Annotated in this window: 52 protein-coding genes, 1 tRNA gene, 9 pseudogenes and 1 riboswitch; of the genes and pseudogenes, 15 read left to right on the forward strand and 47 right to left on the reverse strand. The window is 39.6% G+C overall.

The window, feature by feature from the left end; genetic code table 11:
* The first annotated feature begins 26 nt into the window (after nt 1-26).
* Nucleotides 27-695 (forward strand): nucleotidyltransferase family protein, encoded by a 669-nt coding sequence (locus tag PROCOU_RS04110; protein WP_149023614.1) that lies wholly within the window; start codon nt 27-29, stop codon nt 693-695.
* A gap of 24 nt (nt 696-719) precedes the next feature.
* Here PROCOU_RS04110 and PROCOU_RS04115 read toward each other — a convergent pair.
* The 7 genes and pseudogenes from PROCOU_RS04115 to cyoE form a co-directional block, all read right to left on the reverse strand.
* Nucleotides 720-1,761, reverse strand: a pseudogene (locus tag PROCOU_RS04115) (SepM family pheromone-processing serine protease).
* A pseudogene (coaD, locus tag PROCOU_RS04120) lies at nt 1,757-2,258 on the reverse strand (pantetheine-phosphate adenylyltransferase). Before coaD ends, PROCOU_RS04115 begins: the two co-directional pseudogenes overlap by 5 nt.
* Nucleotides 2,251-2,824: pseudogene (gene rsmD, locus PROCOU_RS04125) on the reverse strand (16S rRNA (guanine(966)-N(2))-methyltransferase RsmD). Before rsmD ends, coaD begins: the two co-directional pseudogenes overlap by 8 nt.
* Nucleotides 2,825-2,994: 170 nt before the next feature.
* A complete protein-coding gene (locus PROCOU_RS04130; RefSeq protein ID WP_036069849.1) occupies nt 2,995-3,276 on the reverse strand; it encodes a DUF2129 domain-containing protein in 282 nt (93 codons plus the stop codon).
* 15 nt (nt 3,277-3,291) lie between these two features.
* Nucleotides 3,292-3,741, reverse strand: coding sequence for a YlbF/YmcA family competence regulator (locus PROCOU_RS04135; protein ID WP_036069850.1), 450 nt, complete (start codon nt 3,739-3,741; stop codon nt 3,292-3,294).
* Between the two features lie 68 nt (nt 3,742-3,809).
* Nucleotides 3,810-4,864: pseudogene (locus tag PROCOU_RS19020) on the reverse strand (CAP domain-containing protein).
* Between the two features lie 119 nt (nt 4,865-4,983).
* Complete coding sequence (gene cyoE, locus PROCOU_RS04145; protein WP_036069851.1) at nt 4,984-5,892, reverse strand: heme o synthase; 909 nt, start codon at nt 5,890-5,892, stop codon at nt 4,984-4,986.
* 321 nt (nt 5,893-6,213) lie between these two features.
* Here cyoE and PROCOU_RS04150 point away from each other — a divergent pair, with 321 nt between their 5' ends.
* Together PROCOU_RS04150 and PROCOU_RS17040 are read left to right on the forward strand one after the other, a co-directional pair.
* A complete protein-coding gene (locus tag PROCOU_RS04150) occupies nt 6,214-7,131 on the forward strand; it encodes a COX15/CtaA family protein (RefSeq protein WP_036069853.1) in 918 nt (305 codons plus the stop codon).
* A 134-nt stretch (nt 7,132-7,265) separates the two neighbouring features.
* A pseudogene (locus PROCOU_RS17040) lies at nt 7,266-7,950 on the forward strand (potassium channel family protein).
* A 45-nt stretch (nt 7,951-7,995) separates the two neighbouring features.
* On the opposite strand, the pseudogene PROCOU_RS04160 reads toward PROCOU_RS17040, so the two are convergent.
* The 16 genes and pseudogenes from PROCOU_RS04160 to PROCOU_RS04235 all read right to left on the reverse strand — a co-directional run bounded on the left by PROCOU_RS04160 (nt 7,996) and on the right by PROCOU_RS04235 (nt 20,211).
* Nucleotides 7,996-8,410, reverse strand: a pseudogene (locus tag PROCOU_RS04160) (VOC family protein).
* 82 nt (nt 8,411-8,492) lie between these two features.
* Nucleotides 8,493-9,155: an MOSC domain-containing protein gene (locus PROCOU_RS04165; RefSeq protein ID WP_036069856.1), complete on the reverse strand. Its 663-nt coding sequence runs from the start codon at nt 9,153-9,155 to the stop codon at nt 8,493-8,495.
* Nucleotides 9,156-9,224: 69 nt separating this feature from the next.
* Nucleotides 9,225-9,548 (reverse strand): magnetosome magnetite crystal formation protein family, encoded by a 324-nt coding sequence (locus tag PROCOU_RS04170; protein ID WP_036069910.1) that lies wholly within the window; start codon nt 9,546-9,548, stop codon nt 9,225-9,227.
* Between the two features lie 18 nt (nt 9,549-9,566).
* Nucleotides 9,567-10,181 carry a YcnI family copper-binding membrane protein gene (locus PROCOU_RS04175; RefSeq protein WP_036069857.1) on the reverse strand — a complete coding sequence of 205 codons (615 nt, stop codon included), beginning with the start codon at nt 10,179-10,181 and terminating at the stop codon, nt 9,567-9,569.
* Nucleotides 10,182-10,198: 17 nt separating this feature from the next.
* On the reverse strand, nt 10,199-11,797 hold the full coding sequence (locus PROCOU_RS04180) for a copper resistance CopC/CopD family protein (protein ID WP_036069859.1): 1,599 nt from the start codon (nt 11,795-11,797) through the stop codon (nt 10,199-10,201).
* Between the two features lie 179 nt (nt 11,798-11,976).
* Nucleotides 11,977-12,645 (reverse strand): WxL domain-containing protein, encoded by a 669-nt coding sequence (locus PROCOU_RS04185; RefSeq protein ID WP_036069860.1) that lies wholly within the window; start codon nt 12,643-12,645, stop codon nt 11,977-11,979.
* On the reverse strand, nt 12,646-12,954 hold the full coding sequence (locus tag PROCOU_RS04190; protein WP_036069862.1) for an LPXTG cell wall anchor domain-containing protein: 309 nt from the start codon (nt 12,952-12,954) through the stop codon (nt 12,646-12,648). It lies immediately after the preceding gene.
* A complete protein-coding gene (locus PROCOU_RS04195; RefSeq protein WP_036069863.1) occupies nt 12,951-13,145 on the reverse strand; it encodes a hypothetical protein in 195 nt (64 codons plus the stop codon). Before PROCOU_RS04195 ends, PROCOU_RS04190 begins: the two co-directional genes overlap by 4 nt.
* Nucleotides 13,146-13,153: 8 nt before the next feature.
* The gene (locus PROCOU_RS04200; RefSeq protein ID WP_036069866.1) at nt 13,154-13,366 is read right to left on the reverse strand and encodes a hypothetical protein; all 213 of its coding nucleotides are present in this window, start codon (nt 13,364-13,366) and stop codon (nt 13,154-13,156) included.
* Nucleotides 13,356-14,390, reverse strand: coding sequence for a WxLIP family cell surface protein (locus tag PROCOU_RS04205; protein WP_036069867.1), 1,035 nt, complete (start codon nt 14,388-14,390; stop codon nt 13,356-13,358). Before PROCOU_RS04205 ends, PROCOU_RS04200 begins: the two co-directional genes overlap by 11 nt.
* Before the next feature lie 18 nt (nt 14,391-14,408).
* Nucleotides 14,409-15,950, reverse strand: a complete 1,542-nt coding sequence (locus PROCOU_RS04210; protein WP_036069868.1) for an AcpB/EbpR/MafR family transcriptional regulator — start codon at nt 15,948-15,950, stop codon at nt 14,409-14,411.
* A 199-nt stretch (nt 15,951-16,149) separates the two neighbouring features.
* Nucleotides 16,150-16,872, reverse strand: a complete 723-nt coding sequence (locus tag PROCOU_RS04215; RefSeq protein WP_036069871.1) for a GntR family transcriptional regulator — start codon at nt 16,870-16,872, stop codon at nt 16,150-16,152.
* 95 nt (nt 16,873-16,967) lie between these two features.
* Nucleotides 16,968-17,672 carry a glucosamine-6-phosphate deaminase gene (locus PROCOU_RS04220; RefSeq protein ID WP_036069872.1) on the reverse strand — a complete coding sequence of 235 codons (705 nt, stop codon included), beginning with the start codon at nt 17,670-17,672 and terminating at the stop codon, nt 16,968-16,970.
* 16 nt (nt 17,673-17,688) lie between these two features.
* A complete protein-coding gene (gene nagA, locus PROCOU_RS04225) occupies nt 17,689-18,825 on the reverse strand; it encodes an N-acetylglucosamine-6-phosphate deacetylase (protein WP_036069874.1) in 1,137 nt (378 codons plus the stop codon).
* Between the two features lie 208 nt (nt 18,826-19,033).
* Nucleotides 19,034-19,882 (reverse strand): PspA/IM30 family protein, encoded by an 849-nt coding sequence (locus PROCOU_RS04230; RefSeq protein WP_036069876.1) that lies wholly within the window; start codon nt 19,880-19,882, stop codon nt 19,034-19,036.
* 29 nt (nt 19,883-19,911) lie between these two features.
* Entirely contained in the window at nt 19,912-20,211 is a 300-nt protein-coding gene (locus tag PROCOU_RS04235) for a lmo0954 family membrane protein (RefSeq protein WP_036069877.1), read from the reverse strand.
* 424 nt (nt 20,212-20,635) lie between these two features.
* Between PROCOU_RS04235 and PROCOU_RS04240 the strand changes: the two genes are divergently transcribed.
* On the forward strand, nt 20,636-20,881 hold the full coding sequence (locus tag PROCOU_RS04240) for a DUF3116 family protein (protein ID WP_036069912.1): 246 nt from the start codon (nt 20,636-20,638) through the stop codon (nt 20,879-20,881).
* Here PROCOU_RS04240 and PROCOU_RS04245 read toward each other — a convergent pair whose 3' ends face one another.
* Nucleotides 20,882-21,154, reverse strand: a complete 273-nt coding sequence (locus PROCOU_RS04245) for a hypothetical protein (RefSeq protein WP_036069879.1) — start codon at nt 21,152-21,154, stop codon at nt 20,882-20,884.
* A 97-nt stretch (nt 21,155-21,251) separates the two neighbouring features.
* Complete coding sequence (locus PROCOU_RS04250; protein WP_036069881.1) at nt 21,252-21,710, reverse strand: DUF4064 domain-containing protein; 459 nt, start codon at nt 21,708-21,710, stop codon at nt 21,252-21,254.
* Between the two features lie 165 nt (nt 21,711-21,875).
* Between PROCOU_RS04250 and PROCOU_RS04255 the strand changes: the two genes are divergently transcribed.
* Both PROCOU_RS04255 and PROCOU_RS04260 read left to right on the forward strand, forming a co-directional pair.
* The gene (locus tag PROCOU_RS04255; RefSeq protein WP_077913319.1) at nt 21,876-22,715 is read left to right on the forward strand and encodes an alpha/beta fold hydrolase; all 840 of its coding nucleotides are present in this window, start codon (nt 21,876-21,878) and stop codon (nt 22,713-22,715) included.
* Nucleotides 22,712-23,593 (forward strand): alpha/beta hydrolase, encoded by an 882-nt coding sequence (locus PROCOU_RS04260; protein ID WP_036069882.1) that lies wholly within the window; start codon nt 22,712-22,714, stop codon nt 23,591-23,593. The genes PROCOU_RS04255 and PROCOU_RS04260 overlap by 4 nt, the downstream gene beginning before the upstream one ends.
* A 41-nt stretch (nt 23,594-23,634) precedes the next feature.
* Here PROCOU_RS04260 and PROCOU_RS04265 read toward each other — a convergent pair whose 3' ends face one another.
* On the reverse strand, nt 23,635-24,687 hold the full coding sequence (locus PROCOU_RS04265; RefSeq protein WP_036069883.1) for an AI-2E family transporter: 1,053 nt from the start codon (nt 24,685-24,687) through the stop codon (nt 23,635-23,637).
* 185 nt (nt 24,688-24,872) lie between these two features.
* On the opposite strand from PROCOU_RS04265, the gene PROCOU_RS04270 reads away from it, so the two are divergent.
* Nucleotides 24,873-25,553 (forward strand): FadR/GntR family transcriptional regulator, encoded by a 681-nt coding sequence (locus PROCOU_RS04270; protein WP_036069884.1) that lies wholly within the window; start codon nt 24,873-24,875, stop codon nt 25,551-25,553.
* A 65-nt stretch (nt 25,554-25,618) separates the two neighbouring features.
* Nucleotides 25,619-26,761 (forward strand): CynX/NimT family MFS transporter, encoded by a 1,143-nt coding sequence (locus PROCOU_RS04275; RefSeq protein ID WP_244266224.1) that lies wholly within the window; start codon nt 25,619-25,621, stop codon nt 26,759-26,761.
* Nucleotides 26,762-26,803: 42 nt separating this feature from the next.
* On the opposite strand, the gene PROCOU_RS04280 is transcribed toward PROCOU_RS04275, so the two are convergent.
* The 9 genes and pseudogenes from PROCOU_RS04280 to PROCOU_RS04320 form a co-directional block, all read right to left on the reverse strand.
* Complete coding sequence (locus tag PROCOU_RS04280; RefSeq protein WP_036069885.1) at nt 26,804-28,441, reverse strand: peptide ABC transporter substrate-binding protein; 1,638 nt, start codon at nt 28,439-28,441, stop codon at nt 26,804-26,806.
* 149 nt (nt 28,442-28,590) lie between these two features.
* Nucleotides 28,591-29,784 carry a M20 family metallopeptidase gene (locus tag PROCOU_RS04285; protein WP_036069886.1) on the reverse strand — a complete coding sequence of 398 codons (1,194 nt, stop codon included), beginning with the start codon at nt 29,782-29,784 and terminating at the stop codon, nt 28,591-28,593.
* 24 nt (nt 29,785-29,808) lie between these two features.
* Nucleotides 29,809-30,664, reverse strand: a pseudogene (locus PROCOU_RS04290) (MetQ/NlpA family ABC transporter substrate-binding protein).
* Nucleotides 30,665-30,742: 78 nt separating this feature from the next.
* A complete protein-coding gene (locus PROCOU_RS04295; RefSeq protein ID WP_036069887.1) occupies nt 30,743-31,393 on the reverse strand; it encodes a methionine ABC transporter permease in 651 nt (216 codons plus the stop codon).
* Nucleotides 31,377-32,409: pseudogene (locus PROCOU_RS04300) on the reverse strand (methionine ABC transporter ATP-binding protein). The gene PROCOU_RS04295 and the pseudogene PROCOU_RS04300 overlap by 17 nt, the downstream one beginning before the upstream one ends.
* A gap of 127 nt (nt 32,410-32,536) precedes the next feature.
* Nucleotides 32,537-32,645, reverse strand: a riboswitch (SAM riboswitch).
* Between the two features lie 70 nt (nt 32,646-32,715).
* Complete coding sequence (locus tag PROCOU_RS04305; protein ID WP_036069888.1) at nt 32,716-32,946, reverse strand: DUF3006 domain-containing protein; 231 nt, start codon at nt 32,944-32,946, stop codon at nt 32,716-32,718.
* Nucleotides 32,947-32,953: 7 nt separating this feature from the next.
* On the reverse strand, nt 32,954-34,075 hold the full coding sequence (locus PROCOU_RS04310) for an MBL fold metallo-hydrolase (protein ID WP_376700385.1): 1,122 nt from the start codon (nt 34,073-34,075) through the stop codon (nt 32,954-32,956).
* 223 nt (nt 34,076-34,298) lie between these two features.
* A complete protein-coding gene (locus tag PROCOU_RS04315; protein WP_036069891.1) occupies nt 34,299-34,601 on the reverse strand; it encodes a HesB/YadR/YfhF family protein in 303 nt (100 codons plus the stop codon).
* A gap of 173 nt (nt 34,602-34,774) precedes the next feature.
* Nucleotides 34,775-35,248, reverse strand: coding sequence for a Dps family protein (locus tag PROCOU_RS04320; protein ID WP_036069893.1), 474 nt, complete (start codon nt 35,246-35,248; stop codon nt 34,775-34,777).
* Nucleotides 35,249-35,426: 178 nt separating this feature from the next.
* On the opposite strand from PROCOU_RS04320, the gene PROCOU_RS04325 reads away from it, so the two are divergent.
* The 3 genes from PROCOU_RS04325 to PROCOU_RS04335 all read left to right on the forward strand — a co-directional run bounded on the left by PROCOU_RS04325 (nt 35,427) and on the right by PROCOU_RS04335 (nt 37,150).
* Nucleotides 35,427-35,843 carry an Rrf2 family transcriptional regulator gene (locus tag PROCOU_RS04325; RefSeq protein WP_036069894.1) on the forward strand — a complete coding sequence of 139 codons (417 nt, stop codon included), beginning with the start codon at nt 35,427-35,429 and terminating at the stop codon, nt 35,841-35,843.
* A gap of 94 nt (nt 35,844-35,937) precedes the next feature.
* Nucleotides 35,938-36,675, forward strand: a complete 738-nt coding sequence (locus PROCOU_RS04330) for an SMI1/KNR4 family protein (RefSeq protein WP_036069895.1) — start codon at nt 35,938-35,940, stop codon at nt 36,673-36,675.
* Nucleotide 36,676: 1 nt separating this feature from the next.
* Nucleotides 36,677-37,150 carry a low molecular weight protein-tyrosine-phosphatase gene (locus PROCOU_RS04335; protein ID WP_036069897.1) on the forward strand — a complete coding sequence of 158 codons (474 nt, stop codon included), beginning with the start codon at nt 36,677-36,679 and terminating at the stop codon, nt 37,148-37,150.
* A 36-nt stretch (nt 37,151-37,186) separates the two neighbouring features.
* On the opposite strand, the gene nfsA is transcribed toward PROCOU_RS04335, so the two are convergent.
* The 4 genes from nfsA to PROCOU_RS04355 form a co-directional block, all read right to left on the reverse strand.
* Nucleotides 37,187-37,924, reverse strand: coding sequence for an oxygen-insensitive NADPH nitroreductase (nfsA, locus tag PROCOU_RS04340; protein WP_036069899.1), 738 nt, complete (start codon nt 37,922-37,924; stop codon nt 37,187-37,189).
* Between the two features lie 12 nt (nt 37,925-37,936).
* Nucleotides 37,937-38,446 (reverse strand): tRNA (uridine(34)/cytosine(34)/5-carboxymethylaminomethyluridine(34)-2'-O)-methyltransferase TrmL, encoded by a 510-nt coding sequence (gene trmL / locus PROCOU_RS04345; protein ID WP_036069916.1) that lies wholly within the window; start codon nt 38,444-38,446, stop codon nt 37,937-37,939.
* 5 nt (nt 38,447-38,451) lie between these two features.
* Nucleotides 38,452-39,576, reverse strand: a complete 1,125-nt coding sequence (gene queG, locus PROCOU_RS04350; RefSeq protein WP_036069917.1) for a tRNA epoxyqueuosine(34) reductase QueG — start codon at nt 39,574-39,576, stop codon at nt 38,452-38,454.
* Nucleotides 39,577-39,725: 149 nt separating this feature from the next.
* Nucleotides 39,726-39,796: transfer RNA gene (locus tag PROCOU_RS04355), tRNA-Gly, on the reverse strand.
* A gap of 360 nt (nt 39,797-40,156) precedes the next feature.
* On the opposite strand from PROCOU_RS04355, the gene PROCOU_RS04360 reads away from it, so the two are divergent.
* From PROCOU_RS04360 to PROCOU_RS04375, 4 genes are all read left to right on the forward strand, one after another.
* A complete protein-coding gene (locus PROCOU_RS04360; protein WP_036069919.1) occupies nt 40,157-40,768 on the forward strand; it encodes a TVP38/TMEM64 family protein in 612 nt (203 codons plus the stop codon).
* A 9-nt stretch (nt 40,769-40,777) separates the two neighbouring features.
* Nucleotides 40,778-41,602: a helix-turn-helix transcriptional regulator gene (locus PROCOU_RS04365; RefSeq protein ID WP_036069900.1), complete on the forward strand. Its 825-nt coding sequence runs from the start codon at nt 40,778-40,780 to the stop codon at nt 41,600-41,602.
* An 82-nt stretch (nt 41,603-41,684) separates the two neighbouring features.
* Nucleotides 41,685-42,896: a multidrug efflux MFS transporter gene (locus PROCOU_RS04370; protein ID WP_036069902.1), complete on the forward strand. Its 1,212-nt coding sequence runs from the start codon at nt 41,685-41,687 to the stop codon at nt 42,894-42,896.
* Nucleotides 42,897-42,898: 2 nt separating this feature from the next.
* Nucleotides 42,899-43,459: an isochorismatase family protein gene (locus tag PROCOU_RS04375; RefSeq protein WP_036069903.1), complete on the forward strand. Its 561-nt coding sequence runs from the start codon at nt 42,899-42,901 to the stop codon at nt 43,457-43,459.
* A gap of 45 nt (nt 43,460-43,504) precedes the next feature.
* On the opposite strand, the gene PROCOU_RS04380 is transcribed toward PROCOU_RS04375, so the two are convergent.
* The 8 genes and pseudogenes from PROCOU_RS04380 to PROCOU_RS04415 form a co-directional block, all read right to left on the reverse strand.
* Nucleotides 43,505-45,316, reverse strand: a complete 1,812-nt coding sequence (locus tag PROCOU_RS04380; RefSeq protein ID WP_051994185.1) for a glycoside hydrolase family 13 protein — start codon at nt 45,314-45,316, stop codon at nt 43,505-43,507.
* Between the two features lie 18 nt (nt 45,317-45,334).
* Nucleotides 45,335-47,741, reverse strand: a pseudogene (locus PROCOU_RS04385) (glycogen/starch/alpha-glucan phosphorylase).
* A 50-nt stretch (nt 47,742-47,791) separates the two neighbouring features.
* A complete protein-coding gene (gene glgA, locus PROCOU_RS04390; RefSeq protein WP_036069904.1) occupies nt 47,792-49,216 on the reverse strand; it encodes a glycogen synthase GlgA in 1,425 nt (474 codons plus the stop codon).
* Nucleotides 49,213-50,361 carry a glucose-1-phosphate adenylyltransferase subunit GlgD gene (gene glgD / locus PROCOU_RS04395; RefSeq protein WP_051994186.1) on the reverse strand — a complete coding sequence of 383 codons (1,149 nt, stop codon included), beginning with the start codon at nt 50,359-50,361 and terminating at the stop codon, nt 49,213-49,215. The genes glgA and glgD overlap by 4 nt, the downstream gene beginning before the upstream one ends.
* Nucleotides 50,351-51,493, reverse strand: coding sequence for a glucose-1-phosphate adenylyltransferase (locus tag PROCOU_RS04400; protein ID WP_036069923.1), 1,143 nt, complete (start codon nt 51,491-51,493; stop codon nt 50,351-50,353). Before PROCOU_RS04400 ends, glgD begins: the two co-directional genes overlap by 11 nt.
* Nucleotides 51,494-51,529: 36 nt before the next feature.
* The gene (gene glgB, locus PROCOU_RS04405) at nt 51,530-53,518 is read right to left on the reverse strand and encodes a 1,4-alpha-glucan branching protein GlgB (protein ID WP_208293603.1); all 1,989 of its coding nucleotides are present in this window, start codon (nt 53,516-53,518) and stop codon (nt 51,530-51,532) included.
* Nucleotides 53,519-53,700: 182 nt separating this feature from the next.
* Nucleotides 53,701-54,696 carry a lipoate--protein ligase gene (lplA, locus tag PROCOU_RS04410; RefSeq protein WP_036069906.1) on the reverse strand — a complete coding sequence of 332 codons (996 nt, stop codon included), beginning with the start codon at nt 54,694-54,696 and terminating at the stop codon, nt 53,701-53,703.
* Between the two features lie 14 nt (nt 54,697-54,710).
* Nucleotides 54,711-55,442 carry an MBL fold metallo-hydrolase gene (locus tag PROCOU_RS04415; RefSeq protein WP_036069908.1) on the reverse strand — a complete coding sequence of 244 codons (732 nt, stop codon included), beginning with the start codon at nt 55,440-55,442 and terminating at the stop codon, nt 54,711-54,713.
* Nucleotides 55,443-55,987: the final 545 nt, after the last annotated feature.

Below are 55,987 nucleotides of genomic sequence, written 5' to 3' on the forward strand. Positions count from 1 at the left end.
AATAATATTTTAGGGTTTCATTACACATTAGCTGTTATCGAACAAAAAAACGAATAGAAATTGCTACAATGCCTCGTCAAAGTGCAGCCTATCATGAGCAGAAACCGACGCATCAATCGATTGCAAGCGCGACCTCCATTCGATCAATGTTACTGGCAAACGATTGGAAATCCGTTCGGCAATATGTTCCTGGTACAACACTAACTATTTTGCAAGAATATCGTGAAACACATTCCTTTATAACTTGGCAAGATTTTTGGCCACTTCTTAAATACCAGCTTGTTATTACGCCTACTAAACAGCTTCAAAATATACGTGGCATCTCAGAAGGAATTGAGAATCGGTTACAACAAGCAGGAATTCGCGCCACTAATTTTGACGAATTTTTAAAACATGCCACAACAAAACGTTACAGTGACTCTCGCATTAAACGCACTTCTTTGCAAGTTTTAGCAAAACAAACATCCCCTAAGGAAAACTATATACGACTATTAGGAATGTCTGCAATAGGTCAGCAATACCTTCGTCAAGTAAAAAAAGATATTACTTTACCACTTATCAGCACTGCCTCAAAAGCAAGTCCGACATTGCTTAACAACGACATCCGTGCAACGAAATTATATTCTCTAGCACCAACGTTAGAAAATCAATTTTTGCGAGATTTTCATACACCACCGTACAGAAAAAAGCCGTAATCAATGCGATTAAGGCTTTCTTTTTTATTTCAATGTTTTCAAGTAATCCAACGCGTCTTGAAACGTCTTGACAGGAACTACTTTCATGTTAGAATCAATCGCTTTCGCCGTTTTAACTGCATCTTCATAATTACTAACAGCATTTGGTTGCGCTTTTTTTTATCTCTGGTGTAATCGTATCGTCTGGTGCAAAGAAAATCTCAACATCATCACGATCTGCGGCTACAATTTTCTGATCAATACCACCGATTCGGCCGACATTGCCGTCAACATCAATCGTTCCTGTTCCTGCAATATTATGCCCTTTCGTCCAATCTGTTTTCCCAAAATGATTGTAGATTTCTAGTGTGAACATAAGCCCAGCTGATGGTCCGCCAATTTTCTCAGAATCAATTGTTATTTTCGGATCCGTGACTAATTTTTGATCATCCACCAGTGAAATCCCGATTCCAGGCGTTCCCTTTTTATCAATATCAATAAGTTCCACTGACGCTTTTTCAGATTTATCTTGGTGCTTATAGCTAACTTGAACCTTGTCCCCCACTCTTTTACTGCGTACATACTGGATAAATTCCGCACTAGATTCAAATGATTTCCCGTCAATTGCTGTAATCAAATCGCCTGCTTCAAGCACCTTTGCAGCTGGTGCATCAGGTATCACACTAAGCACGTACACACCGCGATATTCAATTTCTACTAATTGCCCTGCCGCTTTATACGCAACTTGGATAGCATTATTTTTGGACTGATTCATAAGTGACAACTGACGCACATTGTACTCTTCGTCCGTTTCATTTTCCCCGCGCACATCCGATTCTTTCTCAAGTTCCTGATATGGCAACACTTTTGCTGCTAAATACGAATAAATATTAGCTTGCCCCATCGCAATCGTTACTAGACGAAAAACACCTTCACTATTACTCGGATGCCCTTCAACCGTCACCAGCGAGCTAAGCTTATCTGCACTTCCCGGTCGTGTCACATAATACGGTAGTGGTACAAAAAATGCCACAACTAAAGCCAAAACAATCAGGCCAGCTAAAAGTTTTTTCCAATTTTTTTTAATCATCTTGTTTCTCCTGTATCTCTAATTTATTTAGCAACGCTTGATGCACAATCGGTGGCACCAATTCAGCGATATTGCCATTATACCGTGCGACTTCTTTCACAATACTTGAGCTCAAAAATGAATACTGCGAGCTTGTCATAATAAAAAAAAGTTTCAATATGATCGTCTAAAACTCGGTTCATCGACGTAATTTGCATCTCATATTCAAAATCACTAACTGCTCGTAGCCCACGCACAATAACGCTGGCCTCTTTCTCTTTTGCATAATCCACAAGCAAGCCTGACGCACTTTCTATATGTACATTTGGCAAATGCTTCGTCACCTGCTCCATCAAAAAGATTCGTTCCGCTACATCGAACAATGACTTCTTTGACGAATTATTCAAAATAGCTACATACAGTACATCGAACACCTTTGCCGCTCGTGTAATAATATCTAAATGACCGTTAGTAATTGGATCAAAACTGCCTGGGCACACCGCTACTTTACTCATTTTTTGCCACTTCCTTTTCATATTCGAAAATCGAAAGCACTGTAATACCATAACGCTCTTCCCGAGTTTTTTTTAAACGCAGCAACAATATCGGGTAACATAGCATCCGTATCATGCTCACAAATTACAAGGGCGCCATCCGCCACCAACTCATGCTCAGACAACGACATCATTAATTGCTCCAACTGTTGTTTCTTATAAGGTGGGTCTAAAAATACCAAATCAAAAACCCATTCATTCTTAGCCAAAACTTTCAACGCCCGTTTCGCTTCGTTTCTAAAAATATGCGCTTGCTCCTCCAAGTGACATGCCGCCACATTCAGATGCACCGTCTTAATAGCAGCCTGCGCCTGATCAATAAACACACACTCACTCGCACCTCGGCTAAGCGCCTCGATACCAAGCCCACCACTACCTGCAAACAAATCTAAGACCTTTTCCCCATCAAAAAAAGGCCCAATAATCGAAAACAACGACTCTTTAATTTTGTCCGTCGTCGGTCTAGTATTCGTCCCCGGAACCGCCTTCAAATGATGACCTTTACGTCCTCCTGCAATAACCCTCATATGTACCTCCAAAAATAGAAAGCGACATAACCCAATCTCTAAAACCAGAGAAATCGAATCATGCCACTAAATTTAAATATCATCCAAACAAAAGTGCTTTACTGTAAGATGAGAACTTTACTCTAAACAATTCAAGCACTTTCGCCGATTTATCTTGTCTAAAATCTAGCTTAAATACTGATTTGAACATCATCCATACGGTCATGAAACTTCATATCTTTCTTTGACTCATATTCGGTGTTTAAAAATGGTCGATACGAGATTTCAATACGTTTTACATAGTGGAAGCGTGATAACTTAGCTGAAATTTCTTCCACATCTACCATATCGCAATATAAAACCGCATACTTTAATTTTCTAGAAACGTAATGCACATTTCCAAAACGCTTTAAAGAACGTACCTGCTTCAAGTGATTCATCCAAATAATAATGGATTGACGTTCATTCTCCATTGCCTTTCCCCCTCTTTAAGCTGAGCAACCACAACCGCCACCTGATCCACAACCTCCTGTAGAACAAGAAGATTTCGTTTCAAAAAACGGATTTCCAGTTGGGACTTTAATATTTTCTGAGACAGCATCTGCCAAAATCAAACTTATTTCGTCAAGCAAGCTCTGTAAATCCATCTCCGCTTGCCGGAATGCCGCAACATGTTCATCCATATCGACATCACGTTTATACTGACGAGCCAAACGATTCACTTCTTTATAATCGGGGTGATAGCGACCAAAGCGTTGCACTTCATCGTATTGTTCCTTTATCTTTGCCAAGCGCTTAATACGCTGTTGTGTTTGTAAACTTGTCTCCATTTGGTGTGCGCATTCACGATAACGATCTGCTTCTGCTGACACCAAAACCATCGATGCAAGGTCATCTGACATATCTAGCAAGGCCAGCGTTTCCATTGTAGCAAGCATGTTGCCACCCTCTTTCCATCGTAAATCAATTACAAGCTTCATTATAACACGATTCGTCAGAAAACACCTTACTTTTGCAAGAAGTTCTGCGTATAAAATTTCCGATAAGTTCCAGCTCCCATATCCGTAAAGCTGTTATCGAACAGGTTTTTGCGGTGCCCTGCTGAATTCAACCAGCCCTCTACAGCTGCCGGCCCATCCAAATAATTAGAAGCAATATTTTCCGCCGCCTTCATGTAATCAATATTCGCTCGGTTCATCCGATCAGCAAGCGTTCCATATGTTGGCGAGTCATGATCGAAATATTTATTCTCATACATATCCACACTGTGACCATATGCTACTTGCGCCACGTCTTCGTTCCAGCTTAGCTTTCCTTTGCCGTACCGTTCACGAAAAATATTTGAAATGTCAAAAACCTGCTGGTCAGAAGCCTTATCTACCTTATCCCACTGCGCATCCGTCACTGTATCCTTAAAAATATCTCCTTGATACGTCATCTCATATGGATGCATTTTTTATGAGCGATAGCTTATTAAAATATCGAACACTGATTACCTTTGACTCAAACTTATCAAAATTAACCTGCGCATAAACACCATGCCCCAAACTTATAAGCGGTCGGATATTCAACTCATCCTCCGACAATTCAAACCGATAATAATTATCCTCATAATTAAATGTAATCTCTGACTGTAATTTCATATTCAAAAAAAACTTTCTCCGTTGGCATATCAATTTCAAACGGCTTCAGCGGTAACTTATCTCCCAGTGCATAAATCGTCTGCACCTTCTTATTCATCACGCCAACTTGCATATATTGACTATCCGTTTGATGAAAAATATAGTTCTGATAGCTGTAAGGTGCAGCATCCACTCGTTTTGGATCCCCATATTCTTTAATAAGTAAATCCACATCTTTATTAATATAAGCCGCAAGACTTGCTTGCGTTTCCACTTTTTGGCCACTCTCATTGGTTTTGTTCTTATCTACATTTCCTTGCTGCACTGCCTTATCATCTACAGAATTCACGTCTGTGGGCGTTTCAAAAAATAAATCCGTATAGTATCCCACAAAGAGGCATACTACTACTACACATATTGTTCTTAAAATAAATCGCATAAACTTCTGCACTCCTCCATGCTACTCCCTCTATTGTATCGGCTTTTCCTCAAAATTACTAGTAAGAAAATCTATATTTTTCACAAATAAAGCCTGACTTTGCAGCCAGGCTTCTCCTTTTATAAAAATACACCGATAACAACCATCGATACGAATAGGATTGTCATGTAATTAATCGAGTACACAAAGCTAATACGCGCCCACTTCATGCTATCTTCCATTTTAAAACCGTAAAGGCATAATGCCAACCAAATGATATTCAAAACAGTGGCTAAAATCACATAACCGATTCCTAATTCCCACATAAAGAATGGCAAGATAGTCAGTAATGCGACCCAGAAAAGCGTACTCCATTTCGTCCGCTCAACCCCTTTAACAACTGGTAACATAGGAATTCCAGCAGCTGCATACTCCTCTTTCCGCTTAATCGCAATTGCATAAAAATGCGGAGGTTGCCAACAAAACATTACTAGGAATAACATAATTGGCACAGCGCTAAAAGTTGGCTCCACCGCAAACCATCCAATAAGTGGTGGCACAGCACCAGAAAAACTCCCGATTACCGTATTGCTAACTAGCTTCCGTTTCGCCCACATGGAGTATACAACCACATACAAGAAAATACCGATTAACCCGATAACTCCCGCTTGCCATGTTGTCATAAACAGCAATGCCTCGCCGATAACACCAAGCAACGCAGCGACAAGAAGCGCACGCTTCCCGGAAATTTTTCCAGTCATTGTTGGGCGGTTTTTCGTCCGTTCCATAATCCCATCGATATCGCGATCAATGACATTGTTAAAAGCCCCAGACGCAGCGACAACCATTCCTGACCCCAAAATAGTAAAAATAAGAATATCGAGATTCTGTATAAATGAAACCCCAGTTAGCTGAAATGCCAGCCACATACCTGTAAAAGCCGTAATCGTATTGGAATTAACAATCCCAATTTTCACCAGCTCTGTAAAATCTTTTACAGTGAACTTCGTAGCAGCATCGATTTTTGCCGTCTTCTCCATTTGATTCACTTTTTTTCCCCCTTAGCTCCTATTGCGCTTTACACATTTTTCACATAGGTAATCCTAGTTGCTTTGCTTGTTTGTTCACAATCTAATTATGAACTCATCCTAATCATTATCGGGAATAATCACCCCATTTGTCAAGCCTTTGAACTTCATTTGAGCAAGAAGAACTGCATCTATATCTTTTGGTTCTCCTCAACATTTCACAAGCCGTGCTCTTTACTTACCATAAAAAACAAGTTAGAATGGAACAGTATACGGCATGCAATTAAGTTTTTGTATGCTCACTTTTGAATTAATACATATTGAAAGGGGAAACCATAAAAAATGAAAACTTTTCTAAAAGTCTGGTCCGTTCTAACAATTCTTTGCATGACTTTTGTTGTGTTTGGCGGTGCGTTAGTAACGAAGACTGGTTCGGCAGACGGTTGTGGGAACACTTGGCCACTCTGTAATGGGCAATTTGTTCGCCTGACTGACATCACACCTGAAAAAATCATCGAAGTTATGCATCGACTCACAACAGGCATTAGCTCCATTTTTGTCATTGTTCTTGCCATTTTAGCATGGATTTATATTAAAGATCGTCGCGAAACGAAACCACTAGCTATTATTGCTGTTGCTTTCCTAATACTGCAGGCCTTCATGGGCGCTGCCGCCGTTATTTGGGGACAAAACCCCTACATTATGGCATTACATTTTGGTATTTCAATCATTTGTTACGCCGCTATCGTTCTACTTTGCTTGCTCATTTTTGAAGTAGACAATAAGTTCGATGCCCGCAATATGGTTATTGGTACAAAGCTGAAAGTAAACATATACCTATTAACCATTTACACATACATCTCTGTTTATACAGGAGCGCTCGTTCGCCACGAAAAAGCAAGTCTCGCCGTTCCAGCTTGGCCATTTGAAAATGGGAAATTTGTTATGCCGGATAGCGTACAAGATTACGTACAGTATTTGCATCGTCTAGCAGCCCTCATTCTTGTCATTTGGATTCTTTACGTTACTTGGATTGTTTTCCGCGAATATAGTCATTATCGCGTTTTAAAATATGCGATGGTTCTGGAAATCATATTTGTCGCAGCCCAAGCATTCACTGGAATTATGTCTGTTGTAACAAATGTGAATCTTTATGTCGCGTTAGCACACAGCTTGATTATCACGATGATGTTCGCTCTAATGACTTACCTTTGCCTACTCGCAAGTCGCAGTAAGCAAAATCGATTACGTATTAGATAACATGAAAAAACAGCCAGACTCGCAGTTATAGGTGAGTTTGGCTGTTTTTTATGGTAAAATAGGGTTAATATATCGTTCAGAAAGTAGGGAATCAGTTGAAAATCCCGCGCCGCACGCTTTATTATGAATTGTTCATGCTCTTTTTAGTCCTGCTCTCCGTCCTAACCATTCCAATACATACGAAAGCTGTTACTATTCTTAACACCACCATTTGGGTTGTTTTTACAGTCGATTATTTCGCGCGATTGATTCAAGCAGAGGATAGGAAAACATATATCAAGACACATTTTTTCCAGCTCATTGCAATTATACCACTGTACAATTTATTCCGTCTTGCTCGTCTCGTTAGTCTATTTCGCATACTCCAACTTACCGCTATCGGCAAACGCTACCTTGTTCCATTGTATAGTTTTTTACGTACCAATGGCTTCAACAGGGTGATTAATACATTTGTCATTCTCGTTATTGTAATCCCGATCCCCCTAATCTGGGCAGAACCGAGCATCAAAAATTATCCTGACGCCATTTGGTTTTCTATCGTAACTACGACAACAGTAGGTTATGGAGACATCGTTCCAGTCACAGGAGTCGGCCGTTTTCTAGCCATCCTGCTTATGCTATTTGGAATTGGCTTTATCGGAGCATTGACCTCCACCATTCGCAGTTTTATTACAAACAACCGAAAAAAAACTCAGTAGCTCCGAAAAAATCACAAAAATCACGCGAAGTATCGAACAAGCAGGAACTTTATCGGAAGCAGAAATCAACATAATCCAAACCTTTTTGAATAGCAAAAAAAACGAGGAAACGGTTCCATAAAAAAGTGTTTGCGCCTCATTCGAAAAATGAAACGCAAACACTTTTTTATGCAGATAAGTTAAACGACCAGCCAACACCATATTTATCTGTTAGCTGACCAAATTTTTCAGACCAAAATGTTTTTTTGAAGTGGCATAATCTTCGTTGCACCATCAGATAGAGCCTCGAAATAACGTGTTAATTTCTCCGCATCATTCGTATCCAAAACAAGTGTCACATTATTTCCAGGAATAAACTCCATAAAATCGGGCGTATCCGAGAACATAACCGTGTCACCTTCAATTTGAATACTTGCATTCATTACTAACCCTTTTGTTTTCTCATCCATTTCAGGTCCATCTTCCTCATGAATTGAGCCATATGTCATTAAATCTGTACAAGTCGAGCCAAATATTTCCCCATAAAAATCTAACGCCTCACGCACCTGATCCTTCATATTAATATAAATACCTAATGCCATTTTTTCTCCTACTTTCTTTTTAGTTTATAACGCTTTCATTCATAGTAATTATATCACGCCATTAAAAAAAAAGAGTACTCCTTCATTTTTCGCTTATTGTTGCCAAGTTGATTAAACGCGTCTCCACATCAAAACGATAGCGTTCTGCAAGAGCTTCTACTTCTAAAATGCGAATCATTTCCTCTTGCGTTCCTAAACCATGAAGAATATTTTCATGACAAAATGCCACCGTTACTAAATCATCTGGTCGTTCGATGCATTCTACCTGATCCCCAAGACAAATCTCACCAACCTCGATTGTACGGCATAAATATCCAGTATAGCCAGTATTTCTAACTTCTTTGAATAATTCAGACAAATCATTTCGCTTCCCGATAGTAGCACATGGATTACGAGCTTCCGTCACTTGAATAATGGCCTGACCTATTCTAAGCACATCGCCAATGCACACATCTTTTTCTAACATTCCTGTTACTGTCAAGTTCTCACCAAACGCCGCCGGTGGTAGCTCGATTCCAAATTGCTCATTCCAGCGTTCATAATGTTCAGCAGGATAAATACAAACCGTCCGATCTACTCCGCCATGATGTTTCAAGTCATGCTGTCCATCATTTTCAAAGCCATACTGCGTTAACATTGCTTTCTCTACTGGTTGCTTTACAATCCCAGTCATCATCGATCTTTTACGACCAATTGCCATCTCTTTCGGCTTGCCAATTGCAAGCCCTACAATTTTCCCGTTCATGCATTCACCCCTCTGATGCTTTCAATTTAACAAAAAAACGCCGAACTTTCAAGCTCTGACGTCCTTTTTTTATATTTTATTCATAGCAACCTTCACAATTCTGACAACTATCCAAATAAAGATAATAACATTCACAACCACAATGACAAATAGCATGAACAAAGCGATAAATGCAATTCCCGAGTCATCTCCCGTTGAAAAACCATATAATCCAATAATTATTAGGAATAAAACGTTAAGTACAGTAGGGACTAAATCCACCAATAAAACTGTTTTTGCATGTTTTTTTACATACTCTGATTTCACGAAAATCCATACTATTGCCGGGAAAATAATTGGCAAAAAGAAATGGCTAGCGTAAGAAAGTATCACTAAAATTTTATCATTTTTCAAATTCATCAAGTCCTTTTATTATTTCCTGCGTTTCACGGCGAACGTCCAGATAGCTATAATAAGCGCCAAAACGGCTATACTCAGCGAAACCCATTGCATCACAGATGGGCTGCTACTATTCTCACTGCTTTGGCTTTTTTCCGTCGTTGCTTTTTTTCCGTGTGAATCAGTAGCGCTATCTGATACAGCCTTTGAAATTGCTGTCGTTGCATGTGGATAATCCGCATCTTCGTTGCCAGTCCATTCTACTATCGACCCGTCTTGATAGTACTGATACGCATTCCACTCTATCTTTCCTATTTTTTCAGGATTTTGTGCCACAAAGCTAAACCGTTGAAACTGACCCTTCTGAATACCACCATTTGTCGCCGTCCAAGTCACTGTGCTATCTGCTTTATTCACTACAACATTCCAACCAGGAACAGGCTCATAAGATTGAAAAGACACGCCCGTAGGCACTTTTACAACAACCTTTACCGTTGCGCTCTCTTTTTCCACTGGTACTTTCACTGTATAAGTCTCCCAAGCCCCTGTCGTTGATTCTGTAGGCGCAACTGTTACGTGCGCACTAGCCAGCACAGGCGAAACAGCCAATATCACCCCTGCTAGTAAAAAAGACACAAATTTCTTCATTCTATTTCCCAACTCCTTCATTGTTTTAATTGCATTGTAAAGTTTTTATCGATTTCTGAAAAATCCTTCGTAAGCGCGTGAACCTTTATTTCCCAGCGCCCAGTCGCGTTCAAATACAAACCATTAGCTACATACTCATTTTGCTCATTTTTCAGCACCTCAAATTCAGCTGCTTTTCCCCCACCAGATGGAGCTACTGTTAATGTTACCTTCTGAAAATCCGTCCGAACCTGACCATCTTGATCCGTAAACACAACAAGAAAAGTATTATCTCCAACGACCGCTGGAGCAATTTTCAGAGAGACAAATCCCGATTCTGTAACAACTCTTTTCGAAAAAGATTCTGGTGGTGCTGGCGGCGGTGTCTGCACATTCGTCAAAAATGCCGCAACTCCAAGAATAATCAGGCCAATTCCAAATTCCGCTACAATTGTTTTAGTCGATATCATTTTGCCAGTTTGTCGCATGTACAAATAATGAATGAAACCAAGTGCCCCCATCACAAGAAACAGTGCAATTTTCACCAAAATAAGCTTACCATACAGCGTCGTAAATAGTTTTGACATCGAGCCTAAATTCATTACACTCATGAGCAATCCGCTCACGATAATCAGGCCTACAAAACTTGCCGCCCATGGGCTAAACCGGTTCCAGACAGCCATTATATCCGGTTGTTTGCGCATAAGTATAAATAGTACCACGATGCCACCAACCCAAGCCGCAGCACTCACAAGATGTAAAAAATCCATTGGAATCGCAACTGCCTTATCAGGACTTCCAGCAGCATGCCCTTGCGATGCCTTCGCAAACAATAATACCATAAAAAAGATAAGCGGTACTAACCACAACCAAATTTTATCCAGCCTTTTTTTCCGGAAAATAAAAAATAAACTAAACATCAAAACTAATAAACTCACCATCTGAATCAGCCACAGGTGACCAATTCCAGATGTTCGAACCAACTGACCCATCGTTGCAAAATCCAAACCGCTTCCACCTGTATAAATATGCACTTGTAGCGGTAAAAATAATAACAGACCCAAAACGAGTAACCCTAGTCCAATTTGCAATATACGAATCGTTCTTTGACGCAATACAGTGCTAATCTCCATTCTATTCAACGCCAAGAAAAACAATAAAACACCTGCTACTAAACTAAAACCTATGTACAAAATAACTTTTACAATCGTGCTTGGCCATGACGATATTGTATTCGCCTTAACATCTGTAAAGCTCTGATTCGTATCGCCAACCTTAAATGAAATAACACCAGAAACAGGATGCCCATCAGCCGATACAACTCTCCATTCCACACTGTACACATCATCAGGTAAATCTTTTAACAAACCAATTTCAACCACATGGTCATTCTCCGGATTAATAGATGCTGCCCCTTTCTCAAAACGCTTTCCTTCCGAATTTCTAACAATCACAGAAGGATATTCATTTTGAATCATCTCCGTAAATGTTAACATCACTTTTTCCGGTGCCTTAGTAACCGTCGATTGATCCTTGGGCGTCGAACTTTGCAAATAAGCGTGCGCCTCAGCAACTGTAGTTGGCATTAAAAATAAACAGATCGCAACAACCAAGCCAATGCTCCAAAATCGCCTCATCCTTGCATACACCTCCCTTTCACCATCTATTCTCTACGATACCACGCGATTCACCTTTACGACATTAATTTGCTTCATAAAAAAGTTGAGAGCCTCATCTGAGAGACTCCCACTAAACTTCTCCACTCCAAAATTCGTGTGTACGCGACACGAACTTTGATGTATTGAAGTTGTCCTATTTAATTAGATGGATCGGCAACAATATTCCAATTAAGAGATGCTTTATAGTCTCCTGCCTTTGCATCGCTTGGAATCACTAGCGCAACACCTTCTGTCCCGCCAAGCAAAATAGAGTTTGAACCCATGCCACCTTCTTCATCAGCCTTTGCAATATCAATTTCATCTCCATCACCATGAAGACTTCCACCAGCTGTTGTAATTTTCTCGTCTGCTCCATTATATATAGGCTTAAACTGTAATTCAGCACCTTCTACTAACTCGCCAGTTTGCGATACTTTAAGTGTCCACCCTTCACCAGTTCCACGTAAATCAGCTACGTTAATAAAAGCAGGAATCTCAGTATCACCAATAGTATCGGCTTTCGAAAAAATCTTCGCTTCCCTACCTGTTAGCATATGATTATCAAATTTCAAGTCCGATACATAGTTGATACGTAGCGGGCCTTCAATCGGATTTGTTGGAACCTCTGGAATCTCTGGCAATTCCGGATCAATCGGATTAACAATTGGCGGGTCTACAATTCCAGTCCCAGGCAATACATTCACCGTAGCCTCACTTGTTGCATTGTCTGCACCGTCAAATTCTGCTGCACCAACACTCGCCGTGTAAGCGCTAATCGTAACTCCAAAAGCCGCTAATCCTACCATCATCTTGTTTTGCTTCATCATCTAATTAACCTCTTCCATTCTTTTATTTCCCATTTTCACCAAAAATATAAAACTGAATAAAATTAATATTCCGCCTATAATATATGAAAAAACAGAATTATTTGCATCTCCAGTTACAGGTAGTCGTATATCATTCCTTGGAATTTCTCTTGGTTTCTTTATCTCTTGTTTTGGCTGTTCCAAAATACGTATATTAACATCCGATTTACCTGCGCTTGCTTCTACATATTGATGATCTGAAATTCCGAGTGAAACCATAATCACAAATAGCATGCCTATGCAAATACTCGAATTTCTTCGTCTGATCAAAAGCTCACCTCCCTTCCTGCTAATTTTTCAGCAATATAGCTGCCCTGTTCCGTAAATCCTTTAAAAACAACATACTCATCGTGAAACTCCGCCTCAATTAAACCGATAAAGTCTAAACAAATCATCTGATCATACACCTCACCTCTGAATGTCTGCTCTTGCTTATCATGTAAAAATAAGAAATTATTCATCCTTTCACCTACTCCGGTCTTAAATATAGTCCAACATCCCATTCATCAATATTCTTAATCTTCACTGCATCAAAATGCTGAAACTTCTTTTCTAAAATTTGTCGCGGGCTCAGATCTCCATGTTCGTGCACAGCAATCCAACGATTATGACACTGATTCCGCCAATCTGTAAATTCTACCTGAAAAATGGCAATATCATCAAAATGGTGATCAATTCTCATTTTCTTCACTCCTCAATTTTATTTCTAGTTTTTTCTTCGTCACATGTTGTCTCCAAAACATGAAAATGACAAGTCCTAATAAAATGGCAATCGCTACAAGAAAACCAATCGTTGACCAGCCACCCTTGTCTAAATCCAAAGCCGTGTCATTTAAGTCATTTGCCGTTTCCTTATCTATTTTAAAATTACGTTCCCAAGACCACGTATCTTTCCCAGACATAGCTGTCATTTTCAAGGTATAGTTGCCAGGCTTTAACGGTTGATTTCGTGTGTGAATAGCATAGTCAAAATTCGAGTTGGGCGCCATCCTCAGTTTTTCCGACTTCTGCTCAAATAATATTTTACTACCATTTTCGCGATAAACCTCGGACTTAATCGCTAAATCCCGCAAAATCATCGCCTGATCATTTTGTAAATTTGCCATAATTTTATTGCGATAATTTTGTTGACCTGCCTTGATTTCACCTAAGTTTAAATTCGGTTTGACCAGCGTATCGTTTTGCGAAAGCACAGCTCCAATCGTGTATGAAAAGCGATTTTGCAATTTTCCAGTAGCAGTAGCATTTTCCCCTGACTCCTTTTCCGAAAAAACAAGTCCACCTAAAATCACGCCATCCATTTTTTCATTTGGCATTTTCACATTGATTTTAGCCATGGCTTTCGATTTTGCCTTCACCGTTATTTCCTTCGTCAAAACTTCTGTAATCGCCCCAAAACCATGTTGCAATGATTTATCTAATGGCTTATTCGTAGCATTATAATCTACAATACCGTTACCATTTGTGAAAGCCGAATTCGCCGCCACTAAAATCGTTATATCCTTTCCTGTTGCATTATGAAGCGCCACTTCCAATACTTGCTGCTGACCTTGCTTCATTTTCAAATCAAAATAACTCGTTGCCTTCCCCTGCTGATTTTTTGGTAAAACTGCTTTTACAGAAAAAGCTGGCTCCTCAGCCAAAACCGGAATCTTCATCACGTTAATACCTATACAACATAATAATACTATTACCAATTTCTTCATTTATATTCCTCCATCATTTTATCCTGTTATCAAATTCTCGCTGTAAGCATCGTATGTCATATGCATAATATCAGATGGCATATCCACAATCAGTTTATTAATGAATTCAAGCTCCCGAACTGTCGGAAAGGGGGAAATGCGTAATGATAGACAATTATTCAGATTTTCCTCAATATCATAATTATGCAAAAATATATCCACACCTCGCTCCTGAATCGCCTCTTCCGTAATCTCTTCATTAAAAAGAAAATCATACTTCACACCATGCGGTATATGTTGCCTCACTCGTGTCATTAAGTAGTTCATATAGGTTGACTCTCCCGAAAAAGAAAACAAAATCTTCTTATTTCGATAATTTTCTTCCCCACGATACGCACAGGTCAACATTGTAAGGCTCACCGCCACGTCTTCCCGATACGCAATTGGCAAACCTTTCACATGTTTATTTTGCGTCAATTGATTCAGCCAATAGCGATACGTATATGGATATTCTGATTTCGTATACACATTTAGCTCATACGAATTTTTTTGAAAAACAGCTGTTATTTGCGTTAAAAGAGCAAGATTTTCTGTAAAAGCGATAAAGCTCGTATGTGCATGTTCCAATTTTCGATCCGGTATGCCTAAATGCTTCAAGTGCCTTTCGTCAAACAAATCCTCATACATTTTCACACAATCATTCTTCCGACGCATCCGAAAATGTTTGCCATCATTCAATTTATAAACAACGCTATCCAAACAAATAATGTACGCATACACCATTTCATCATCGGGAATATTGCCAAATTCAAAATTCGCCATCAATTCATTTTCATACAACTGCTGAAAAACCTGAAAGCTCTTTTTATTTAAAATTTCCTCTTTTAACTTTGCATTTAGCTTAATATAATTCCCGTTTTCTATTCGTTGTGTAATAACTCCCAACCAAGAAACAACACGGTGATAATCCAAGTGCAACACTCGATTGAAGCGATTTTCTGCTTTTTCTAACATCTTTTTATAAAATACCGAAATCGCCTTCTTATCCTCAGCTCTTGCCGACATCACATCGGTTTGTTTCCGCTGATTCAAATAACTAAAATAAAAACAACGAATATCGCTTTCCTTTCCAGCAAGCTGAAGCGGAGCCATCTCCAAATGTAACTTATACGGCTTAATAATTTTCACAAGCGTATTCGTATATCGGCGTAAAGTCATTTCAGAAATCCATAACTTCTCACTCCACTGCGCCACTGAAAAATGCTCTCCACGAAACATCGCATCCAAAATTTGAAACAACGGACTGTTGCCGATAAAGCTTTGGATAAAGTCGCTGATAGAAAAAGTCGCCTTCCATTCTAATAAAATACTCTTATTACCAATATTAGCAAGCCACACACCATCTGGGAATACATCCTCTAGAATTTCTAAGTCTTTCTTCAACGTTTTTATGCTGACATTAACAACATCTGCTAGTTCCTCGATTGTGCTTGGATGGCGAGACTTTACAAGATAGTCTAACAAAATAACTAATCGCTTATTCTTTTTATCTGTCAGCAAATCTAAATATAGTTTGTTCATTTTTTCTCCTCCTCGCAAGAACCTTATTATTTCATTTTTTAGGTATGTTTTTCAATAACTTTTTTTTTCTTCATTTTGGAATAAAGCTATGCCTGTGCTCATCATGACTTACCATCATTTGTTCTTTATACCATAAAACTGGGCAAAATAAAACTGGAATAGCGAGGATGTACATGCATATCCTAACCATTCCAGTCTTTTATTGTTTCACTCGCGCTACGAATTGAAAACGATTTCCAACATATTGCGAACGTGTAAATTCAAACGGACTACCGTCTTGCAAAAAGGTAATTTGACGTAATTTCATCACCGGCGAGCCAAGCTTTACATCCAAATATGGCGCCACTTTTTCAGAGACAAGCCCTGCTTCCATAATTTGTTCTGCTTCCCCGATATTCTGACCTAATTTCGATAAAATAGCCTCATAAAGCGAATCCATAATATCTTCTTTGTTCAGTAATGAAGCAATATTTTCAGGTACAACAACGACTTCAAATAAAATCGGTATTTTATCGCCATAACGTATTCGCTCAATCCGCATCACATTACTATCCTCAGGCAACTGCAACGCCTCACGTTCTTGTGTACTAGCAGGCCTAATACCATAAGACACAATCCGCGAAGATGGTGTCTTCCCCTCATGGATCATCAAATTCGTGAAACTCGTAACAGCTTCTAAATGTTCTGTCATCTTTTTCTCAGCAATATATGTCCCAGCTCCCACACGGCGCTGCAAAATTGTATCATCCACAAGACCTTGAATCGCTTGGCGCACAGTCATACGGCTTACATGAAACATCTCGGCTAACTGCCGTTCAGCCGGAATTGCCTTACCTACTTGCCACGTACCATCTTCAATTTTCTGCTTAATTTCACCCTGAATTTGAATATAAATCGGTATCCCTGATGATTTATCTATCATTTTATTTACACCTTCTTTTTTGTAGAAGTGAAGTATAACATAAAACCCCAAGCTACGCCATTCTGTGAACGATTTAGCTTGGGGTCATCATTACTTTATAAAAGAGATGCCGCTGCTTTATCGACTACAATCGTCACATCTGGGTGATTTTGTAAAACAGATGCCGGAATGCTTTCATCAACTTTACCTTCTACTGTATCTTTAATCGCCTGCGCCTTGCTTTCGCCAAACGCTAGCAAAATAATCTTCTTAGCACCCATAATAGACTTAATTCCCATCGAATAAGCATGTGTTGGTACATCCTCTTCGCGCTCAAAATAAATTTTGTTTGATTCACGCGTTGACTCTGCTAACAAAACTTTATGCGTTGGCGTTTCAAAAGACGTACCCGGCTCATTAAAGCCAATATGTGCGTTCGTACCAATTCCTAAAACTTGAATATCAATTGGATGATCCGCTAAAACCTGCTCATAACGTGCACATTCCGCTTCTGCATCCGATGCCAAACCGTCCGGTAAATAACTTTCTTTAAACGTTTTTTTCGAGAACAACACATCATTCATATAAAAATGGTAACTATTTGGGTCTTCTGCTGAAAGACCAACGTACTCATCCAGATTAATAGAAACCAATGTCGACGTATCAACATCACTATTCACAAATTCTTTATATAAATCTGTCGGTGTATTTCCAGTTGCAAGGCCTAATGTTTTTGCCTCACCAGCTTTAATTGCTTTTTCAATTAATGCAAATGCCTCTTTTGATGCTTCTGCTTTCGTATCTTTTACAATAATATTCATGATTTATTTCCTCCTATTATTTACTATGCTTTTTCCCGAATGAATAGGTAGCCTGTATTTCGAGCGCATCATTCAATAGATTAAAATCAGCATCTTTGCCTACCCCAATGCCACCTTTTGAATCTAATTTAAACTCTCTGGCTTGGTTAACCGAGGACATCAATACTGCATCTTCAATCGAGCAACCAGTGAACTTCACCATATTGCGGAAAGCATCATCATATGTTAGTACACTTCCTGCAAGTGTTCCATCTTCTAAACGAGCTTGACCATCCTTCACAAATACTTTTTGACCACCTAATTCATAGTCACCATCCGGCATTCCTTTTGCTCGCATCGCATCTGTAATAATACTAATACGTTTCGGTCCCTTTACATTATAAGCCAACTTAATCATGTCGGGATGCACATGAATGCCATCAACAATTAATTCTGCATGGATGCTTGGCTCTAGCATAACGTGCCCGACAACGCCCGGCTCGCGGTGATGCAGCGGACGACACGCATTATACATATGAGTCGCATGGCTCGCCTTACTATGCACCAACTCCGCACGAACGGCATTGGAATGCCCAACAGATGGGATAACTCCAAGCTCGATACATAAATCCTCAAAAGCAGGTGACGTACTATGCTCTGGCGCATATGTCACTAACTTAATACGCTCCCCACTTGCCTTAAACCATTTTTTGAAGAGCTCTAAGTCAGGAGCTGTAATGTATTCTTCCGGCTGTGCTCCTTTAAATACTGGCGATACAAAAGGGCCTTCCAAATGAATCCCGCCGATTAAAGGCTCATCTTTCGCTACCTCATCAATGATCTTTAACGCATTCTCAATATTTTCACTGGACTGCGTCATTGTCGTTGGAAAATAGGTTGTTATTCCTTCATTTAACATGCCTTGTACTTGTTTTTTTAATTTCACAGGATCTGCATCCATCGCATCGAAACCAAAACCGCCATGTGAATGAACATCGATAAATCCTGGTACTAATTTTTGACCTTTGGCGTCCACTACTTCTTCGCCTACTACTTCTTGATAGCTTATCATCGGACCAACTTCACGCACAGTGTCGTCGAATCTCACAAAACCATCCTCGATAATAGAATCGCCTGTGTACACCGCTGCATTCTTGATTACTTTTGAAGTCATTAAAAATCATCCCTTCTATAAATGGTCTATACCAATTATTATACAACTTATTAAAAAAAATGCAACCACTTTACGTACTCTATTTACCCTTGATTCTAATAAGTAAGCGCGTTTAACTAGTGAAATAAAAACCGAATACCTGCTAATCATCACAAAAAAATACAGTGCTCCTCTATACGGAGAAGCCACTGTATCTTCATAACATTATCTATTCTTGATCTTTTTTATTATCTTCATCTTTCTTTTCAAGTTCAGGAATTAGAACTTCTTTTTCTTCCTTTGTTTGTTTCTTGGCGTCACGCTCTAAGTCTTCTAACATTTCTTCCATAGAAGCCTTGTCTTTTTTCTTGAAATTTTGTTTTTCACGCTCGATAATTTCATCTACCATTTGTGTAAAGTCTTGGGTCTTACCTTTGATTGCCTCTTTACCTTTTGCCGTTTTCTTCTCTAATTCTGCCATTAATTCATCGAATGTTTGAGAAAGCTCGCTTGTCATATCTGCTTGCTTCTTAGCTGTGTCAGCAAGATCGCGCTGTTTTTGTGCTTCATGATAATCTGTCACACTCCCCCAGCTCATATCATGAATTACTTTATCCATTTTTTCAGCTGTTTCGGCTGCATTTTTTTCGGCCGTTTCTGCCAAATGTTGTGTTTTTAGGTTTTTCCATTTCAAACGCATCTCATGCATCCGCAATTCTAGTTTATCTAATTGTTCTGTCGCTGTATCATAATGCGCTTGCGTTGTTGCTAATTGTTCTTTATATTGTGTTACTTCTTCTTTTGCAAAGTTAGCTAATTTTGTTTCACCAGCTTCTTCAGCGATTTCAGCTTGATATTCACGTTTTTCGATATATTTCTCAATTTCTGTGCATTCTTTATAGAATAATGATTTCAGCTCACGTTGTTTGTCAACAGCACGTTCAATATCTTTCATCTCTTTTTTCGTTTGATCCATGTAATACGATACGGAATTACGTTTCTTTTCTTCTCGTTTTTCTTTCATTGCATCCCAATCATTGTTCAGCGCTTGTTTAAATTTATTGAAAAAGTTTGTCATTGTTTTTTCCTCCAATTGTTTAATATCTATTAATAATCAAATGTATTCGTGTTTGTAGTATTGCGCTTGTTCTTCGTTAAAAAATACAGCAATGCTACAACAATAGCAACTGTTAAAACGCCGTGTAGGTTAGATAAAATGATCAATCCGCCAACACCAATAAGTACGCCATACAGAATCTTTTCGCCTGTACTATTTGCCATCATCAATTGTCTTAGAGCCCAATAACCAAGTGCGGCTCCAAGCGCCGCCATAATCGCAGGCCAAAGGAAAACAATGATAGCAATAATAAGCGCTACAACTAGTATCCCTACTATAATTCCTCTCATGATTATGTCCTCCTCGCTTTACTATACAACTATCATAAAATAGATTCCTCATTTCAGTAAGCTACTAGGGTTGGAACTTTAACTACAACCAGAGTCCTACACATCTATCTTCCAAGCAAATACTATGTATACGCTATCTCCCTTCTACTATATCAAATCCTACTCCAAGTTACTAGCCGTTATTGTAAAACCATTTCCAATTTAAGTCTATTTTGATTTACTCGATACAATTTCTATCGATTCTGATTTTTATTTTTTCTTTACAAAGGTTATACTCGAAATGGGGGGTGATAAATCAGCGAACTTATTGATTCTCTAAGCATCGGGGGTGATTGTTAGTTTTATTACAGCAAGGTCTTTTTTCAGCGTATAGATACAAGGGACATCGTACTAGTGGGATGAACAGAAATAGAGGTGAAGGGGAATGAAAAAAGATATAAATAAGCATCTGACTACCATCTTGAAACATCTAGATGGCGGTGGTCTGTCATTAACAAACTTCAACAAAGCAAGTTCACAAATAGAGAGAAAAACAAACTTGAGCAAAGATATAATTTTAGTTGTCCTCTATACGTTGGAAAGTTATGGGTATGTGTTTCGGGTGTATCATTTAGATGATATAACCTATCAAATTACAGCAAAAGGGAAGAGACTCATAGAAAAGAATTAGTTATTCTGAGATGAAAAAGCCTACCGCCGAGTGGAGATGCTCGGCCGGTAGGTAGTGTAATCCCGCTATTTTTTTTAACGCTTGTCTCCTATTTTCATACGTTATGCTTGTCATCGCACCTTCTGAAATCATATTATTTTCTTCCAAATCAAGCGTTTCTTTTTCCACTTCAAAAGACCCCACCTTTTTCTGATGTAACAAAACATATGTGATAATCCCGCTAATTACACCAATCGTTGTTCCTATCAACACCCAACATCGCTTGTCGCTCATTGTATCCCTCACCTTTCTAACCGCTATTCTTCTTCCTTTTCCCACTATAAATGAAAATAAACCGTGTCCCACTAAGAGACACGGTTTAATCTTATTTCTAAGCAATGAATGGATCTTTCGGCTTGCGGACGAAACTTAAAATTGCTGCAATAACGAGAAGTAACCCTGGTATAAACCCTGCAACGACAAAGCCACCAATTGTTACGATAATTCCCCCGATTAAGAACATGAACCCGGCAAGAACAGGCTTTTTATTTCCCGTAATACCAATTAAACCGATAACTAGTACAACGATAAAAACAAGTGTTGCGATTAAAGCTAGAATGGCATATGTATGTACCATATCTAATATTTGGTTTGCACTTGGCACATCCGCCACTGCAAGTCCTGCTTCCTCCACGCTTTGATAGTAGTTTCTTGTGAACGCATCTATTCCATCTGTCGTATTGGCTGCGCTATCCAAAATAAAGCCAATCACTGTGAAACCGACTAAAGTCACTAGTCCGAAAAGCATCCCAATAACAGCTAAAACAACCTCTGCTGTACGTTTAATCATTTTACTCTATTCCCTCATTTCCTAAACATTTGTTTTCAGTATACTATAAAACAAGGCAACTGTAAAAATAAAGATGCAAGTTTTATAGTATAGCAGATGCGTTTTTTCGAAAAAGCTTGTATACTTTATAAAGATATTGTTATTTTAGAAAAGAGGATTTGCTCTATGTGGAAAAAAAAAAGTTTATGGATGGGACTACTATCAGCAATTTTCGTTGCAGTTGCAATACTGTTATTAATTCAATTGAAGGGGGCTCATCACGAGGTGAATCAAAGCGCAACACCTACCATATTTATTCATGGTTATCGTGGAACAGATAGATCACTTCATGGTATGATTCGCCGTTTCGATCAGCAATACAACTGGGCAACGGATGCTTTAACTGTTAAGGTTAGTCCAACTGGTGATATTTCTGTGAAAGGCTCATATGACGGGAAACAAGCTGATAATCCACTGATTAATGTTATTTTTGCTGATAACCGCGCTACTGTGACACAGCAATCTTTATGGACAAAAAAAGTAATGCGTTATTTGCAAGACCACTATAATGTGACAAAATTTAATGCGGTGGGGCATTCCATGGGTGGCGGTGCTTGGGTTTCTTATCTAGCTTCCTACGCCAATAAACCAGACTATCCAGAAGTGCAGAAGATTGTCTTTTTAGCAGTTCCTTTTTATCCGGAAGAGTACGTGAATGGGGACCAAGAAGTTGATTTAATTAATGCAAATGCTATCCATGCTAAATTCGCGAAACAAATGGAACAGAGATTAAAGAGTACAACAGAAATTATGATTATTGGTGGAAATTTGGAGGATGGCTCAAATAGCGATGGGGAAGTTAATATTGACAGTGTCATGTACGGTAAAGAGTTATTTAAAAACCAATATGTTGAAGCTCATATTCTGACAGGTCCCACCGCGAAACATAGTAATATGCATGAATTACCCTTAGTTGATCAATATGTTGCGAAATTTTTATGGGGTTTTAAGGAGTCGACAATATGAAAAAAATTTTAATAGCCTTTAGTATCTTAGCAGTCTTTGCAATTGGTTTTGGTTTTATTTTTGCCACACATGATGCGACGGAAAAAGAAACTACTACAACAGGTGAGATTAAGAAAACAACAACGAAAGATACGGCTACCAAAGTGAAGAGCATTGATACACCAACACTATTTTTGCATGGTTATGCTGGAACGAAAAATTCGCTTGGTCATATGATGGATCGTCTTTCTAGAAACGGCGATGCTACCCGATCCCTTGTTCTATCAGTCTCTCCAGAAGGAAATGTGAAAGCCTCTGGGGATTGGGATAAATTCGCTACGAAACCGTTAATTCAAATCCTTTTTGAAGATAATAAAAGTTCATTGACCAATCAAACTATTTGGTTGCAAAATGTAATGCGTACACTTAAAAGTGAGTATCATATTCCTACGGTGAGTGTTGTTGGGCATTCCATGGGAGGTGTCGACTGGGCGAGCTATTTAGAAGAAGCCAGTGATAGAACTGATTTCCCAGCTGTGACAAAATTAGTTACAATAGGTGCTCCTTTTAATGGCTTAACCATTGGCGAAGATGGTACAACAGCTTATGATTTGACTGAAAATGGTCCTAAAACGAACACGGAACGCTACCAGAATTTTATTACAAACAAAAAAGCCATCCCTGCCGCCCTGCAAGTTCTAAATATTGCTGGAGATGTTGAAGATGGTACAAAAAGCGACACGAGTGTTTCCTTAGCGAGCGCTTTATCTGGGAAATTTATTTTTGATCAAGTTGCTAGCTATAAAGAAATGGTTTTCACAGGAACAAAGGCACAACATAGCAAGCTCCATGAAAATAAAGATGTGGATGCTGCTATAAAAGAATTTCTTTGGTCATGAAAATAGGCGCCATGTCCGTCAATCGGATGAGGCGCCTATTTTTATTTTGTTTTCTTCTTAAAGCCCCAGAAACTACGGCTTTTTATTTCGGCTTGATTTCCTTTTACACCTATTACATCAAATAGAAATACAACAACTGGAATACCAACAATTAATCCCCAGACACCAAAGAAATGTTCAGAAAAAATCAGGATGATAAATGTGTAGAAAACTGGTAAATCCGTTTTTGATGACATCAGCTTTGGGTTTAAGATATAGGTTTCAATCGAATGCACAATGACGATAGTAATTAATATGATAAATACATCGGTAATACCGCCTACAGAATACGCAATAATTGAAAGTGGAATACATGAAATAATCACGCCTGCGACAGGGATAAGCCCAAGCAAGAATACCATAATGGACAAAGTTAATACTTGCGGGAAGCCCATCACAATTAAAGCAATGGTTGTAAGTACAGTATTTACGATTGCAATCAAGAACTGAGCTTCTAAAACAACACCAAATGTCCCGACAAATTTTTTGCCAAAATAAGCAATTTCGCGAAACACTGCCCCCATTTTACTCGTTAAGAACTTGCTAGAAAAATGAACGACGCGCTCTTGCTCTAAAGAAAAGAACAAGCTCAGTATTAGCGCCATAAAGAAAGCAATACCTATGCTCCCAATTCCGCTTAACGATCCAATGACGAATTTCAAACCTGAATTAATGTATGCTTTGACATTTGAATCATTAAATAAATTCATAACATACTTGATAAAATCATTGTTTCCTGGGTTATTGTAGAATTTCATCACACCATTGAAGGTAGAAACAATTTGTTGAATAATAATCGGCAAATAGTGAGTAAATGCGATATACAAGAAAATGACAATCAATATGTACAACACAATGACAATTAACTTTCTAGGAATTCTCACCCAGCGCAAAATAACTTTTTCGAGGCGCGTAATTAAAAAAGTGAAAATAAAAGTCAGCAAAATCAAATTTATCATGCTTCTCAATAAATAGAGCACAAAAATGAGGAGCGCAAAAATAAGAACTCGTTGTAATCCTGTGTTTAATTTAAATTTTTCCCATAGTTCTTCCATCGAACTCACTCCCATCGTTTCTTATTTCTTAATTCTAGCATATTTTTAAATGTTACGAAAAATTTAGTCATACTTTCTACAAAAAAATCAAAAAAAAAACTACTTCAAGGGTTTACTTTTTTCTAAAAAAAGTTGTAACATATCCTATAAACCAATCATCCTACCTTTGAAGGAGTGTGTTATTGATGATACAAAAATTACAAAAGAAATCACTAGTAGAACAAGTTGCTAGCCAGATTCAAGAGATGATTCAAGAAGGCGTTTGGCAAATTGGTGGGCGCTTACCTAATGAAGCAGATTTAATGGAACAATTTGGCGTCAGTCGAAATACGTTACGAGAAGCAATTCGCGCTCTAGTACATGTTGGTTTACTCGAAGTAAAGCAAGGTGATGGAACATTTGTAATAGCTACGAGTGAACTGAATGCGGTATTACAGAATAGAATTCAAAAAGCAACCGTGCTTGAAATCTTAGAAATGCGACATGCACTCGATCGTGAGGCAGTTTCTCTTGCTTGCTTAAGAAGAACAGAGAATGACTTGAAGCGAATGGTAAAATATCGTAACCAGTGCTTGCAATTTACAGCGGAAAACAATTTGGAGAAGTTTGTGGAGGCAGATTGGCAACTACATCAGGCGATTGCGGCTGCTTCATACAACCCACTTTTGATTGATATGTATGCGCATTTGTTTGAAGAGATTCAGATGTCAATTACGAGTACAACGGAGATGAATGATGCGAATGGGGCTGGTCATAAAGATTTGATTCTAGCCATTCACAATCAGGATGCAGCCTCTGCTGTTCATTGTGTAGATATGTATATTTCGCACTTTAAACAGATTATTATTCCAAAGAACGGAGATTGAAATAATGGACAAAGAAAAAAAAATTAGCTAGAAATCGAATCGTATTAGTTATTGGTATTTTACTAGTGGCTGCCAACTTGCGAGCTCCGATTACAGCACTCAGCCCATTGTTTAACTATGTTCGCGTGGATTTATCTCTGTCTAACACAGTGACTGGATTTTTAACGACATTACCACTTCTCGCGTTTGCTGGGCTATCTCCTTTTGTATCTAAATTAGCGTATCGATGGGGTATGGAGTTTATTGTCTTTTTCGCAACCTGTTTGATGGTTATTGGTAGTATCATTCGCCCTTTCGGAGGAATTCCATTACTTTTATTCGGAACGCTTTTAATCGGGTTTGCTATTGCAGTCGGAAATGTGTTATTGCCGAGTCTAATCAAAAAAGAATTCCCATTTAAAATGGGATTGATGACTGGGATGTATTCGATTTCGATGAATGTATGTGCCATGCTAGCTTCTGGTTTGAGTGTTCCAATTGCCGTCAAATCAGGTTTTGGTTGGCAAGGAGCGCTTGTGGTTTGGTCAGTATTTGCTATTATTGCTCTTCTTTTTTGGCTACCACAGCTGAAATATAATCAGAAAATCCTTCCAAATTCCGTTTTACAACAACCTAAGCAGAGTATATGGACTTCTCCACTAGCTTGGAAAATCACACTATTTATGGGCATGCAGTCAACTATATTCTACGTTATGGTAGCTTGGTTACCACCGCTATTGATTAGCCAAGGTATGGACAGTACGCAGGCTGGATTTATGTTATCACTATTCCAGCTTGGCATTATTCCGTTCACTTTTATTGTACCAATTATTGCTAGCAAAATGAAATCGCAACGACCTATCGTTACTATTTTGACAGTGTTGCTACTTTCTGGGACTGCTGGCCTATTATTCGGATCAGGTCATGTTTGGCTTATCGGCACATCTGTATTCATAATGGGAGTTGCCTCCGGAGCAGCATTTAGCGTTTGTATGATGTTCTTTAGCTTACGTACATCCACTGCGGCTGAAGCGGCTGATTTATCTGGTATGGCACAATCTATTGGCTACTTACTTGCCGCAGCTGGTCCAACACTGTTTGGCGGAATCCATGATATGACGGCTAGTTATACAATCCCACTTGCCATTATAATCGTAGCTGCAATATTATTATTTATTACAGGAATGGATGCTGGCCGTGACAAAAAAGTATTTGGAATCAGGAGATAAAAAAAGGCAATTTCAGTTTTCACGCTGAAATTGCCTCTTTCCTTATTTTTGGATATATGCCCACCTGAAGCTATAAGGTGCTCCAAAAAGATGCTTTACTACGCCTTTTACATACGGTTTTTCAAGGACTGCTGTGGCGTTTTGGTAAAGTGGTGCAATGGCTGCATCCTCATCTAATAGAACTTTTTCTGTTTGAAGCATCGCTTGCCAACGAGCTTCTGGATCCGTTGCGAGCGTTGTGCTAATATCCGTTGTTAGTTTGTCGTAGGCTGGGCTGGAATAGCTCATGTTGTTATAGTTATTGTCTGTTTGCCAACTTGCAATGTAAGTCATTGGATCTTTGTATGCAGGTGCCCAACGCGAAAGTTGGACGGTGTAATCTTGTTCCTTATCAAGTGCTAGCCTGTTTTTATAAGGTACCGTTTTAAGATTGATTTTGAGACCAGAAAGATTTGTTTCCAGTTCGCTTTGGATGAATTCTAATGTTTTCTTAGCAAATTCTTGATCGTCTCCTACTAACTCAAGTGTAATTTCATTTTTACCGAGTTGTTGTTTCGCTTTGGCAAAATGAGCTTTTGCCTCTGCAACGTTATAAGTCAAGTGGTCGCCACTATCTTCACGGAAGTCTTTTCCTGTTTTTGGATTTTGAGCAAAACCATTTGGAATTTCTCCGTTAATTGCTGTTGCTCCGTTTGCAATCACTGTATCTGCCAGCGCTTCTTTATTTATGGCTTTTGCGATTGCTTTTCGTAACTCGACATTCGCAACATCGGGTTGTTTTTGATTGAATTTTAGCCAGTAGACATAGGAATCGGGTTCTGCGACGAATTCTTTATTATCTTTGTACTGGCTCGCATAGTCACCAGTTAATGGTGCACGATCTACTTTCCCAGTGTTGTAAAGGTTGACTGCTGAACCTGGTTCCTTAGCAACTTCGACATCGATACGATCTAGTTTGACATTTTTCTTATCCCAGTAGTTATCGTTTTTGATAAAACTCCAACTTTTGCTTGTTCCTGACCAGTCCGCCATCGTGAATGGACCATTGTATAGTAAATGATTGGAATCTTTGGCGAAATCTTTACCTTCCTTTGTCACGTAAGCTTCCTTTTGTGGATAAAAAGGGCCGAATGTAAGTAGTGAATTGAAATATGGTACAGCTTGCGTTAGCTGGATTTCAATTGTTTTATCATCTAGTGCCTTTACGCCCAGTTCTTTTGGGTCTTTTTTACCATCAATAATATCGCTAGCATTGGCAACGACATCTCGATATAAGAAAGAGTACTGGGCGCCTGATTTCGGATTGACGACTTTACGCCAAGCATAGATAAAATCATCGGCTGTAAGGTCTGAACCATCCGACCATTTGGCTGTATCACGAATTTTGATTGTATATGTTTTTTGATCATTGCTTATTTGTGGCATTGCCTCGGCTGCGGCTGGTATGATTTGGTCGTTTTTGTCGAGTGTGTATAGGCCTTCAAAAACTTGATTCATCGCGGTGAAGCTAACGCCATCTGTAGCAAGTGATGTATCCATGAGCGGAATTTCAGTGGATTCGATAACACGCAGAACTTGTTTGTCCGATGTATCGCTCGCCGTATCCTTTCCTCCACCACATGCTGCTAATACGAGCATGCTAGTAATTAAAATGAGACCAATAATATAGTTTTTTTTCATGTCTGTAACTCCCCTTTTTTTCTGTGACTGTTTCTATCATACGACATTTTGGTGTAAAAATAAATACCTTTTTCTAAATTAATAGAATTATTATATAATGTTTATCGCATTAAAGGAGACAAGTATTAAGTTGTCTCCTTTTTAGTATACTAGATTGATTTTGATTCTTCGTGTTCTTTCTTGATATCCGTTAGCAATATTTCATTCGTGTAGAGCTCTAAAGCAGTTAATGCAAGGAGTTTTGCACCTTTGATTAGTGCTTCATCACCAGCAACCGATTTAGCGGCTTCGCGAAATTCTACGGTATGACCAACAAGGTCGCTTGAGCCAATTTTGATATACGGATGAATTGTTGGAATAACCTGGCTAATGTTTCCTGCATCTGTAGAACCAATACCTCGACTATCTGTAATAAGTGGTTCATCTAGCTGCTCAGCTATACGGGCGAATAGGCGATTAAACTGCTTGTTAATTAAGAAATCATCAACACCATTTTGGATATTCGTTACTTTGAAAGTAGTACCCGTTTGAATCGCGGCGCCTTCTGCAACCTGAATCACGCGTTTTGTAATTTCATCAAGACGACGACGTTTATCAGCGCGTGTAAAAAAGCGGGCACGAGCATAATCCGGGACAATATTAGGTGCTTGCCCTCCATCTAGAATAATACCGTGAATGCGCACATCTGAGGTCACATGCTGGCGTAAAGCATTTACACCATTATAAAACTGAATCAAGCCGTCCAATGCATTAATCCCGTCTTCTGGATTTGCTGCTGAGTGTGCCGGTTTGCCAAAAAACTCGAATTCCAATACATCTACAGCAAGCGACGGGGTTGTCAACGCAGAATCACTGGAAGGATGAATCATTAGCGCAGCATCAATCCCTTTTAGAAGGTTATGCTTCACAAAACTTCCTTTAGCACTTCCATTTGGCCCACCTTCTTCTGCTGGTGTCCCGAGTACAACTACCTCCCCACCGATATCCTCAATAACTTCTGCAAGCGCGATTGCAGCGGCCACACTTGTCGTACCGATGATATTGTGCCCACATGCATGGCCAAGCCCCGGTAAAGCATCATATTCTGCTAAAAAAGCAACCGTCGCACCCTGTTTCGCTGCTTTTTTTCGAGCAAGGAAAGCCGTTTTGTGCCCTGCTACATCTAGCTCTACCGTGAAACCAGCTTTTTTAAGAATCGTTGCCAATTTTTCACTTGCATAAAATTCTTCGTTACCGATTTCAGGGTTATCATGAATATCGTGACTTACACTAATATAGAAGTCTTGGTTCGCATCAATATTTGTTTCAATGACCTCAGACCATCTCAGTTTTGCTTGTACCATGTGCAACGCCTCCTTATTTCAAACTTATTTTTTAGACCAAGTTTCTTTGTATGTTTCTAACTCATCAAGCGGTATAAATGCTGGAATAGAGCTTCCCTTATATGTTTTTTCAATAAATTTTTTCATTTCATCTGAGTGATAAATTTCCACAATTTTTTTTCAAAGCCTCGCGATTTGTATCGTCTTTACGCACAGCGATGATATTAATGTAAGGTTTCGCTGTATCTGATTCTAGGAAAATTGAATCTTTCAATGGATTAAGTTTCGCCTCAACAGCAACGCCATTATTAATTGTTGCAGCATCCACATCATCTAATGCACGCGGAATTTGACCAGCAACCATTGGCTTAATATCCAATTTTTTTGGATTTTCTTTAATTGCTTCTGGTGAACCATTACCGTCAAAATCATCAACCAATTTAATAAGTCCAGCCTCCTGTAGCAACAGCAACGCACGACCGTAGTTCGTAATATCGTCAGGAACAGCAATAGTTGCGCCATTTTTAATATCCTTAATGTCTTTTAATTTATTCGAATACACGCCCATTGGAGCAATCACTGTTGAAGCAAGTGGCTCAAGGTCTAACTTATTTTCTTTAATAAAAGAGTCAAAATAGGCAATTGTTTGAAATGCATTCGCATCTAAGTCTCCATCGGCAAGCGCGCGGTTTGGTAAGACGTAATCACTAAATTCTTTCAATTCGATAGTAATACCATCTTTTGCAGCAATCCGTTTAATTTCAGGCCATGTACGATCCCCAGCGCTGACACCAATCACTAAATTTTTCTCGTCTCCACTTGCCTTCTTATCTCCGCCACCACAAGCAGTAGCAACAACAGCCAATAAAACCAACGTAAAAGCCAAAACCAATTTCTTCATCCAAAAAACTCCCTTATCCATTATTTGTTTGTATTCTTTCAAATTGTCCCCTTAAACATCTCATGATGGAGCCACCGATTAGCGACGGCGAATTTTACGAGAAACAAAGTTCCCTAAAGACTGAACACTCTGGACAATAACAACCAAAATAATAACTGTAACAAGCATCGTAATGTTATCATAACGCTGATATCCATAGGTAATCGCCAAGTTCCCAATTCCACCAGCTCCAACAACACCAGCCATTGCAGTAGCGCCTACAAGTCCAATTGTCGCAGTAGTTAGCGTTAGAACCAGTGAGCTAAGTCCCTCTGGTAGCATAAAGCGCCAGATAATTTGCCAAGCGTTCGCGCCCATTGCTTGAGCTGCCTCGATAATTCCCTGATCCACCTCTAAAAGCGAGTTTTCAACAAGTCTCGCAATATAAGGCCCAGCATAGAAAACAAGTGGAACAATCGCTGCTTTGACGCCAATGCTTGAATCAACGATAAAGCGGGTGACAGGAATCAATGCCACTAGTAGAATGATGAACGGGACAGAACGCAAAATATTAATAATCGGATTCAAAATATTAAAGATTAGCGTATTTTGCAAAATATGACCTTTTCGTGTAACAACGAGTAGAACCCCAAGCGGAATACCAATAAGGCAGGCAAACAAGAGCGACCAAGTAACCATATAGAGCGTTTCAATAAACGCTGTGCTTAATTGTTCAGACGTTACTTCCATGTGCTCCAACCTCCTCTAATTTGACATTTTGTGTTGTTGCATAGGCGAATGCTCTCGCTATCTCCTTAGCCTCACCCGTAACTTCTACAATCATATAACCAAAAACAATTGATTGAATTTCAGAAATATTCCCACTTAAAACGCTGACATTGACGTCGAATTGTTTCGCAATATTAGAAAGTAGTGGATTTCCTGATGATTCACCCACAAATATAAATTTCCAAACGGTTGCATCATGGTTCTGAATTAGTTTCCAAGCGCTCGCTGGGATGTCGTCATTGATAACTGTTTTGACAAAGTTTTTTGCAGTTTGAGTTTGGGGATTTGAGAAAATATCAAATACTTTGCCTTCTTCAATAACTTGACCACCTTCCATAACCGCTACTTTATTACAAATTTCACGAATCACCGACATTTCATGTGTAATAAGTAGAATTGTAATATTGTATTCTTTATTGATTTTTTGTAGCAGTTCAAGAATCGCGCCTGTTGTTTCTGGATCTAGCGCACTTGTTGCCTCATCACATAATAATACATCTGGATTTGTCGCAAGCGCTCGTGCAATTCCAATACGCTGTTTTTGCCCACCTGATAATTGATCGGGATAGTTTGTTGCTTTATCTGCTAAACCAACAAAATGAAGTAACTCCAGTACCCTTTTTTCTCGTTCTTTTCGATTTGTATGAATCAGTGCTAGTGGTATCGCGATGTTGTCGAAAACCGTTTTAGAATTCAATAAGTTAAAATGCTGAAAAATCATGCCAATCTTTTTTTCGCTCTGCTCGAAGTTCTTTAGGTTTCAATGTCGTTAAATCAGTTCCTGCTACAGTTACAGAACCATTTGTGGGGCGTTCAAGCAAATTCACAGTGCGAATCAAAGTACTTTTCCCTGCGCCACTAAAACCGACAACGCCAAATATATCGCCTTTTTCAATCGTTAAGCTAACACCATCTAATGCGGTTACTTCTTTGCCTCCACTTTTGAAGGTTTTTGTTACATTTTTGAATTCAATCATCCTCTTCACTCCCTTTGTTGCCTTACCACAAAAAAATCTCCCCTTAAGTGAATAAGAGGAGATTCTAGTCCAAACATCTATGTACCGAAAAATTATACAGTCATATTAATGCAGTCTTTATCGTCTCACCTTATCTACCAAGCAAATGAAATGCTTGTTGGAATTGGCACAGTATCAAAAATGATCTGTTGCCGAGGTTTCGTAGGGCCAAATCCCTCCACCTCTCTGGATAAAATGTGTAAGCCGTTATTTATTTTTTATAACTATATCGTTTATTTCGGATACTGTCAACTACTTTTGGAAAAGTTATTTATTTTTGCTACGCAATTGTTCTAATTTCAACGCGATTCGTGCTTTATTTTCAGCGGTTGTTTTTGCATCTAGCGTTATTTGCATGCCATCGATGAAGACAGAACTGCCTTCATGAATATTGATAGGTAATTTTGTTTGTGGGATGGTCCAAATTTGTTGATTCGGTTCAAGAAGAAAAATGGCTTTCCCATCCTCGATACGGTCTAAAATTGCTTTTTTACGCATGGTTCACCTACTTTACAGTTGCTTTGCCTTGTTCTTTAATTTGACGAACAATGCCATCGCCTATTCCGTTTATTTTCTTCAGTTCATCAATTGTTCGGTACGGTCTTTCCGCAATAATCTTATCTGCTAACACAGGGCCAATACTTGGAAGGTATTGTAACTCTTCTGCAGTCGCTGTGTTAATATTAATGGTTTCAGGTTCTGGAATTGATGCCCCTGGTTCTTCTGCTGTTTGTTTACCATTATCACTCCCTGGTTGTGGTGTGCCTGATTTTTCTGTTGCCACATGAATTTGTTTGCCATCCGTTTCAATTGTTACGGTTCCCTCAACATCAGTTCCGTATGTCTTGATATCACGATCTTTAAGCCATTGGATGACTTCACGATGTGGATGCCCATAGGAATTCCCCTTCTCAGCAGAATAAACCGCGACATCTGGTTTGACCGCATCTAAAAAATAAGGCTGATTCGATGTAGACGAGCCGTGATGACCTAAATCAAGAATCTGCGCGTTTAAATCAAGACCGCTATCCACCATTTCCCGCTCACGTGATTTCTCAGCATCACCGGTAAAAATAGCGGCAATATCTTTGTACGTTAAACGAATTGCAATCGAATCATTGTTTGCGTTATCCGAAAGTTTATCCGGACTCAAAACTTGAATTCCAAATGGTCCGAATGTAGCTTTTTCACCGCGCCTTGGTTCTTTATACTTAGCATCCGATGCTAACGCAGCATCGATTACGCGCTCATAAATGGAACTATTAAAAACGAGACCATCCATCCAAATTTCTTTTGGTTTATATTGTTTGATTACTTTATCCGCATTACCGATATGATCTGAGTGCGGGTGCGTCAATAACAACAAATCAATTTTGGTGATATTCGCTTTTTCAAGATACGTCAAAATACGATTATCGTCATGTCTCCCAGTATCAATCAAAATGGTTGTACCATCGTCCGCTTGAATAAGCGTGCTATCCCCTTGTCCTACATCAAAGAAGGTAAATTTCGCGCCTTCTAGTGTGTTTTCTGTAACGCTTGATGTTTGTGTGCTATTCGAGCATCCAGCAATAAATAGGACTAAAATAATACTCATGATGCTCCATTTTGCTAATTTTTTCAAAATCTCAACTCCCTAATTCACTACATTTTAGCATAGCAGAATCGTCCCTCTGAGTAAATACTTTGTCGAAAAGTTGGGAGATTAGGAGAGAGAAGATGCGACCAGAAAATGAAAATAAGCAAGAATCTTTATATGCACCATTTCCTTACATGGCTTTATACAAAGACCCTTACTTTATATTTCCAAGTTTACCTACTTATTTTTTAGTTTTGTTTCAAGCGTTTAGTTATTTTACTTTCTCAAAGAATTTAAAAGATACCTCTTCGCTCTTCGGATTGTAATCAATAACCCAGTCATGGTCTTTAAAATACCAATAGTCATGATCCTCAACATAGAATAAAATATCGCCAATTTGGTGTTGCAATGCCATTTCTGTTGGTTTCTCAGCTACTAATCCGATAGAGAACCCAGGATGTAGGGAACTGTTAGAGCCACCATATTTTGCGAATAGCCTAATTCCATTACCGTCCGTTGTATTAAACTCATTTCTGAACCAATGTTGTGCTTGATCGCTTACTTCGATTTGCATTGTCATCACTCCTCTTCCCTATTTCGATTACTGCAAGAATAGCAGATATCTACTCATTTCGCATGTTTTTTGCTTACAGTTGATAATTGTATGTACCACTTTTTCCGAAAAGTTAAACTTCTTTTTTTAAAATAAAGAGCCCACGCTCAGCAGGCTCTTTATTATCGAATCATTTATTTTTCCAAAGGGCCTTTTCCTAAGAATGCTTGGAACATCCAAATATGTTTGTCAATCGATGCTTTGAAGCCGATAAGCATGTCTTGTGTTACATCATCGCCTTCTTTTCCTGTTAGTTCAATACCTTGTTGATATTCATCGCGTAACAATTCTAATGTGCTAACAAGGTCTCCCATGAACTGCTCGATTGTTTTTGGTTTTGTGTATGGTGCTTCTTCAACACTTGCATTTTCTGAGAACTCTTTTAATGTTGAAAATGGCGCCCCACCAATTGCTAATAAGCGTTCTGCTACTTCATCCATTTGCTCACCAAATTCGCTGTACAAGTCATCCATTTTTTCGTGTAGTGTGAAGAAATTATGTCCACGCATGAACCAGTGGATTTGGTGAATTTTCACCGTAAATACGTTTAAGTTAGCCACCTGATGGTTTAAAAATTCTTTTGTGTCTACTGAATTAATTGTTTTCATTTATTATTCTCCTCCTTATTTATAATAACTATTATATAATAATAATTATAAACTAATTTTCATGATTTGTCCAATCGTGCTTTACCTCACAATCAAACATACCACAATAACTCCATTCAAAACATAGTTGACATCTTCTAACTTTGTAACTAAAATGGTTACAAAGGAGTTGGTTGAGATGAAAATAAGTAGTCGTTTTACAGTTGCTACTCATATTTTATCATTAATTGCTACACAAGAGCCACCATTAACCTCTGACCGAATTGCAGGAAGCGTGAATACGAATCCTGTGGTCATTCGACGGATTAGTGGACAGTTAAAAAAGGCTGGGCTAATAGCGATCAAAGCTGGGACTGGTGGAGCGACACTTTTGAAACCTCTATGGGAGATTACGCTATTAGAAGTTTATAAAGCTGTAGATAGTGTCGAGGATGGCGAATTGTTTCAATTTCACGAAAACCCTAATCCAAATTGTGAAGTAGGTGCGCATATTCAAGGAGCGATGGAACAAACATTGATTGATGCGCAAACAGCTATGGAGCAAGTGTTGGCTGAAAAAACGATGGCAGATGTTGTTGAGTCGATTAAAGCTTAATTACCATAGCATAGTGATGGAATCATTTTTGATGTTATGGGGCGTCAAAAATGATTCTTTTTGGTATACTAGGAAGTAAAAAGAGGTGAATCGAATGGCTATTTGGTTGCTTGGGGACAGGCCTGCTTTGGATAGTGAAATGTCGACTTGGGAGCAGATGCATAATTTATCTTTACCAGCTGCTTACAAAGATTTGCTACGTGTTCACAATGGTGGAATACTTGCAAAAAACCATTTTCCAGTGGCAGAGCCTACATCGTATGGTTTAACGGACGCAGAAATTTATACTATTGCTGGCCTCAATGATTTAAAGCGCCATATTCAAGAGGAACAGGATGTGGAGTTGCCTGGTACTCAAATTTATTTTCATCAAGATGGGCATCGTTATATTGGGTTGGATTATCAGATGGCAGAGGCTCGTGTGATTTATGTAGACTTCGAGACGTTGCAAACGCTTGTTGTCGCAGAGAACTTTGAGCAATTTCTCGGGATGCTTTATTTTTCTCCTTTTAATATGAATTTTGTACCGGATTATCCGCTTGAGAAATTGGAACAGATGTTGGCGATGGCAAATGTGAAAAAGACACTGGAAATTTTGCAGTTGTTGGAGGATTATGCAGCAAAGAATTGGTATTTGACGCAGATTGATGGATTGCTTCATTCAGAGGAGGCGCCGTATCGGCAAGCTGGCATAGAGTTGCTTGAGAATCAGATTTATTATTTCAGACGAAAATTGGATGCAAAATGTGTCGATAGCATGTTACAATGGTTGGAATCTCAGCATTTTTGGCCAGAAAAGGTTGCTGAGTTACGGAAGGAATGGGAGGATTAAGATGGTAGTTCGTGTATTATTTGTATGTTTAGGGAATATTTGCCGATCCCCGATGGCAGAGGGCATGTTTCGTGCGAAAGTCGATGCTGCTGGCTTGACGAATCGAATTCGAGTTGATTCTGCGGCGACTGGTAATTGGAACTTAGGAAACCCGCCACATCGAGGGACGCAACAAGTTTTGACGAAGCATGGGATTGATTATTCACAAATGCGAGCTCGACTGATAGGTACAGATGATTTTGGTGATTTCGATTATGTGATTGGAATGGACGGATCGAATATGCAGGATTTGGAGGCTTTGCAACCCGCAGATAGCACGGTCGTACTGAAAAAATTGATGGATTTTGCGCAGGATGAAACGCAATCTGATGTACCAGATCCTTATTACACTGGAAATTTTGATGAGACAGAAAGACTTGTTAGTGCTGGTTGTGATGGGCTTTTACGTGCAGTTCGTGAAAAATTTGATATATAGCAAAAACGACGATTCAAGCTGAATCGTCGTTTTTGCTTATTTTATCCCTAAGTTTTTACTTGCTAGAAACGCTTTGATATCTTGTCTTGTTGTGTGTCGTAAACCACGTTCAATTTGATCGGTCCAGCCTTCTACGCGTTTACCGCCAGTTCTTGCTTCATAATAATCGCGAATAGTTGCGTCATATTTTTTAAAGTCTTCCATATTTTGTGGTTGATATTGATTTTCATGGTAAACTATATCCGTTGAAAGTCTAGGTTTTGGCTCGGAACTTGTCGTAGGGTGTCCAATTGTTAGGCCAAATAATGGTGTTGCGTAATCAGGGATATGTAGCAAGTCAGACACTTTTGCAAGATTATTCCGGATTCCACCGATGTAACAAATACCTAGCCCCATTGATTCAGCAGCAATTGCCATGTTCTGAGCCGCAAGTGTTGCATCCACTGTTGCCACAAGAAAGCGCTCCACAGACGATAGCGATTCTGTATCTACACCACGCGCCTTTCCAATTTCATAATGACGTGATAAATCTGCAACAAAAACGAAAAATTGTCCCGTTTTCACGACATAATCTTGTCTACCTGCTATCACAGAAAGCTCTTCACGCAGTTTTTTATCTGAAACACCTATAATAGAGTAGGCTTGCACAAAACTCGATGTAGAGGCTGCCTGAGCGCTTTTTACTAGTAAAGCAATCTCGTTTTCCGTCAATGCTTGATCTGTAAAATCACGCACCGAATAATGACTTAAAATCCCTTCAATCGTTTCGTTCATTCGATCCATCCCCTAATCTTTAAAAATTTCACGCTCATAATGCGGCATCTGATCCAGCGCACCAAATTGTTGTTGTCGCAAACATTCATAAATCAAAATCGCTGCTGTATTGGACAAATTAAGCGACCGAATGTGATCCGTCATCGGGATTCGCAAACACGTATCCTCATGTGCCTCTAAAACCACATCCGGCAGTCCAGTCGTCTCCTTCCCAAAAATAAAGAAGTAGTCCTTATCCATATCTTGGTAGTCTACATCACTATATAAATGCCGTCCAAATTTTGTAATAAAATAAAATTCGCCACCTGCATTCACTTCAAAAAATTCCTCAATCGAGTCATAATATTTCAATTTCACATGATCCCAATAATCAAGTCCTGCACGTTTTAGCATTTTGTCATCCGTTGAAAAGCCGAGAGGACGAATCAAATGTAAATACGTATCTGTCCCTGCACATGTTCTCGAAATGTTCCCTGTATTTGCAGGTATTTCCGGTTGATAAAGCACAATATGATTTGCCAAATTCTTCACCTTACTCCTATTAAATTCTTTGCCCGCGTTATTTCCGTTAAAACTTCCGCGTCATCGTCATACGCCTCCCGCAGAGCAAGTTCCGCTTCCCTTCCACCAATTTTGCCAAGCGCCCAAGCTGCTGTTCCTCGAATCACGGGGCGCGGATCTTCCTTCATACAACGAATTAGTTCTGGCACAGCCGTTTTATCCTTATATCGCGCTAATACAATAATCGCATTCCGTTGAATTGGCTTTTTACCACGCCACGAACCCGCCATCGGTCCAAATTGCTCCTTAAATTCCTTATTTGAGATTGATAACAGCGGTTTTAGCTCGGGCTTTACTAGCTCAGGATTGGGCTCCATCGCCTCATGAAAATGGAAATCATGCCCTCTGTTATATGGACAAACTACCTGACACGTATCGCAACCGTATAGTCGGTTATGCAACACAGCACGATATTTTTCATCCAAAAAACCTTTCGTTTGGCTCAGATAGCTAAGACAAATTTTCGGATTCATTTTGCCTTCTCCGAGTAAACTCCCCGTCGGACAAGCTTCCACGCACTTATTACAATCGCCACACAAATCTCCCATCGGTTTATCCGGCACTAGTGGCAGGTTCGTCAAGGTCTCACCCAAATAAACAAATGAACCAAACTCTGGTGTAATCAAAAGCGTATTCTTGCCACGCCAGCCCAGTCCAGCCCGTTCCGCCACCGCCACATCTGAAAGCTCCCCCGTGTCCACCATTGATTTAAACCGAGCTTCCGGAACACGTTTTTCGATAAAAGCTTCAAGTAAGGCCAATTTTTCACGAAGAACTGTATGATAATCAGTCCCCCAAGAAGCTCGAGAAAAAACACCGCGTCGCGCTTCTTTCTTACTCACCGGCTCATTCTTCATTTTAGAAGGATATGCAAGTGCGATGGCAATAATCGACCGTGGCTCATTAAAAATGCGTTCGGGATAAACACGCTCATCGATATTAGGATGCTCAAAACCCGTTAAAACAGCCTCCTTCACTGCAGCTTCCAAACGTGTTTTTAATTCCAAAAAAGGATCAGCCGAAGCAAATCCTATTTTTTGAATACCTATTTCAGCTGCGTAATCAATGATGTCTTGTTTTAATTCGTTCATGCCTATATTTCGCAAGGCTCACACCTCAATTTGTCAAATTGATAAAAAGCTATCGCTATTCATGTAAAGTTAAACATCGATTTTAGAGTATAATAAAACGCAATGCTTCGCTTATAAAGTTCGAAACACTGCGTTGATAACATTTTAAGAGCGGGTGATGAGAATCGAACTCACGACAACAGCTTGGAAGGCTGTAGTTTTACCACTAAACTACACCCGCATAGTTTAGAACAAGTTGTTCTAGCAACAATTAATATAATATCATTACTAATTAGCTTTGGCAAGGTTTTTTTTAATTTTTTTTATTATTTTAAGGTAAAAAAACATTTTGGTCTATTTTTTGTAGAATTTAGTAGGTATATTTTCAATTTCATATTATATAAAGCTACATTAATTTGACTTTCATTTCTCCCTATTAAACACATCTAGAAATGAGACGATGTATTCTAGTTTACAGGCCTGCGCGGTCTAAAGTTATATTTGTGCTGACTTACTTTTTATGCACTTTTGGTAGCTTAGAAATGCATTTTAATGGGTAATGTGAGAAAATAATAAAAATGAATTGGGTGGGATGATTATGATGGACTGGTATAATTCGATGAAAGAATTTTTCTCGTATGATAACGTGATGCAATGGATGAATTCCTATCGCGCATTTGGTCCGCTACTGGCATTCTTCTTACCATTTATCGAGGCTTTCCTACCTTTCTTGCCATTCTCACTGTTTGTCATTGTTAACGTAAGCGCATATGGGTTGTTTTGGGGCTTTTTGATTTCGTGTACAGCTGCAATTCTCGGAAGCTTATGTGTTTTCTGGATTGTGCGACGATTCGGCCAGATGCGATTTTTGCGTTTCATTACGCATCATCCGCACGTCCGTAAGGTCATGAATTGGATTGATGAACATGGATTTGGTCCGATTTTTATTTTGCTCGTGATGCCATTTACGCCTTCTTCTGCGGTCAATGTTGTAGCCGCCTTATCGGAAATTCGCTTTTTTCAGTTTTTGATGGCACTTATTGGCGGTAAAGTAATTAAGGTCTTCGCTATTAGTTATATTGGTTATGATTTGCAGGATATTATGCAGCATCCGGTGAAACTGCTTATTTTGATTGGAATTGTCATTGTTTTATGGTTCGTTGGCAAGCGTTTAGAGCGCTGGATGGGATCAAAAAAGAAACGCAGTATTTAGGAGGATACAATGGGGATACACGAACTATTTTTTCATATTCATTATTGTAACGGCAGTGGTTCGGGGCTGAAATTAACGAAGAAATTGACGCGGACGTTGCAACATCACGAACTAATTCTAGTTATTGACGGAACCGGTATGTATCGAATTGCCGATAAAACCACAAAGTTTCATGAGGGCATGCTGTTCTATATTCCAGCAGATGTTCAACATACTATTGAGACGAGTACGGAGCAACCAGCATTTCTTTTAACTGTTCATTTTAGTTATGCGCACGTTGATTTTAAGGATACCAGTTGGTCGATTCAATTGGAACAAGAAAACCTCGCGTTGCCGTCAATTTCAGAGCTTCATGATTATTATATGGTCTATGAAATATTCGAGAAATTGGTGACTATTTGGCACACAAAGTTACCCGGCTATGAGTTTACGGCTAAAACATATTTACAACAGTTGCTACTCGCAATTGATCAGAATCTACGTACACAGCATAAAAATTATGCAACCAGTTTAAAAATAGAAAAAGTCATTGCTTACATGCAACTTCATGTTGAACAAAGTATCACACTCACCGAATTAGCAAACCTCGTACACTTATCTCCCACTTATTTATCCCGAATTTTCAAAGAAACGACTGGCTATCCTATCATTGCTTTTTTCAATAAAATTAAAATCGATATGGCAAAAGAATTAATGTTGGGTGGCACAAAAAAAGTGAAAGATATCTCAGCACAGCTCGGTTTTAGTGATGAATTTTATTTTAGTCGGCTTTTTAAGCAAGTTGAAGGAATTAGCCCAAAAGAATATTATAATAGAAATATCCATGGTTTTTAAAATTGTGCATGGTTTATTAACCTTTCCTAACTTACAATAAGGTTGTTATCGTCTAAGGATAGCAAAAGGAGATGGCGAATACATGCCGATTTGGAAGCGAAATTTAATTGTTTGTTGGTTTGGTACATTGGTGACCAGCATCGGGATGAGTCAAATTGCTCCTGTTTTACCGCTCTACATAAAACACCTTGGCGTTGATAATGCGGCACATGTGGCTCAATTAGCTGGTTTGACTTTTGGGATTACGTTCGTTGTGTCTGCTATTTTTTCGCCGATTTGGGGACAGGCAGCGGATAGATTTGGACGTAAGCCGATGCTATTACGCGCAAGTTTTGGCATGGCGATTATTATTGGCTGCATGGGCTTTACGCACAATGTGTATGAATTGATGGCGCTACGGACTTTGCAAGGCGTTGTAACTGGTTTTGCGACGGCTTGTACGGCTCTGATTGCTACACAAACAGATGAATCGCATGCGGGTTGGGCTCTTGGAACACTTTCCACCGGAGCGATTACAGGTTCATTGCTTGGGCCCCTTGTAGGTGGTCTTATTGCCGAACATTTTGGTTTGCAGAACGTCTTTTTCATGACTGGTGGACTTCTATTTGTAGCTTTTGCTTTAACTGCACTGTTCGTAAAAGAAAATTTTATGAAATCAGCTAAGAAAGTCCGAACTACAAAAGAAGTGTGGCAGGTCCTCCCAAATAAGAACTTTATTTTGACAATGTTCGTCACATTCTTCACGATAACACTAGCGCTCTATTCTGTAGAGCCAATTATCACGGTTTACATGCAGCAACTATCTGCTGGCGCGTCGCATATCGCATTACTTTCAGGGCTCGCATTCTCTGCCTCTGGACTAGCGAGCATCATAGCAGCCCCACGACTTGGAAAACTATCAGATAAAATCGGCGCACAACGCGTGATTTTCGTCGCTCTAATTGTTGCCGGTATCGTTTTTATTCCTCAAGCTTTTGTAAGCCATCCCTGGGAACTTATTGCATTGCGCTTTATTTTAGGACTTGCCATCGCTGGCCTTAATCCTTCCGTCAATATTTTGATTAAAAAAATGACACCACCTGAGTTCACTGGTCGCGTTTTTGGAATTACAAATTCGGCCGGGTATTTAGGAATCTTTGCCGGCTCGGTTTTTGGTGGTCAAATTGCTGCATTTTTAGGCATTCAATACGTTTTTTTCATCACAAGCGCTTTACTTTTAACTAATGCTACCTGGGTTTATTTTAAAGTTTACAAAAAGCTCAATACTCAAAATCAATTATTAAAGGAGCACTAAAAATGAATTTACAAATCAACAAAACAGCACTTGTCTTAATCGATTTACAAAATGGAATTATCGGGCGAAACAGCTTGCCATACACACCCGAAGCTATTGTTGAACGTTCTCGGGGTTTAGTCCAAACTTTTGTCACAAAAGGTGGTTTTGTTGTGTTGGTGCGGGTTTCAACATTGGATGGAAAAGATATGCTAAACCCCGCCACTGATATGGAGCAAAACAACATGGCATATCCAGAAGGTTGGGATTTCATTGTTCCAGAAATAGCTGGAATTGATGGCACATACACGATGACAAAGCGACAATGGGGAGCGTTTCATGTCACTGATCTTGATTTGCAATTGCGTCGTCGCGGTATCGATACCATTGTTCTAGGCGGTGTTTCTACAGGGATTGGCGTGGATACAACGGCACGCGAAGCTTTCCAACTTGGATATAATCAAATTTTCGTAGAAGATGTGATGGGAGCTGCAACGAAAGAAATGCACGCATACACTTGCCAAACTATTTTTCCACGACTTGGCAAAATACGGTCTAGCGCAGAAGTCATTTCATATTTATAATATATAAAGAGAAGCTACGAAAAAAATACCATAGCTTCTCTTTTATTATGCGAAAAAAAAAAATCCATATGGAGCAATCGTACATCCATGAATAGTCGCGGATTCCAATAATGGCAACCAATCATCACGCTCTGGATAAATCGCCTTCAAATCGACTTGTTGCTCTTGGGCTGTTGGATTCATCACAAAAACATGCCAGTTAGCTTCATCAATATAACGAATGATGCCAAACAACCCACCTAGTGAGAACGGATGATACTGCCCCTTTCGCAACGCTTCATTCCGATTTCGCAACATAATTGCTTCATGGAAAAACTCACTAATCTCTGCATCCTCGCGCCCCCACGGGTAGAATTTACGATTATCAGGATCTGCACCTCCTGTAAGACCTGACTCATCCCCGTAATACACACATGGCACACCTGGTAAATTCATCAACATGTAAATGGCCAATCGCAACTTCGCTTTATTTTCTGACAATACCGTGAAAATCCTTGGTGTATCATGCGTTCCAATATTATTCAAGTTCGCTTGCAATGCTTCTACTGGATAATTCTCTTTTAGCGCCATCATTTTTTGCGCCGTCTGTTTCGCCGTCAAACTCCCATTGAGCAAATCAATAGTCATTTGGCGGAACGGATAATTCATCACCCCTTGCAACATACCACCTTCTAGATAATGGCGCCTCTTATCATATGCGATTTTGTTAGAGGCATCTTCCCAAACTTCCCCGATTAACACACGATCGGGATACTTCATCAAGGTTTCGCGAATACCACCGATAAAGTCATCGGGAAGCTCATCTGCAACGTCTAGTCGCCAACCGGCAATTCCCTGCGATGTCCAATAATCGATAACACTACCTGGTTCGCCGTAAATCAACCGTTGAAAATCCACATTTTGCTTATTCACCACAGGTAAATTACTAACACCCCACCAAGCATCATATTGATTTGGATACTGATGGAATGTAAACCAAGAATAATATGGTGAAGCTACACTCTGATAAGCCCCAATCGATTCAAAATTACCGTACTTGTTAAAATACACACTATCCTCACCAACATGATTGAAAACACCATCCAAAATAACCCGTATTCCCATCTCGCCAGCCTTACGAATTAGATCCGCTAAAATCGATTCATCGCCAAACATTGGATCAATTTTCTTATAATCTGACGTATCGTATTTATGATTACTCTTCGCCTCAAAAATCGGACTTAAATAGAGCCCTGAAATACCCAGCTCTTTCAGATATGTTAACTTCTGTGTGATTCCATCCAAATTTCCACCAAAAAACTCCCAACGCACAATCTCACCATTCGCATTTTTAATGTAATAAGGCGTATCCTCTGACCTTGCATAAATAAATGAATCCGGCTTCGGTGCACGCACATGATCGTCTGCATTGAAAAAACGATCAACAAAAATATGATAAAAAACCGCATCCTGATACCATTCTGGTGCCTTATCCGCATACTCAAAGCAGGTCAGTTGATACGTACGAATATCATCGTAATTTTCCGTAAAAAAACCTTTGCCACCATATAAATCAGGATTATTAAAGTAATACGTCGTTCGCGTTTGTGTATCGAAATCCTGCTCAATTTTAAAATAATAAAAATAAAGCCCCGTCGCCGCATATGGCTGGAAGGAAACCTGATAAGCATTACCTTGCGTATGGCTCATCGCAAAACTCTGCTCCTCCATGCCATCTTTGTGAATTTTAAGCTCCACTTTGGAAACATAAGGAAGCGCGACATCAATTCGAAAATCAATCGTCGCGCTCGCATTCACTGCGCCAAAAGGTCGTTTGTAAAGCTCATTCCATGAATCAAATAAGACTACTTCCGCCACTGGTTAAACTCCCTTTCGTCACAAGTTTTTATTGTGGTGCACATTCCAAATTTCATCCGCATAGTGCATAATCGTGTAGTCTGATGAAAACTCCCCCGCATGCGCGATGTTCAGAAGTGACATCTGATTCCACCTCTTCCGATCACGATACAAGCCATCAATTCGTGACTGTGCATGCACATAAGACTCATAATCCTTCAGCACAAAATATTCATCATTATACTTTAAAAGCGAATCGAAAATTTCGCGCCCCTCTGCCTCAATGTTCGGAATCGTCCCATCAATAAGCGCATCCAGACAGCGTTTTAATCGCGGATTATGATCATAAATCTCGTGCGAATGATAAGAATTCGAATCATAAAAGTGATACAACTCCTGATCCTGCATTCCAAATAATAGCATATTCTCATCGCCGACCCTATCACGAATTTCCACATTCGCCCCGTCTAACGTAGCAAGCGTAATCGCCCCATTTAGCATCAATTTCATATTACTTGTTCCGGATGCCTCTTTTGTAACAAGTGAAATCTGCTCACTAATATCAGCTGCAGGAATAATTTTTTCTGCAAGTGTCACGCCGTAATTTTCCACGAACACGACTTTAATTTTGTTAGCAATTGACGTATCATTATTAATCAAATCTGCCACTGCATTAATCAACTTGATAATTTCCTTTGCATAGGAATAACTAGGTGCTGCCTTCGCCCCAAAAATAAATACACGCGGAACCATCTCTTCCTCCGAGTTTGTTTCCTTTAACTTCAAATATAGCGATAAAATATGCAATACATTCAGCAATTGCCGTTTATACGCATGAAGTCGCTTAATCTGGACATCAAAAACTGCATTTGGATTAATGTCAATTCCCATCGTTTCTTCAACATATGCCGCTAAATGTTGCTTATTCGCCAATTTGACCTGTTCTAGTTTTTCAAGTAAAACAGTATCCTCCTTGAAGGCTTTCAGTAAGTATAGTTCATTCGGTTTTGTCTTCCACTCAGTGCCAATATAGTCGCTAATCAGATTACTCAAACCTTCATTGCTCAGCAACAGCCAACGACGGTGTGTAATCCCATTCGTCTTATTATTAAAACGAGCTGGATACGCCAAATAAAAATCGTGCAATGCTTTTTCCTTTAAAATCTCCGTATGCAATTTGGCCACGCCGTTAACGCTATGACTCCCAATAATAGCCAAGTGTGCCATATGAATAACGCCATCTTGAATAATCGCTGTTCGCTGCGTAAAATTGGCTCCATAAAGTGGCGTCATACTTTCCAAATGCCGACGATTAATCTCACAAATAATCTGGTAAATCCGTGGTACTAAATCCGAAACCATCTGCTCAGGCCACTTTTCAAGCGCTTCTGCCATAATCGTATGATTCGTATACGAGCACGTTTTCATCGTAATCGCCCACGCTGCATCCCAACTCATTCCTTCTTCATCAAGTAAAATTCGCATCAACTCTGGGATACACATCGTTGGGTGTGTATCGTTGATGTGAATCGAAATTTTCTCCGCCAAATGCTCCATTGACACGCCCAATTTTAGATAGTAACGAATGATACTCTGTACACCAGCCGAAACAAAAAAAATACTCCTGCTTCAAGCGCAACAACCGACCATCATAGCTAGAATCATCTGGATATAGCATCTCCGAAATACTATGGACGGACTTCCGCCGTTCCTCCGAAAAATAGTCCATTTCCTCGCTTGGCGGTATTTCAGCCGACCAAAGCCGCAAATTATTCACCGTATCATTCGCATAGCCAGTCATCGCCGTATCATAAGGCACCGCTAAAATATCCTCCGTGTGCGAATAAATTGGTTTAATATGACCATTCTCATCCTCTTCCAAATGAACATCTCCAAAAAAGCGCACAATCTCTGCCTTATTCTCACGCCGTGTTTCCCATACATTCGTATGTCTCAACCAGTCATCCGGCAACTCAACTTGGTAACCATTCACAAATTTCTGCTTAAACAACCCGTAGCGATAACGAATCCCGTTCCCATTTCCCGGCACATCACATGTCGCCATTGAATCCATAAAGCAAGCCGCCAATCTGCCTAGCCCGCCATTGCCGAGACCGGGATCCGCCTCGATTGCTTCCAAACTGGCAAATTCCACACCAAGCTCCGCCAAACCTTCTCGAACCGTATCCAAAATACCCAAATTCAGCAAATTACTTTTTAATAACTTCCCAGGTAGAAACTCAATCGAAAAATAGTAAACTTGTTTTGCTTGATCTTGCTGATATTCCTTCTTCGTCTGCATCCAATTTTGAGCTGTGTACTCCTTGACAACACTTCCCAATGTGATGTACTGTTCCAGTGGTGTCAAATCATGAATTTCCGAAGCGTAAAGACTCGTCAATACACGATTGTACTCTTTTTTAAAATGCTCTTTACTAATTTCCAATATGATTCCTCCCTACTTGCGTTTGACTAGCTTGTGCTTTGTAATAAACATTATTTTTCATAGATACCCTTGTATTTTTCAGCTGAAACTTTCCAACTGAAATCCTTGTCCATCGCTTGCGTCACAAGCTGCCGCCAAACATCAGGTTGTTCCTCATACAGCGTGATTGCCGATTCTAAAATAGTTCTAAAAATGCCAGCATCATAGTTATCAAAACTAAAACCAGTGCCTTCACGCGTGTACTTATTAAAAGGCTGAACAGTATCTCTCAAGCCACCTGTTTCATGCACAACTGGAAGTGTCCCATAACGCATCGCAATCAACTGCGAAATCCCGCATGGCTCAAACCAAGAAGGCATCAACAACATGTCCCCCGCCGCATAAAGCTGTTGTGCAAAGCCAATGTCAAAATCAATATTCGCCGACATTTTATCCGGATACACATGCTCGAAAAAGCGATAAGAGTCCTCAAAAGCTGTTTCTCCTTTACCGAGAATCACGATTTGAACATCCTTTTGCAATAACGCATCCAAGCTTTCTTCCACTAGATGGCATCCTTTTTGGTGAGTCAAACGCGATACCATAATAATCAGCGGCACATCTGCTCGCACCGGTAAACCGAGACGCTCCTGCATTGCTGCCTTATTTTTGGCTTTTCCAGTCATAGCCTTCTGGCTAAAGGTATTCGGAATCAGCGAATCATTTGCTGGATCATTCAACTCCTGATCAATCCCGTTTAATATGCCCGTCAATTTCCAAGCATTCGCCCGTAGCAAACCATCCAAACGCTCCCCATAAAGTGGTGTCTGAATTTCCTGTGCATAGCTTGGGCTAACCGTCGTAATCTGATCTGCAAACTGAATCGCACCCTTCATAAAGTTCACATCATCATAATACTTAATCCCATCTTCATGCCACATCTGCATCCCAATTCCGAGCAAATCTTCCAAAACCCGCGGTGAATAAATTCCTTGAAACTGCAAATTATGAATCGTCAACACCGTCCGAATCCCTTGATACGCATCAATCCAATGATACTTATCTGCAAGTAACAGCGGAATAATCCCCGTATGCCAATCATTCACGTGCAACCAATCCGGAACAAAATCAATTTTCTCCATCATTTCACAAACCGCCATCGAGAAAAATGCATAGCGCTCCGCATCATCGTAATCCCCATACACATTCGGTCGATCAAAATAATACAAGTTATCAATAAAATAGAAGCGCACGCCGTCACGTACCAACGTCTTCACACCGCAAAACTGCTGACGCCAACCAACGTCCACCGTAAACTGTGTCACATCCTCCATCTCATCCTTAAATTCCTGCGCCATCTTCGTGTGAAACGGTAGCACTACGCGGATATCAACGCCCTGCTTCACCAATTCTTTTGGTAATGCATACGCCACATCTGCAAGCCCACCTACTTTCACAAATGGAAAAACCTCCGCTGCTGCAAATAGGACTTTCATCCGACCTCCGCCCCTCTGCTTGTCTCAATTTGTTCATCTTTCTTCACAACAATCGGATTCCCTGGCGTCCCAATCAACGCAACGCCTGGTGCAATAACGCTTTTCTTATCCGCAATGACATATTCTAATCGCGCGCCCTCACCAACTCGAGCACCTTGCATAATCATCGAATTGCTCACGCTCGCTCCTTCTTCCAACACCACGTTTCGGAATAACAACGAATGCTCCGCTGATCCACGCAATAAACAACCATTCGCGACCAAACAGTCCTTTATATCCGAGCTCTCGGCGTAAAAAGTTGGCACCTCATTCTTTGCTTTCGTATGGATTTTCTGATTCTCTTGGAATAGCGCTGATAAATTATGATCCTCCAACATATCAAAATTTCCATCAAAATACGAGTTCACCGAATAAATTTGTCGCAAGTAGCCCGTGTATTCAAAACCGTTCGCTTTCGTATGTTCCACCGCCTGCTTCATCACGGCATCCAGCGAAAAATCACGCCCTGTTTCACGGTAATTAGCAAGCAATTTCAACAATAATTCCTGCTTCAACAAATAAATCTCCATGCTAAGTGCACTATTCTCCGGCAGCTGCTCCTCTTTTCCAACTTCCTCATTCGCCAAAATTTTTCCTCCTGGCGTTAAATCAAGTGTCATCAAATTCTCATGATTCCCCGCCTCAATAGAAGACGTAATCTTCTTATAAACCACTGTCACATCAGCGTCTTGTTGCTTATGATGTTGCAAAACCGATTTCAAATCAAGATTACAAATCATCTTACTCCCCATGATAACCACGTATTCCGTCGCCGATTTCGTCAAAAAATTCAAGCTGTTATCATAATTCTCCTGTGACAAATCATCTGCATTACGTTCATCAAACACAAACAAACCACCGTACATCGTGTTCAAATCCCATTCCTTTCCGCTCCTAATATGGTCAAACAAAGAGCGGTTATTCTCATTCAAAAACATCGCAATCGTATTAATACCTGCATTCGTCATATTCGATAACGGAAAATCAATCAAGCGATAACGACACGCAAATGGCATCGCTGCAAGAGGTCGGTTTTTCGTCAAAGGCTGCATTCCTTCTTTATTTTCCGATAAGTTTAATATTCCACAAATTTTATTAGCCTTCATCTTCCGACACTCCTATCATTGCATGGTGACCCACGACTTGAATCTCGTCCTCACCCAAAATTTCCACATTATCCGCAATAACTGCATTTTCACCAACAATTGCTCGTTTTAACACCACATTATTCCCAATTACCGCATTTGGCATAATCACACTGTCCTCAATCACGCTATTCTCGCCAACCTTCACATTCTGCGACAAAATCGAATGCTTAACTTTACCATTTATAAAGCACCCATCGACAATCAGCGCATTTTTTACATCTGCCTGTTTCGTAATATGCTGTGGTGGTGCAATCGGATTTTTCGAATAAATGCGCCATTCCCGATCCCTAATATTCAACTCGTGGCAAGGATTAATGAACTCCATGTTCGCTTCCCACAAACTTGAAATCGTGCCAACATCTTTCCAATAACCAGAAAAACGATACGCAAAAATATGCTCACCGTTATTCAAATACGCTGGCACAATATTTTTCCCAAAGTCGCTCATATCTATATTTTTAGACTGCGCATCTTTCAAATACTGTCGCAATAAACTCCATTTAAATATATAAATCCCCATCGATGCTAAATTACTTTTCGGCTCTGCTGGCTTCTCTTCAAACTCAATAATCCGCCCTGTGTTATCTATATTCATAATTCCAAATCGTGACGCTTCTTCCATTGGCACCTCAATAACAGCCACCGTCAGCGCTGCATTTTTTTCCTTATGATAATCGAGCATTTTCTCATAATCCATTTTATAAATATGATCCCCTGATAAAATTAGTACATATTCCGGATTATGACTATCGATAAAACTTACATTCTGGTGAATCGCGTGTGCCGTTCCTTTAAACCACTTCTCACCTTCCAAACTAAGATGCGGTTGCAAAATCGTCACGCCACCACTCTTATAATCTAAATCAAAATATGAGCCGTCCCCAATATGTTCATTCAACTCAAGTGGCTGATACTGCGTCACTACTCCAACCGTATCAATACCCGAATTGGAACAATTACTTAACGAAAAATCAATAATTCGGTACTTCCCACCAAATGAAACAGCTGGTTTTGCCATTGTTTTCGTTAAATCCCCGAGCCTTGAACCTTGTCCACCTGCTAAAATCATTGCAATCATGTCATTTTTCATAATCATCTGGGACTGCTTTTTCACGGCAAATCCCCTTCACCGCCCTTTTTTATATCCTTTTATTCTTTTCGGCTTAATAATAAGTACACTCGTTGCGGGCATGATAACTTCTATACTATACGGTTGTCCATTATGCCCCGCCTCACTCGTGCGCATTTCTGCTTGCGCCGTCTTCCAAGTCCCGCCAAAATCAAACGACTCCGTATTCAACAACTCTGCATAAACCCCTTCATAAGGAACTCCAATCCTGACTCGCTGCCTTTCCACTGGCACAAAATTACACGCTACCACGAGGAAATCGCGCGGCTTTGTACCTCGGCGAATAAACGTCAAAATCGACTCATCTCGATTATCTGCATCCAAAATTGCCATCCCAGCAGAATCATGATCGAGCTCAAACAATGCCCGGTGCCCCACATAAATTGCATTTAAAGACTTCACAAAAAATTGATATTGGTGATTCAAATCTTGTTTTAAATCTGCCCATTCCAATTCTTCTGCGAACTTCCATTCCAAAAATTGTCCTGTCTCGTTGCCCATGAAGTTTAATTTTTTCCCAGGGTGCATCATCAAAAATGCCTCCAATGTTCGGAGTCCCGCAAACTGGTTATATCGATCCCCTGGCATTTTGTGCATCATCGATTTTTTACCATGTACCACTTCATCATGTGACAACGCCAAAATATAATTCTCCTTAAACATATACATGAACGAAAACGTCACGAGATTAAAATGATCCTTTCGAAACAAAGGATCCATCTCGAAAAATTCTAAGATATCGTTCATCCACCCCATATTCCACTTATAATTAAAACCGAGCCCGCCAACATCAACAGGTAACGTCACACCTGGATATGCTGTACTTTCCTCTGCAATCATTAACATGTCCGGATATCGCTTAAAAACCTCTGTATTTAACTTTTGAACAAAAGCGACACCAGCCTTATTCACATTTCCGCCATCTTCATTTGCTTCCCAGTATCCATCATCATAATCCAAATAAATCATATTCGATACTGCGTCAACACGCAAACCATCCAAATGACACATTTCAATCCAAAAAAGTGCATTTGAAATCAAAAAACTATGCACCTCAGCCTTAGACAAATCAAAATTAAGCGCTCCCCAGCGGACATTATCTGCCTGAAACGTCTTCCAATATTCAAACTGTGGCGTACCATCAAAATAAGATAACGCATTATCATTTCGACAAAAATGCCCCGGTACCCAATCCATAATTACACCAATATTCGCGGCATGACAAGCATCCACAAAACTCATAAAATCTTCTAAGCTCCCGTAACGCGCCGACAACGCATAATAACCCGTAATTTGATAGCCCCAAGATGCGTCCAGTGGATGTTCCATGAGTGGCATAAACTCAATATGCGTATAACCCATCTCCATCACATATGGAATCAGCATATCCGCAAGTTCCGCAAAAGTATAAAACTCTGCATCCCTACCATCCTGTGGTTTCCGCCAAGAACCGGCATGCACCTCATAAATATTGAGTGGTGCCTGATATAAATTTTTCCGCTTCCGTTTTGCCATCCAGCGTCCATCTGTCCATTTGAAATCTGGCATTTTGGTTACCACGGCCGCATCCTTTGGTCTTAACTCAAACGCCAATGCATACGGGTCCATCTTTAATTTCTGGTTGCCATTTGAATCCTCCACCAAAATCTTATAATGATTTCCCTGTTTCGCTTTCGTCGAAAAGCCTTCCCAAATTCCCGTATTCCCAATTTTATGCAAAATTATCCCAGTATCCCAATCGCAAAAATCACCGACGATCGCAATTTTCTGTGCGTTTGGAGCCCAAACACGAAACGAAAACCCTTCTTTCCCATCCGCATCCACTGCAAACTGACACCCCATCAGCTGATAACTCTGAAAATGACTCCCCGTATTAAATAAATATGTATCCGCTTCTGACATGTTTCCGATCTGCAATTTATTACTCACTTCATCACACCCTTTTTGAATAATCTGTTTTCTCTCTATTTCAAAACAAAAAATCATTCTGTCGCGTCCATTTATGAAGTAAATCGGAAACTGTCAACATAATTTCCTTATTCCTAATATACCAGATTTCTTGGCTTTTTGAAAATAATACCATCAGTAAAGCTTATATCATTTTTTATTTATCAAAAACTGCGTAAAATAAAGAGCCTAAGCATTGTAGCCTAGACTCTCTATGTTTATTAATACACTAAATCTAAGAAGTCTTCCTTTGTAATGTTACCAAAATAATGTTTTATATCTACATCAGATAACGCCTTTTCTACTGCACTTCGCTCATAATTAACACCGCGAAGTTTACTTTCAATCTCTGTCACATCACCAACCCCAAAGAAATCACCGAAAATCTTCACGTCTGCAATGATACTTTTCACAACATCTAGGCGCACATCAATACCCCCAACTGGAAAACGCTTCGTCCGTTCCAAGTTAAACTTAGGCGACTTTCCATAATTCCAATCCCAGTTATTATAGCGCTTCGCCGAAATCGCACGAATCTTTTCCCAATCGGCCTCCGTAAGCACATATTCTTTCACATCCGCCACACTTTCGACTTCAAAAATATCTAGCAGAAGTAAATCGCGAAATTCCTCCGTCGTCATCTTGTTCTCCATAAACTCCGAAATATTCGCAACCCGGCTCCTCACTGACTTAATGCCCTTCGATTCAATTTTATCCTTACGAACCTTTAACGACGCCACGACATCATCCAAGTTCAAATCAAGCATCAACGTTCCGTGCGAAAACATCTTGCCCTTTGTCGCGAATTGCGCATTACCAGACACTTTGAAACCATCGATTAACAAATCATTGCGCCCTTTCAATTCCGCATTCACACCTTGTTTTTTTAGCGCCACGACAATCGGCTCAGTAAATTTTGCGAAGTTATGAAACGAATCGCCATCATCGTTCGTGATAAAACTGAAATTCAAATTTCCCTCATCATGATAAACCGCTCCCCCACCAGATAGACGACGCACGACCTTAATATTATTTTCTGCGACATATTCCGTATTAATTTCCTCAATCGTATTCTGATTACGCCCAATAATAATTGATGGCTGGTTAATATAAAACAGCAACACTGGCTCATCTAAATCAAGCTCCGTCAAAATAAATTCTTCCACCGCCAAATTAATCGTTGGATCTAACACATTTTTATTATCAATAAAATACACGCTTTATTTCCTCCTTAGAACTCGATAATTAATCCTTTTTCAGCTAACACAATCTGTCCATCAAATTCTGATGTCGCTTCTGCTTTTAACGTGGCCAGTTCACCAAATTGTGGCAAGTGAGACAACAACAATGTTTTCACTCCGGCATCCTGTGCCAATTTCCCAACTTCCGTACTCGCCATGTGAATCTGACTTTTTCCAGCTAAGTCCTTATAAAAATTCGTGTCAGCCATCAATAAATCCGCTCCCTTTGAAAAAGGAACAAATGATTCCTGATAGGCTGAATCCGCAGTGAAGACAAATACTTTGCCATTTGCTTCAATTCGCATCGCATAACATATAACTGGATGCACCGTTTTTAAAAATGTAATCGTAAAGGGTCCAACAGTAAGTGCCTTGCTTGGATCGTACGCTATTCCCTCCGACACATTAGGCATTGACAGGTAAGAAAAACCACGCGCATCCTCATCATGTCCATACATCGGCAACACCGGAACATCCGCATTCATCCCGCCAATTAAACGATAGTGCTGTAATATCCCGACATCTGCCACATGATCCGGATGATAATGCGAAATAATTACCGCATCAATTTCATTTGGATTCACATAATTCTGCATAATAGAAACGGCACTTGCACCGACATCAATCAATAATTTAAAGTCATCCTCTTCCAGTAAATAACTCGATGTCCCTTCATCCACTTTTGGATAGCCACCCCAGTGACCGAATATAGTCAACTTCATGTCCACACGTCCTCTCACGATTTAGTCTACCTATTTATCATACACTAAAATAGGCATGGGGAGTATATTTATCGTTCCATCGTTTGATTTTTGACTAAAAAACATATATTTATTTTCCATTTCATTCTGACATCTTTCCCAATGAGTTACTTCAAAAATATAATCCAAAAGCAATGTTTCAAATTCATCGTAAACTTTTAGTACCCGATTCAACCGATGATAAAAAATGGTTCTACAAATTTATAAAGTAGTCCTCCTCTTTGCATATAGATCGTATTTTGCTACAATCCGTCATGATGCATTTATTTTTTACAATACTAGCCATCATTTATTATACCTACATTGCGATTCTTTTGAAATTGTGTTATTCTTTTTCGATGAAAGAAGGTGATAATCATGAATTTTTATATCATAAGAATAAAAATCATGGTCCCAGCATTTCCCTGTTCAAGATGTTTTTTTCCCAGATAAATAATTGAATTAGGAGTTTTAAAAATGGAAAAAACATCAGAACAAGTAAAAAATAAATTTAGCCTTACTGATTT

Origin of the sequence: Listeria rocourtiae FSL F6-920, from assembly GCF_000525975.1 — a bacterium.
Taxonomy (GTDB): domain Bacteria; phylum Bacillota; class Bacilli; order Lactobacillales; family Listeriaceae; genus Listeria_A; species Listeria_A rocourtiae.

Coding starts and splice junctions, on each gene's coding strand:
- PROCOU_RS04250 (WP_036069881.1), bottom strand. CDS start 21,710: ATGATTAAACGTACAGCAGAGGTTGTTTTAGCTGTTATTGGGATGCTT.
- PROCOU_RS04315 (WP_036069891.1), bottom strand. CDS start 34,601: ATGCAAATCGAAGTAAGCGATCAAGCACAACATTGGTTCAGAAATGAG.
- PROCOU_RS04135 (WP_036069850.1), bottom strand. CDS start 3,741: ATGCTTGCTACAATGGAAACGCTGGCCTTGCTAGATATGTCAGATGAC.
- PROCOU_RS04245 (WP_036069879.1), bottom strand. CDS start 21,154: ATGAGCGACAAGCGATGTTGGGTGTTGATAGGAACAACGATTGGTGTA.
- PROCOU_RS04330 (WP_036069895.1), top strand. CDS start 35,938: ATGGCTATTTGGTTGCTTGGGGACAGGCCTGCTTTGGATAGTGAAATG.
- PROCOU_RS04335 (WP_036069897.1), top strand. CDS start 36,677: ATGGTAGTTCGTGTATTATTTGTATGTTTAGGGAATATTTGCCGATCC.
- PROCOU_RS04230 (WP_036069876.1), bottom strand. CDS start 19,882: ATGACAAACTTTTTCAATAAATTTAAACAAGCGCTGAACAATGATTGG.
- PROCOU_RS04180 (WP_036069859.1), bottom strand. CDS start 11,797: ATGAGGCGATTTTGGAGCATTGGCTTGGTTGTTGCGATCTGTTTATTT.
- nfsA (WP_036069899.1), bottom strand. CDS start 37,924: ATGAACGAAACGATTGAAGGGATTTTAAGTCATTATTCGGTGCGTGAT.
- PROCOU_RS04240 (WP_036069912.1), top strand. CDS start 20,636: ATGAAAAAAGATATAAATAAGCATCTGACTACCATCTTGAAACATCTA.
- PROCOU_RS04320 (WP_036069893.1), bottom strand. CDS start 35,248: ATGAAAACAATTAATTCAGTAGACACAAAAGAATTTTTAAACCATCAG.
- PROCOU_RS04375 (WP_036069903.1), top strand. CDS start 42,899: ATGAATTTACAAATCAACAAAACAGCACTTGTCTTAATCGATTTACAA.
- PROCOU_RS04150 (WP_036069853.1), top strand. CDS start 6,214: ATGAAAACTTTTCTAAAAGTCTGGTCCGTTCTAACAATTCTTTGCATG.
- PROCOU_RS04415 (WP_036069908.1), bottom strand. CDS start 55,442: ATGAAGTTGACTATATTCGGTCACTGGGGTGGCTATCCAAAAGTGGAT.
- PROCOU_RS04175 (WP_036069857.1), bottom strand. CDS start 10,181: ATGAAGAAATTTGTGTCTTTTTTACTAGCAGGGGTGATATTGGCTGTT.
- PROCOU_RS04220 (WP_036069872.1), bottom strand. CDS start 17,672: ATGAATATTATTGTAAAAGATACGAAAGCAGAAGCATCAAAAGAGGCA.
- PROCOU_RS04235 (WP_036069877.1), bottom strand. CDS start 20,211: ATGAGAGGAATTATAGTAGGGATACTAGTTGTAGCGCTTATTATTGCT.
- glgD (WP_051994186.1), bottom strand. CDS start 50,361: ATGAAGGCTAATAAAATTTGTGGAATATTAAACTTATCGGAAAATAAA.
- PROCOU_RS04370 (WP_036069902.1), top strand. CDS start 41,685: ATGCCGATTTGGAAGCGAAATTTAATTGTTTGTTGGTTTGGTACATTG.
- glgA (WP_036069904.1), bottom strand. CDS start 49,216: ATGAAAGTCCTATTTGCAGCAGCGGAGGTTTTTCCATTTGTGAAAGTA.
- PROCOU_RS04165 (WP_036069856.1), bottom strand. CDS start 9,155: ATGAACGGGAAAATTGTAGGGCTTGCAATTGGCAAGCCGAAAGAGATG.
- PROCOU_RS04205 (WP_036069867.1), bottom strand. CDS start 14,390: ATGAAGAAATTGGTAATAGTATTATTATGTTGTATAGGTATTAACGTG.
- PROCOU_RS04400 (WP_036069923.1), bottom strand. CDS start 51,493: ATGAAAAATGACATGATTGCAATGATTTTAGCAGGTGGACAAGGTTCA.
- queG (WP_036069917.1), bottom strand. CDS start 39,576: ATGAACGAATTAAAACAAGACATCATTGATTACGCAGCTGAAATAGGT.
- PROCOU_RS04365 (WP_036069900.1), top strand. CDS start 40,778: ATGGGGATACACGAACTATTTTTTCATATTCATTATTGTAACGGCAGT.
- PROCOU_RS04325 (WP_036069894.1), top strand. CDS start 35,427: ATGAAAATAAGTAGTCGTTTTACAGTTGCTACTCATATTTTATCATTA.
- PROCOU_RS04305 (WP_036069888.1), bottom strand. CDS start 32,946: ATGCGTAAAAAAGCAATTTTAGACCGTATCGAGGATGGGAAAGCCATT.
- PROCOU_RS04195 (WP_036069863.1), bottom strand. CDS start 13,145: ATGAATAATTTCTTATTTTTACATGATAAGCAAGAGCAGACATTCAGA.
- PROCOU_RS04295 (WP_036069887.1), bottom strand. CDS start 31,393: ATGGAAGTAACGTCTGAACAATTAAGCACAGCGTTTATTGAAACGCTC.
- PROCOU_RS04260 (WP_036069882.1), top strand. CDS start 22,712: ATGAAAAAAATTTTAATAGCCTTTAGTATCTTAGCAGTCTTTGCAATT.
- PROCOU_RS04255 (WP_077913319.1), top strand. CDS start 21,876: ATGTGGAAAAAAAAAAGTTTATGGATGGGACTACTATCAGCAATTTTC.
- glgB (WP_208293603.1), bottom strand. CDS start 53,518: ATGATTTTTTGTTTTGAAATAGAGAGAAAACAGATTATTCAAAAAGGG.
- nagA (WP_036069874.1), bottom strand. CDS start 18,825: ATGACTTCAAAAGTAATCAAGAATGCAGCGGTGTACACAGGCGATTCT.
- PROCOU_RS04285 (WP_036069886.1), bottom strand. CDS start 29,784: ATGGTACAAGCAAAACTGAGATGGTCTGAGGTCATTGAAACAAATATT.
- PROCOU_RS04215 (WP_036069871.1), bottom strand. CDS start 16,872: ATGATAGATAAATCATCAGGGATACCGATTTATATTCAAATTCAGGGT.
- PROCOU_RS04360 (WP_036069919.1), top strand. CDS start 40,157: ATGGACTGGTATAATTCGATGAAAGAATTTTTCTCGTATGATAACGTG.
- PROCOU_RS04280 (WP_036069885.1), bottom strand. CDS start 28,441: ATGAAAAAAAACTATATTATTGGTCTCATTTTAATTACTAGCATGCTC.
- PROCOU_RS04130 (WP_036069849.1), bottom strand. CDS start 3,276: ATGGAGAATGAACGTCAATCCATTATTATTTGGATGAATCACTTGAAG.
- PROCOU_RS04185 (WP_036069860.1), bottom strand. CDS start 12,645: ATGATGAAGCAAAACAAGATGATGGTAGGATTAGCGGCTTTTGGAGTT.
- PROCOU_RS04210 (WP_036069868.1), bottom strand. CDS start 15,950: ATGAACAAACTATATTTAGATTTGCTGACAGATAAAAAGAATAAGCGA.
- PROCOU_RS04265 (WP_036069883.1), bottom strand. CDS start 24,687: ATGGAAGAACTATGGGAAAAATTTAAATTAAACACAGGATTACAACGA.
- PROCOU_RS04200 (WP_036069866.1), bottom strand. CDS start 13,366: ATGAGAATTGATCACCATTTTGATGATATTGCCATTTTTCAGGTAGAA.
- PROCOU_RS04270 (WP_036069884.1), top strand. CDS start 24,873: ATGATACAAAAATTACAAAAGAAATCACTAGTAGAACAAGTTGCTAGC.